Source organism: Chitinophaga sp. HK235 (assembly GCF_018255755.1).
GTDB lineage: Bacteria > Bacteroidota > Bacteroidia > Chitinophagales > Chitinophagaceae > Chitinophaga.
Genome location: NZ_CP073766.1, coordinates 2,537,546 through 2,595,216 on the forward strand (window position 1 = coordinate 2,537,546; position 57,671 = coordinate 2,595,216).

At 49.4% G+C, this 57,671-nt stretch carries 46 protein-coding genes (1 of these 46 cut by a window edge); 28 read left to right on the forward strand and 18 right to left on the reverse strand.

Going from position 1 to position 57,671, the window contains the following annotated elements; genetic code table 11:
- Positions 1-117: 117 nt before the first annotated feature.
- The 5 genes from KD145_RS08445 (at position 118) to KD145_RS08465 (ending at position 7,692) form a co-directional block, all read left to right on the forward strand.
- The gene (locus KD145_RS08445) at positions 118-1,011 is read left to right on the forward strand and encodes an AraC family transcriptional regulator (protein WP_212005458.1); all 894 of its coding nucleotides are present in this window, start codon (positions 118-120) and stop codon (positions 1,009-1,011) included.
- Positions 1,012-1,076: 65 nt separating this feature from the next.
- Positions 1,077-3,809: a DUF1553 domain-containing protein gene (locus tag KD145_RS08450; protein WP_249219767.1), complete on the forward strand. Its 2,733-nt coding sequence runs from the start codon at positions 1,077-1,079 to the stop codon at positions 3,807-3,809.
- 20 nt (positions 3,810-3,829) lie between these two features.
- Positions 3,830-5,323: a DUF1501 domain-containing protein gene (locus KD145_RS08455; RefSeq protein WP_212005459.1), complete on the forward strand. Its 1,494-nt coding sequence runs from the start codon at positions 3,830-3,832 to the stop codon at positions 5,321-5,323.
- Positions 5,324-5,338: 15 nt separating this feature from the next.
- Positions 5,339-6,256 carry a sugar phosphate isomerase/epimerase gene (locus KD145_RS08460; RefSeq protein ID WP_212005460.1) on the forward strand — a complete coding sequence of 306 codons (918 nt, stop codon included), beginning with the start codon at positions 5,339-5,341 and terminating at the stop codon, positions 6,254-6,256.
- Entirely contained in the window at positions 6,253-7,692 is a 1,440-nt protein-coding gene (locus tag KD145_RS08465) for a c-type cytochrome domain-containing protein (protein WP_212005461.1), read from the forward strand. The genes KD145_RS08460 and KD145_RS08465 overlap by 4 nt, the downstream gene beginning before the upstream one ends.
- Here the strand turns inward: KD145_RS08465 and KD145_RS08470 are convergent.
- Positions 7,689-8,300 carry an HPP family protein gene (locus tag KD145_RS08470; RefSeq protein ID WP_249219768.1) on the reverse strand — a complete coding sequence of 204 codons (612 nt, stop codon included), beginning with the start codon at positions 8,298-8,300 and terminating at the stop codon, positions 7,689-7,691. The genes KD145_RS08465 and KD145_RS08470 overlap by 4 nt on opposite strands.
- 359 nt (positions 8,301-8,659) lie before the next feature.
- On the opposite strand from KD145_RS08470, the gene KD145_RS08475 reads away from it, so the two are divergent.
- The 3 genes from KD145_RS08475 (at position 8,660) to KD145_RS08485 (ending at position 13,231) form a co-directional block, all read left to right on the forward strand.
- A complete protein-coding gene (locus KD145_RS08475; protein ID WP_212005462.1) occupies positions 8,660-10,879 on the forward strand; it encodes a hypothetical protein in 2,220 nt (739 codons plus the stop codon).
- A gap of 139 nt (positions 10,880-11,018) precedes the next feature.
- Positions 11,019-12,173, forward strand: coding sequence for a BamA/TamA family outer membrane protein (locus KD145_RS08480; protein WP_212005463.1), 1,155 nt, complete (start codon positions 11,019-11,021; stop codon positions 12,171-12,173).
- A gap of 101 nt (positions 12,174-12,274) precedes the next feature.
- The gene (locus tag KD145_RS08485; RefSeq protein WP_212005464.1) at positions 12,275-13,231 is read left to right on the forward strand and encodes a DNA/RNA non-specific endonuclease; all 957 of its coding nucleotides are present in this window, start codon (positions 12,275-12,277) and stop codon (positions 13,229-13,231) included.
- Positions 13,232-13,476: 245 nt separating this feature from the next.
- On the opposite strand, the gene KD145_RS08490 is transcribed toward KD145_RS08485, so the two are convergent.
- Together KD145_RS08490 and KD145_RS08495 are read right to left on the reverse strand one after the other, a co-directional pair.
- On the reverse strand, positions 13,477-14,922 hold the full coding sequence (locus KD145_RS08490; protein WP_212005465.1) for a DUF5689 domain-containing protein: 1,446 nt from the start codon (positions 14,920-14,922) through the stop codon (positions 13,477-13,479).
- A gap of 47 nt (positions 14,923-14,969) precedes the next feature.
- Positions 14,970-17,498: a TonB-dependent receptor gene (locus KD145_RS08495; RefSeq protein ID WP_212005466.1), complete on the reverse strand. Its 2,529-nt coding sequence runs from the start codon at positions 17,496-17,498 to the stop codon at positions 14,970-14,972.
- A 228-nt stretch (positions 17,499-17,726) separates the two neighbouring features.
- Here KD145_RS08495 and KD145_RS08500 point away from each other — a divergent pair, with 228 nt between their 5' ends.
- Positions 17,727-18,773: an endonuclease/exonuclease/phosphatase gene (locus KD145_RS08500; RefSeq protein WP_212005467.1), complete on the forward strand. Its 1,047-nt coding sequence runs from the start codon at positions 17,727-17,729 to the stop codon at positions 18,771-18,773.
- Positions 18,774-18,797: 24 nt separating this feature from the next.
- Here KD145_RS08500 and xseB read toward each other — a convergent pair whose 3' ends face one another.
- From xseB to lgt, 5 genes are all read right to left on the reverse strand, one after another.
- Positions 18,798-19,010, reverse strand: coding sequence for an exodeoxyribonuclease VII small subunit (xseB, locus tag KD145_RS08505; protein ID WP_249219769.1), 213 nt, complete (start codon positions 19,008-19,010; stop codon positions 18,798-18,800).
- Positions 18,985-20,424 (reverse strand): exodeoxyribonuclease VII large subunit, encoded by a 1,440-nt coding sequence (gene xseA / locus KD145_RS08510; protein ID WP_212005468.1) that lies wholly within the window; start codon positions 20,422-20,424, stop codon positions 18,985-18,987. Before xseA ends, xseB begins: the two co-directional genes overlap by 26 nt.
- A 30-nt stretch (positions 20,425-20,454) precedes the next feature.
- A complete protein-coding gene (locus KD145_RS08515; protein ID WP_212005469.1) occupies positions 20,455-21,300 on the reverse strand; it encodes a DUF4846 domain-containing protein in 846 nt (281 codons plus the stop codon).
- Positions 21,301-21,402: 102 nt separating this feature from the next.
- Positions 21,403-22,353 carry a GTP-binding protein gene (locus KD145_RS08520; RefSeq protein ID WP_212005470.1) on the reverse strand — a complete coding sequence of 317 codons (951 nt, stop codon included), beginning with the start codon at positions 22,351-22,353 and terminating at the stop codon, positions 21,403-21,405.
- The gene (gene lgt, locus KD145_RS08525) at positions 22,340-23,164 is read right to left on the reverse strand and encodes a prolipoprotein diacylglyceryl transferase (protein ID WP_212005471.1); all 825 of its coding nucleotides are present in this window, start codon (positions 23,162-23,164) and stop codon (positions 22,340-22,342) included. Before lgt ends, KD145_RS08520 begins: the two co-directional genes overlap by 14 nt.
- Before the next feature lie 127 nt (positions 23,165-23,291).
- Here lgt and KD145_RS08530 point away from each other — a divergent pair, with 127 nt between their 5' ends.
- The 3 genes from KD145_RS08530 (at position 23,292) to KD145_RS08540 (ending at position 27,008) form a co-directional block, all read left to right on the forward strand.
- Positions 23,292-24,086: an MBL fold metallo-hydrolase gene (locus tag KD145_RS08530; RefSeq protein WP_212005472.1), complete on the forward strand. Its 795-nt coding sequence runs from the start codon at positions 23,292-23,294 to the stop codon at positions 24,084-24,086.
- An 82-nt stretch (positions 24,087-24,168) separates the two neighbouring features.
- Positions 24,169-24,621: a PA2169 family four-helix-bundle protein gene (locus KD145_RS08535; RefSeq protein ID WP_212005473.1), complete on the forward strand. Its 453-nt coding sequence runs from the start codon at positions 24,169-24,171 to the stop codon at positions 24,619-24,621.
- A 71-nt stretch (positions 24,622-24,692) separates the two neighbouring features.
- Positions 24,693-27,008 carry a patatin-like phospholipase family protein gene (locus tag KD145_RS08540; protein WP_212005474.1) on the forward strand — a complete coding sequence of 772 codons (2,316 nt, stop codon included), beginning with the start codon at positions 24,693-24,695 and terminating at the stop codon, positions 27,006-27,008.
- A gap of 6 nt (positions 27,009-27,014) precedes the next feature.
- On the opposite strand, the gene KD145_RS08545 is transcribed toward KD145_RS08540, so the two are convergent.
- Entirely contained in the window at positions 27,015-27,902 is an 888-nt protein-coding gene (locus KD145_RS08545; protein ID WP_212005475.1) for a DUF4349 domain-containing protein, read from the reverse strand.
- 74 nt (positions 27,903-27,976) lie between these two features.
- On the opposite strand from KD145_RS08545, the gene KD145_RS32475 reads away from it, so the two are divergent.
- On the forward strand, positions 27,977-28,105 hold the full coding sequence (locus tag KD145_RS32475; protein ID WP_256441286.1) for a hypothetical protein: 129 nt from the start codon (positions 27,977-27,979) through the stop codon (positions 28,103-28,105).
- Here the strand turns inward: KD145_RS32475 and KD145_RS08550 are convergent.
- On the reverse strand, positions 28,102-29,076 hold the full coding sequence (locus KD145_RS08550; protein ID WP_212005476.1) for a helix-turn-helix transcriptional regulator: 975 nt from the start codon (positions 29,074-29,076) through the stop codon (positions 28,102-28,104). The two genes, KD145_RS32475 and KD145_RS08550, sit on opposite strands and share 4 nt — an antisense overlap.
- 153 nt (positions 29,077-29,229) lie before the next feature.
- Between KD145_RS08550 and KD145_RS08555 the strand changes: the two genes are divergently transcribed.
- Positions 29,230-30,057 carry a lysophospholipid acyltransferase family protein gene (locus KD145_RS08555; RefSeq protein WP_212005477.1) on the forward strand — a complete coding sequence of 276 codons (828 nt, stop codon included), beginning with the start codon at positions 29,230-29,232 and terminating at the stop codon, positions 30,055-30,057.
- Complete coding sequence (locus KD145_RS08560) at positions 30,054-30,197, forward strand: hypothetical protein (protein WP_212005478.1); 144 nt, start codon at positions 30,054-30,056, stop codon at positions 30,195-30,197. Before KD145_RS08555 ends, KD145_RS08560 begins: the two co-directional genes overlap by 4 nt.
- Before the next feature lie 83 nt (positions 30,198-30,280).
- Here the strand turns inward: KD145_RS08560 and KD145_RS08565 are convergent, their stop codons facing one another.
- From KD145_RS08565 to KD145_RS08575, 3 genes are all read right to left on the reverse strand, one after another.
- On the reverse strand, positions 30,281-30,736 hold the full coding sequence (locus KD145_RS08565; protein WP_212005479.1) for a cold-shock protein: 456 nt from the start codon (positions 30,734-30,736) through the stop codon (positions 30,281-30,283).
- 185 nt (positions 30,737-30,921) lie between these two features.
- Positions 30,922-31,362: a 7-cyano-7-deazaguanine reductase gene (locus KD145_RS08570; RefSeq protein WP_212005480.1), complete on the reverse strand. Its 441-nt coding sequence runs from the start codon at positions 31,360-31,362 to the stop codon at positions 30,922-30,924.
- 47 nt (positions 31,363-31,409) lie between these two features.
- On the reverse strand, positions 31,410-32,255 hold the full coding sequence (locus KD145_RS08575; protein ID WP_212005481.1) for a hypothetical protein: 846 nt from the start codon (positions 32,253-32,255) through the stop codon (positions 31,410-31,412).
- Between the two features lie 117 nt (positions 32,256-32,372).
- Between KD145_RS08575 and KD145_RS08580 the strand changes: the two genes are divergently transcribed.
- The 6 genes from KD145_RS08580 to KD145_RS08605 all read left to right on the forward strand — a co-directional run bounded on the left by KD145_RS08580 (position 32,373) and on the right by KD145_RS08605 (position 45,171).
- On the forward strand, positions 32,373-32,963 hold the full coding sequence (locus KD145_RS08580; protein WP_212005482.1) for an RNA polymerase sigma factor: 591 nt from the start codon (positions 32,373-32,375) through the stop codon (positions 32,961-32,963).
- An 87-nt stretch (positions 32,964-33,050) separates the two neighbouring features.
- Positions 33,051-34,244, forward strand: coding sequence for a FecR family protein (locus KD145_RS08585; RefSeq protein ID WP_212005483.1), 1,194 nt, complete (start codon positions 33,051-33,053; stop codon positions 34,242-34,244).
- 394 nt (positions 34,245-34,638) lie between these two features.
- Complete coding sequence (locus KD145_RS08590; RefSeq protein ID WP_212005484.1) at positions 34,639-37,980, forward strand: TonB-dependent receptor; 3,342 nt, start codon at positions 34,639-34,641, stop codon at positions 37,978-37,980.
- Positions 37,981-37,991: 11 nt separating this feature from the next.
- On the forward strand, positions 37,992-39,386 hold the full coding sequence (locus KD145_RS08595; RefSeq protein WP_212005485.1) for a RagB/SusD family nutrient uptake outer membrane protein: 1,395 nt from the start codon (positions 37,992-37,994) through the stop codon (positions 39,384-39,386).
- Positions 39,387-39,416: 30 nt separating this feature from the next.
- A complete protein-coding gene (locus KD145_RS08600; protein WP_212005486.1) occupies positions 39,417-41,585 on the forward strand; it encodes a T9SS type A sorting domain-containing protein in 2,169 nt (722 codons plus the stop codon).
- 10 nt (positions 41,586-41,595) lie between these two features.
- On the forward strand, positions 41,596-45,171 hold the full coding sequence (locus tag KD145_RS08605) for a hypothetical protein (protein ID WP_212005487.1): 3,576 nt from the start codon (positions 41,596-41,598) through the stop codon (positions 45,169-45,171).
- Positions 45,172-45,174: 3 nt separating this feature from the next.
- Here the strand turns inward: KD145_RS08605 and KD145_RS08610 are convergent, their stop codons facing one another.
- From KD145_RS08610 to KD145_RS08625, 4 genes are all read right to left on the reverse strand, one after another.
- Positions 45,175-45,939: an HNH endonuclease gene (locus KD145_RS08610; RefSeq protein WP_212005488.1), complete on the reverse strand. Its 765-nt coding sequence runs from the start codon at positions 45,937-45,939 to the stop codon at positions 45,175-45,177.
- Between the two features lies 1 nt (position 45,940).
- Positions 45,941-47,215, reverse strand: coding sequence for an AAA family ATPase (locus KD145_RS08615; protein ID WP_212005489.1), 1,275 nt, complete (start codon positions 47,213-47,215; stop codon positions 45,941-45,943).
- Positions 47,216-47,292: 77 nt separating this feature from the next.
- Complete coding sequence (locus KD145_RS08620) at positions 47,293-47,781, reverse strand: molybdopterin-dependent oxidoreductase (protein ID WP_212005490.1); 489 nt, start codon at positions 47,779-47,781, stop codon at positions 47,293-47,295.
- A gap of 5 nt (positions 47,782-47,786) precedes the next feature.
- A complete protein-coding gene (locus KD145_RS08625) occupies positions 47,787-48,863 on the reverse strand; it encodes a cytochrome-c peroxidase (RefSeq protein ID WP_249219770.1) in 1,077 nt (358 codons plus the stop codon).
- A gap of 142 nt (positions 48,864-49,005) precedes the next feature.
- Between KD145_RS08625 and KD145_RS08630 the strand changes: the two genes are divergently transcribed.
- Positions 49,006-50,286, forward strand: coding sequence for an OmpA family protein (locus KD145_RS08630; protein ID WP_212005492.1), 1,281 nt, complete (start codon positions 49,006-49,008; stop codon positions 50,284-50,286).
- A 31-nt stretch (positions 50,287-50,317) separates the two neighbouring features.
- On the forward strand, positions 50,318-51,505 hold the full coding sequence (locus KD145_RS08635; RefSeq protein ID WP_212005493.1) for a S9 family peptidase: 1,188 nt from the start codon (positions 50,318-50,320) through the stop codon (positions 51,503-51,505).
- Here the strand turns inward: KD145_RS08635 and KD145_RS08640 are convergent, their stop codons facing one another.
- Complete coding sequence (locus KD145_RS08640; RefSeq protein WP_212005494.1) at positions 51,506-53,380, reverse strand: M1 family metallopeptidase; 1,875 nt, start codon at positions 53,378-53,380, stop codon at positions 51,506-51,508.
- Positions 53,381-53,497: 117 nt separating this feature from the next.
- On the opposite strand from KD145_RS08640, the gene KD145_RS08645 reads away from it, so the two are divergent.
- From KD145_RS08645 to KD145_RS08665, 5 genes are all read left to right on the forward strand, one after another.
- The gene (locus tag KD145_RS08645; RefSeq protein ID WP_212005495.1) at positions 53,498-53,713 is read left to right on the forward strand and encodes a hypothetical protein; all 216 of its coding nucleotides are present in this window, start codon (positions 53,498-53,500) and stop codon (positions 53,711-53,713) included.
- A gap of 188 nt (positions 53,714-53,901) precedes the next feature.
- Complete coding sequence (locus KD145_RS08650; RefSeq protein WP_212005496.1) at positions 53,902-54,570, forward strand: hypothetical protein; 669 nt, start codon at positions 53,902-53,904, stop codon at positions 54,568-54,570.
- A 109-nt stretch (positions 54,571-54,679) separates the two neighbouring features.
- Positions 54,680-55,210, forward strand: a complete 531-nt coding sequence (locus tag KD145_RS08655) for an RNA polymerase sigma-70 factor (protein ID WP_212005497.1) — start codon at positions 54,680-54,682, stop codon at positions 55,208-55,210.
- 78 nt (positions 55,211-55,288) lie between these two features.
- Entirely contained in the window at positions 55,289-56,482 is a 1,194-nt protein-coding gene (locus tag KD145_RS08660; protein ID WP_212005498.1) for a FecR family protein, read from the forward strand.
- A gap of 97 nt (positions 56,483-56,579) precedes the next feature.
- On the forward strand, positions 56,580-57,671 hold the 5' end (the start) of the coding sequence (locus KD145_RS08665; protein WP_212005499.1) for a SusC/RagA family TonB-linked outer membrane protein. The gene runs 2,487 nt beyond the window's last position; the window shows 1,092 of its 3,579 coding nt (coding positions 1-1,092); its start codon is at positions 56,580-56,582; its stop codon lies off the right edge, out of view.

Below are 57,671 nucleotides of genomic sequence, written 5' to 3' on the forward strand. Positions count from 1 at the left end.
GATAAACGGAACTGTGATGTATGTGATGATGACTGGCCAATCCGTTAAAAAGCCTGAAAGTCACTTAAAATACCGGATGGATTTTCTTACTTTCAAAGGAGTAAAAATCCACGTTTCATGATCAGAAAAAGGGAAGGTTTTCAGGGCCAGCGCGCGATCGTCATACCCCGTAATATTCTGCTTGAAAGATGTGCCGCCGATCCGGTGATGAAAACCATGTATATCACAGACATCGGTTATTATCCCAAAGCGCAGTTTCACTACTGTAAACGGCTTAACGGAGCACCCGAACATATATTGATCTACTGCCAGGAAGGCCGGGGAAGTATACGGCTGAAAAAAAGTGAATACCCCATCAAGGCAGGCGACTGTTTTCTAATACCACGGGAATGGGCACACGCCTATCATGCCCATGATACGGATCCCTGGACGATCTACTGGGCTCATTTCGCAGGACATACGGCCGATGCCATCGTGCATACCGCCATCCAGCAGTTAAACGGGCACCAGACTTTTCTGCTGCATGCCAACGAGCGAATTGCGTTGTTTGACAGCATCTATCAGCAGCTGGAAAGAGGTTACCGTACAGAAAACCTGCTGTATGCCAATATGAGTTTCTGGTCGTTTCTCGCGTCATGCATCTACCCCGGTTGTTATCATCCCGGCAAATCAAAGCCCGGCCAGGACACCATCGATCACGCCATCGACTATATGAATAATCACCTGGACCGTATGCTCACACTGGAACAAATGGCGCAGTCCATCAACCTGTCCATCTCCCATTTCTCCTGGCTGTTTAAACACAATACCGGTTACTCCCCCATTGAATACTTCAACCACCTGAAAGTGCAGAAAGCCTGTCAGTACCTGCATTTCACCCATCTGCGCATAAAGGAGATCGCTGCACTGCTGGGCATAGAAGACCCTTATTATTTCTCCCGACTTTTCACCAAAGTGATGGGACTGTCGCCAGCCCAATACCGGGAGAAAGAAACCGGCACCGTAAAATAGTCCATCATATTCAGGAGATCCTCTATCCGGTTAGTGCAGGTGGACGATTACTTTTACATAGATCAATGAAAAAACTTATGCGCTCCTTATCCACGTCCAGGGCCGCAACTGCGCTGGTTATTACCGGCAGCATACTGCTAACGGCCTGCCAGTCCCGCCAGCGCACCGACTTCAGCGCGGAAGTCAAACCTATTCTTAACAAACATTGTATCAGCTGCCATGGTGGCGTAAAACAGAACGGCGGCTTCAGTGTGCTTTTCCGGGAAGAAGCCCTTGGCAATACCAAATCCGGCAAACCCGCCATCATCCCCGGCCATCCGGAAAAAAGCGAGTTTATCCGCCGCCTCACCTGCAAAGACCCGAAAGAAAGGATGCCCCAGAAAGGCGAGCCACTCAGTGCAGCAGAAGTTGACATCCTCACCCGCTGGGTAAAAGAAGGTGCCGAATGGGGAGAACACTGGGCCTATGTGCCGGTGAAACCTGTGCCCCTGCCCGATGTAAATATCAAAACCGGCAATGATATTGACCGGTTTATTATCGCCAGACTTCAGGCAGAAGGATTAAAACCTTCGCCGCCCGCCGATCCTATGACGCTGCTGCGCCGCGTAAGCTTCGACCTCACCGGGCTGCCACCTACACCCGCCATGGCTGCATCTTTCAGGGCGGACCACAGTCCCGCTGCCTACCAGCGGATAGTGGACACCTTGCTGCAGTCGCCCCACTACGGCGAGCGCTGGGCCGCCATGTGGCTGGACCTCGCCCGCTACTCCGATACCAAAGGTTATGAAAGAGACGCCAGCAGAAGCATCTGGCGTTACCGCGACTGGGTCATCGATGCATTCAACAAAGACATGCCCTATGATCAGTTCACCACCGAACAACTGGCGGGTGATCTCCTGCCAACAGCAACCAACGATCAGCTCATTGCCACCGCCTTCAACAGAAACACCATGACCAACGACGAAGGCGGCACCCAGGATGAAGAATTCCGCACCGCCGCCGTCATGGACCGTGTCAACACCACCATGGAAGTATGGCAGGGCATCACCATCGGCTGTGTACAATGCCACAGCCACCCATACGATCCCTTCCGGTTTGAAGACTATTACAAGCTACTCGCCTTCATGAACAATACCCGCGATGAAGATACCCATATGGAACATCCCAAGCTGCGTTTATACGACAGCGTTGGTATCCATGAAGTAAACCGTATCAGCGCCTGGGTACAACAATACGGCAACAACGAACAGGTAACAGACGTAGCCCGCTTCCTGAAAGTGCTGGAGCCTAAAGTACATGCGCACGACTGCGACCGGTATGTGAACGGCTCTTTATATGATACCAAATATCTCGGCGTGCGGCATAACGGCAGCTGCCGTCTGCCGGCACAGCCTACCGGCGGCAAAACACAGCTGCTGATGAACTACTGGACCGGCAGCAAGGGAGGCATGCTGGAATGCCGGCTGGACAGCCTGCGCGGGCCTATATACTTTACACAGGCACTGGCGCCCACCAAAGATAGACAGGTGATAACTATTCCGCTTCCGGCCACCAGCGGCACCCATGATCTCTACTTCGTGTTCCGCAATGCTTCCCTGAAGCCTGCCGACCCGGTATGCATGGTAGAATGGTTCGCTTTCCGGGAAGATCTTCCCGGAAAAGGACAAAAAGGATATGATGCTGTGAATGCAGCGCTGCTGGCACTCATCAACCAGCAACCACCCGATATTCCCGTGATGATAGAAAACCCGCCTTCCATGCAGCGCACCACGCATGTTTTTGAACGGGGCAACTGGATGGTGCAGGGCAAAGCTGTGACACCAGACGTACCGCATTCACTGAATCCATTTCCTGCCAATGCGCCCCGTAACCGGCTCGGGCTGGCCCGCTGGATCACCGATCCGGCCAATCCCCTCACTGCGAGAGTGATGGTCAACCGGCTCTGGGAACAGATATTCGGCATTGGTATTGTGGAAACCGTGGAAGACTTAGGCTCCCAGGGATTCCTGCCATCCCATCCGGAGTTGCTGGACTGGCTCTCCTACCGGTTGATGCACGACCATCACTGGAGTGTGAAAAGACTGCTGCGCGATATTGTACTGTCGGCCGCCTATCAGCAGGATGCTACCACCACACCGGCCCTGCTGGAAAAAGATCCTGCCAACCGGTTGCTGGCCAGGGGACCGCATTTCAGGCTTACCGCAGAGGAAGTGAGAGACCAGGCACTGGCCGTAAGCGGCCTGTTAAACCGGAACCTGCATGGCCCCAGCATAATGCCCTACCAGCCGGAAGGTATCTGGCAAACCGTGTGGAGCGGTGAATACTGGAAACAGGCGCAGGACGGCAATCAGTACCGTCGTGCCCTGTATGTGTTCCAGAAACGTACCAGCCCTTACCCTTCTATGATCTCTTTCGACGGTTCCAGCAGGGAAGTATGCCTGCAACGCCGCATCCGTACCAATACTCCATTGCAGGCATTGACGACGCTCAACGATCCCGTGTATGTGGAAACAGCCAGGGCGCTGGCGCAGCAGATGCTCAGCAATGGGCATGATGATCCCGCTACGTGTATCCGTTGGGGTTATCAGGCAGCCATGTGCCGTTCTTTGCCTGACAACAAACTGGCCGTGCTGCAACGGTTATATCAAAGCTCCCTGCAGCAGTACCGGCAATCGCCGGCAGCTGCCAAAGCCTTGCTGCAATGCAAAGACACAACACCGCAGATGGCCCAACTGGCAGCCCTCACCGTAGTAGCCAATGCCATCATGAACCTGGATGAATTTCTGACAAAATCGTAAACACGTTAAACTGAAACTATATGTCCAGCCTACACGAAAAACTGATCCGTGAAGCCAACCAGGAGACGCTGCGTTATATTACCCGCAGACATTTCCTGCTGGACTGTATGACCCGCCTGGGCAGCGCCGCCCTGGGCTCTTTCCTGCTCAGCAGCTGCGGCGGCAGTGCTCACCAACAGCCTGATATCAACCTCGATCCGATGGCGCCCAAAGCACCGCATTTCCCTGGCAGAGCCAAAAGCGTCATCTACCTGCATATGGCCGGCGCCCCTTCGCAGCTGGAATTATTTGACTACAAACCCGAGCTGCAGAAACTGCATAACCAGCTCTGTCCGCCCTCCCTGCTGGAAGGCAAACGTTTTGCCTTTATCAGAGGCGTCCCTAAAATGCTGGGGCCCCAGGCTGTATTTGCCCAGCATGGTGAATCACGGGCATGGATATCCGATCATCTGCCACACTTTGCTACCATGGCTGATGACGTGAGTTTCCTCAAAGCTGTGCAGACAGACCAGTTCAACCATGGCCCGGCGCAACTGCTCATGCACACCGGCAGCGCCAGGCTGGGACGGCCCAGCATAGGCTCCTGGGTGACTTATGGTCTGGGTACCGAAAACAGCAACCTGCCCGGTTTTGTGGTGCTCACCTCCGGTGGTAAAACACCGGATGCAGGCAAAAGCGTGTGGGGCAGCGGTTTTCTTCCTTCTGTATACCAGGGCGTACAATGCCGCACCAAAGGTGATCCTGTGCTGTTCCTCACCGATCCGGAAGGTATGAGCCGCGATCTCCGCAAACAATCCATCACCGCCATCAACGATATCAACCGGCAGGAATACGAGACTTTCGGTGACCCTGAAACAGTGGCCCGTATTGCACAATACGAGCTCGCCTATAAAATGCAGATATCCGTTCCCGATGTAATGGACATCAATAAGGAACCGGATTACATACACGAAATGTACGGCACCCAGCCCGGCAAGGAATCCTTTGCCAACAACTGTTTGCTGGCACGTAAGCTGGTAGAGAAAGGCGTCCGTTTTGTGCAGTTGTACGACTGGGGCTGGGACAGCCACGGCACCGATGAAAACCTGGCCATCGACTATGGCTTCCGCAATAAATGCAGAGAGATAGACAGACCCATTACCGCGCTGCTGAAAGATCTGCAGCAACGCGGCCTGCTGGATGAAACCCTGGTGGTATGGGGCGGTGAGTTTGGCCGTACCCCTATGCAGGAAAACCGCGATGGTAAAGACACCCCTTTCCTGGGCCGGGACCATCACGTAGAAGCTTTTACCATGTGGATGGCTGGTGCCGGTATTAAAAAAGGATTTTCCTGGGGAGAAACCGATGAAATCGGTTATACCGCCGTTAAAGGCAAAGTGGCCATCAATGATATCCACGCCACCATCCTGCAACAGCTGGGTTTCGACCATGAAAAATTAACCTATCATTTCCAGGGCCGTCCCTTCCGGCTTACAGACGTAGGCGGAAAAGTAATCACTCCCATATTAGCCTAAAACAGCTATTCACGCATGCATTCCAACAGAAGAACTTTCCTTAAACAGTCCGCCATGATGAGCGGCGCTTTATGCCTGGCATCCCTTCCCTCCTTTGCTGCAGCCCCGGCCAATGGTTTCCGGCTCATTGTCATGGCCACCAACTGGGGCTATGGCGGCAGCATACACGACTTCTGCCGCGACGCGCAACAAGCCGGCTACGACGGCATAGAGTTATGGTGGCCATCCGAAAAAGCAGCACAGGAAGCTTTGTTTGATGCCCTGGCTAAATACAAACTGCAGGTAGGATACCTCTGCGGTGGTCACGATAGCGACTATACGAAACATGCCACTCAGTATGAAAATATGCTGACAGCCGCTACCAGCAATGGACCGCGGCCGCTATATATCAATACCCAGTCCGGTAGGGATTATTTTTCCTTTGAACAGAATACAGCCCTCATCGATATATCCACCCGCATCACACAACGGACGGGCGTTCCCATTTATCACGAGACACATCGTTCCCGCATGTTGTTTGCCGCCCATATCGCCCGGCAGTTTATTGAGGCTAAACCCGATCTGCGGCTAACCCTGGACATCTCCCACTGGTGCAATGTACATGAGTCGCTGCTCGAAGACCAGGCAGCCACCGTGGCCAAAGCACTGGAGCGCACCGGCCATATCCATGCGCGCATAGGCCATCCTGAAGGCCCACAGGTGAATGATCCGCGCGCACCCGAATGGGCTAACGCTGTGAAAGCCCATTTCAACTGGTGGGACCAGGTAGTGCAACGCCATCAGGCCGCCGGTAAACCGCTCACCATACTCACGGAATTCGGGCCTGCCGACTACATGCCTGTGCTGCCATATACCCGTCAGCCACTTGCCAACCAGTGGGACATCAATGTATACATGATGCATCAACTCAAACAGCGTTACGGAAAAAAATGAGATTATTAGCTGCTTCCGGAAACTGGAACCTGTTCATAGGCAGGGTACATCCACTGATCGTGCACCTGCCTATAGGCATCCTGATCATCGCTTTTATATTGGCATTGCTGGCCCGCAACAGTAAACGGGCAGCACTTCGTTCAGCCCTGCCCGTACTATTGCTGGCAGCCGCCCTCTCAGCCATCGCCAGTTGTGTGGCAGGCTACCTGCTTTCACTGGATGGTGGTTATGACGATCAGCTGTTATCCACCCATCAATGGCTCGGTATAGGCGTGGCCGTTATCAGCGTCCTGTTATTGCTGGTCAATACCCGCCAGGGCCGCTGGTCTAAAGCAGAGCTGCCACTCTTCATCGTGCTGATACTGCTGGTAAGCGCTGCCGGCCACTATGGCGGCTCTCTGACTCATGGAGATGATTATCTGCTTCAAGCTATGCCACCAGCGCTACAATCATTTACCGGCAGCAAAAAACCAGCGGATAACGTAGCCACCTATACGAATATCGGCGATGCCAGGGTATACGAAGATCTTGTGATGCCTGTATTATCCAGCCGCTGTTATGGTTGTCATAATGCACAAAAACTAAAAGGAGGGCTGCGGCTGGAGTCTCTGGCGCTGATCCGCCAGGGCGGGGAACATGGTCCTGTATTGAAAGACAGCATGCCGGAAGAAAGTGAGTTATTCAAACGCCTGGTACTACCTGATAACGATGAGCACCGCATGCCACCCAAAGGCAAACCACAGCTTGCCCCCCGGGAGCTGGAACTGCTGTACTGGTGGATAGCCCAGGGTGCGCCCACAAATAAAACAGTCAAAGAACTGCCTGCCACGCCTCGTATACAACTGGTGCTGGAAGCTATGATGCCCGCCAAAGCCCTGGACCACAATGAATATGTACCTTCCACTGATGTGGCGGCAGCTGATCATGCAAGCCTCGCGGCCCTCGAAGCCAAAGGTGTGAAAGTATTACCCGTGGCGGCCAACAGCCACTATCTCGCTGTCAGTTGTATCAATGCCGCCGGTTTTGGAGATGAAGACATGACGTTGTTGCTACCGCTGAAAGCCCAGCTGGTATGGCTCGATCTGTCCGGCACCCGTGTTACAGACGCAGCACTGGCCACCATCGGCAAGCTGACGGCGCTCACCAGACTGGAACTGAAACACACGGCCATCAAAGGAAATAGCGGTAACCCGCTGGCAACCTGTCAGGAGTTGCGTTACCTGAATCTCAGTGGCACAACGCTCAATCCCGCTTTTCTTTCTGCTCTCCCTAAAAACAAAAAGCTGGAACAACTGTACCTCTATCAGAGTAACACGCATGGCAATGCCATACAGTCACTACAACAGCAGCTGCCACGGCTCAGGATCGATACCGGCGGCTACCAACTTGAAAAGTTAGCCTCCGATACTATCCTTTATCATAAAAAGACGGATTAAAACCATTTGCCCTTATCAGGGTACTTCCGGATGTCTGTCATATTGTTGACTGCCAGTGCTACCAGCAACAGGATAGCGACACCGGTAGCCACCGGGGATAACACATACCAGAATCCCAGCTTCCGGATAGCGGGTGAACCGGCGATGGCCAGCAAGGCTGTCGCCCCGCCCGGCGGATGTACTGTTTTGGTTATCTGCATCGCTATCAGGGACAAGGCCACTGCCAGCGCACAAGCCAGCCACTCCCACTCCGGCGAGGGAATCAGATATCGTATTGTTACACCGATGATCGCACTCAGGATATGCCCGCCAACCAGGTTACGCGGCTGTGCCAGCGGGCTTTGTGTATGCCCGTATATTAAAATAGCCGATGCCCCGAAAGAGCCTATCAGGAAAAGATTATCCTTTACAGCCATATAATAATGACTGAGTAATCCGATGGAAGCTATGCCTATAAAGGCTCCTATAAATGACCAATAGATATTCTTTTTGTCGATCAGGGTTTCCCGGTACACCACATAACGCGCGATGCGTATGCCCCTATGAACTTTTAAATGTGTTTTTTTTGATGCTCCTGTTGGGCGATGCCCTTTTGCTCTTGTCTGCATTGAATGAATGATATAATAATCGCAGTGTAAAATTATATAGGATAAATGCACTTTTACAACAGAGATTTAAAAAATATCATTCTTCCTTCTCACAAAAAATCAATCTCCACTTATCAGGAATATCAAAAAAATAAAAAAAATTATAGTGCGCAAAAAGACTGCGCACATGCCTCTGCATCTTTGTATTGTTGAAACGGTCAAGTAAAAGTTACTACTACACGATTTAGGTTCGATCACTTTTACGATTACAGTTTCTCATCACAGTTACATCAATTGTTTTCATAATTAAGGTCAATTGTTGCTTACTTCTTTTTTTGGATAAAAAGTAACAAGATTATCTGATTATAATTCTACATATCATGAACAACATTTTATCCGTCGCCTTACGTCAGCAAGCCATCTATGTTCCTTCCGGGGCTTCCACTGAGAACATGACCCCAGCTACGGCCATGCTGGTGGCTGGTCTGGCTAAACTTGGCTATACGGTATCCGAACCATTGTTGCATGCCCTTCAGCATACTACCCCTGATTATCATGACCAGATACTGCAACAGCTCCGGAAAGTAATGGGCGTAGGTTTAAACTGGGCTCCGCTGGTAAAAAACTGGAGCGAGCCTACCGGTGAAACCACTGCAGATCATATCATCACCTACTTCACCAATCTGCTGGGCCTTACCGGTGGAACCAGACTGGCCTGTGGTCATCTGATCCCACCTCATACGTTTCCACTGGAGCGGTACAATGGCTGTCCTTTTTGCGGGATGCCGCTGGAAACTGCCGACACAGTGTATTTAGGACAGGCCAGCAAATTGCGGGTACTGGAGCTCTGGACAGACGATGATGCAACCCGGTTCCTGGAAAACCTGTTGACCTCCAAAACAGCACTGGACGCCACTCAACAGGAAAGCCTGCGGGAACTGCTTGCCGAACTCCCACTGCCGGCAGTGAAGATTTCCATGAAAGAAACCCTTATGATGATGGTGGACGTCCTGATAGAACAGAACCAGGCAGCCACAGCACAACATCTGTTTAATACCCCAACCGATATATTACGTTACCTCTGGTACAAACATACCGGTTTCCTGCAGCTGGTAAGCCCTAAAACCGTTGCGCGCCGCCAGCAACGCAACCAGCAGCATTTGGCATACCCTAAAACAACGGAAGTCAAAACATCCGTCAAAGCTTCCATAAAGCTGAAATACGGACGTAAACAGGCTTTGATGGTAGCCCAATGGATGAATGCCCTGCCTGCCGATGCAGCGAAGATCTGTGCAGACATGCATCCGCAACGTGAGATGTGGGTGCGTTTTATCAGAGCACTGCGTCTTCCGGAATACAGCAAGCGCGCGGGTTTCGATCACCTGCAGACCATCATGGACAAATTTTACCGAGTTGATTATGAAGTATGGCAGGGAAGAGTGAACCAGTTTCGTTTACGCTGTGATGCAGCCAGCACGTTCTATCTGCTGCAACAGCGTCCGGGGATGTTTGCCCGTTCCTTGTTTGCCAATATGTTGTGGTTTGGGCCGGAAGCAGCCATCAGCGCGTTCGCACAGGTAGCCGACAAAGTGCCTGCACGGTTGTTGTTTACCCTGCAGATGTATGCCAGCTATTACTTCGACCATCGGGCGATCCGTTTTGTGAAACCGTTAGGAGGTACGATAAAACAGCTGCCGCCCAACAAACTGCTGGCACTGTATGATCAGGAAGAGCTGGAACAGATGCAGCAGGCGGTGGCCAACCTTTGTCTGACCGCTACCAAAAAACGTTTTGCGGCCATCCCTACAGATGCCCATACGATGTATATAGATCCTGCTTTATTCCGTATACCACTCGCCATCGGTGACCGTAGCGAACAAATACAGGATCTGTCTGCCACACTGATGGGGACCCGTTTTCCGGTGCAGGGTGACAAGGTACGGCTGTTTATGCAGTGGGGTAAAGGAATGCCTGCCCAGCACCTGGATATGGACCTGAGCTGTCACATCAGCTATGAAGATAGTATAGACTTCTGCTCCTTCAGCAAATTACAGACAACCGGTTGTGTGCATAGTGGAGACATACGGTATATACCAGCCCAGACAGGTACTGCCGAATACATAGAACTGGACCTGCCTGTACTGGCAGCAGCCGGCGCCCGGTATGTCACCTTCACCTGTAACGCCTACACTGCAGGATCGCTTGTTCCTGAGATGGTAGTCGGATGGATGAACAGTGCACATAAAATGAAGATCTCCGAAAAAACCGGCGTGGCCTATGATCCTTCCTGTGTACAGCACCAGGTGCGTATCACCAGAGGGCTGAACAAAGGGCTGGCATTCGGAGTGCTGGATGTGGCTGCTGCCACTATCATCTGGCTGGAGATGCCATTTGAAGGCCAGGTTGTTCAAGGGCTGAGAGCCAATAACGTACAGGGAATCCTGCGTAAACTGGATCAGAAACTGAGCATCGGTCAGTTATTGGAAATAAAAGCAGCTGCCCAGGAGCTGCAGATAACAGATAATCCGGAAGCTGATGAGGCATATACCGCCCAATGGGCCATGGATACAGCCGCCGTGACAAAACTATTCATCGATTGATATGTTACCCCATTTATAACGGCAGCCAGGCATTTTTGTCTGGCTGTCCTGCTTTTATACTATCCATTCCTATTTCCCGTTTTGATGCCTGGCAACTGTTTATTGATTAATGTTGTTATATAGAATGACAGGTATTCACATGACAAGAAAACTCTTACTGCTGCTATTTGTCGGTTGCAGTTATAAAGCACTGGCTCAACAAGATACTGTTCCCCGGAGCAGTACCGACACGATAGCCCATAATGGGCTATACCAGCGCATTCTACATTATCTGCAGCATACCAATGAAGAACGGAAACATAAAAAAGTGGATCTCAGCTTTATCGGCGGACCGGTATATACACCAGAAACCAGTGCCGGCATTGCCGTCATGGTGGCCGCACAATACCGCACCGACCGGGCAGACAGCCTGTTACCCGTTTCCAATGTAGCTGTTTTCGGTTCTGTATCTCTCACCGGCTTTTATGGTATCGGCATCAACAACACCACCATCTTCCCCAAAGACCGCTTCCGCATGAGTATCAGAGCCTCTTTCAGCTCACGCCCCGACAAGTACTGGGGTATTGGCTATGAAGAAGGTTCCGACAAAAATCATTTTACCAAATACCTGTTGCTTACAGAGAAGTTTCAATCAGACTTCAGTATCAACCTGAGCAATAAATTTTATGCAGGTGCCAGTATACATATACAAAACGCACAGGCCAGAGACATTGACACAGCAGGAGGCAAACCGCTCATGCAACCCGACAATGTTTTCGGCATGGGTATAGGCCCTTTTATAGTGTATGACACACGTGACTTCATCCCCAATCCCTCCAGAGGCATGTTTGCGAGGGTAGGCTACCGCTTCTATCCTTCCTTTCTGGGCAACAAAACCGTTTTCTCCAAACTGGAACTGCAGTTTGACTGGTACCGTCGTTTGTGGCGCGGTGCTATTATTGCTACCGATATCTATGCAGAAAAACAAAGTGGTGATGTTCCCTGGAACCTGCTCTCACAGGCCGGCGGCACCAACCGGCTGCGTGGTTATTATGAAGGCCGTTTCCGCGACCGTAACTACCTCACAGGCCAGGCAGAGCTGCGGCAGCGCATCTATCGTCGCAGCGGCTGTGTATTATGGGTAGGCGGTGGCAATGTATTTCCGCGCCTCAATGAACTGAGCTTAAGTGAAACACTGATCAGCTACGGTATCGGCTATCGGTGGGAATTCAAAAACCGGGTGAATATACGCCTGGACTACGGCCGCGGCAGAGACCAGTCCGGTTTTTACTTTGGCATCAACGAAGTATTCTAATTACTATCTTTCACGCATACACGCTTTTATTCCTATTATTTCATGTTGTTTTAACATTAAAGTGCTTCCTTTGCATTTTTAAATTTCACAACGAGGGATAGATGAGAATTAACTTTAGACTGCTAGCGACCTATATCGCTCTGCTACTGATCGTTGCCTGTGCCAAGGATGACATCCGCAAATCCGCTCCCGGTACGGCCGGCAAACCAGACACCATTGTCGTAAATCCACCTGTAACACCTACTGAACCGGGCGCCGTTCCTGGCGATAACGGACACCTGCTGCTGGGTAATCCTACAGATGCTAAATCAGATCTTGTTCTCCTTGAGAACTACCTGATGGACCAACAGTACTTTATGGAAGCTTATAGTAAAAACGGCGGTATCCCCGTTTGGGTAAGCTGGCATCTGCAAGCTGATGATTGTCCCGGAACGGTTGATCGTTCCAATGATTTCAGATCTGACGTTAATCTTCCATTGGGATGGTATCAGGTAATGGCCTCCAGCTACAACGGCAGCGTAACCGGATTTGACCGCGGCCACAACTGCCCTTCCGGCGACCGTACTGCCACCAAACCCGCTAACAGCGCTACTTTCCTGATGACCAATATGATCCCGCAGGCAGCCTCTCTCAATCAGATACCCTGGGCCAATATGGAAGATTTTATCCGTCAAACTGTTAAAAACGGTAATGAAGCTTTCATCGTTATGGGCTCCTATGGCAAAGGCGGACGTGGCGACAAACAAACTGCTTTCGTGGAAACACTGGATAACGGCAGGATTACAGTACCCAAACAAGTATGGAAAGTAGTAGTGATCATTCCCAAAGGCACCAATGACCTGGCACGTGTAGACGCCAACGCTACTGTGATCGCCGTGGATATGCCCAATGACAATACACTCTATACCGGCTCCGGAAAAACTACTGCATGGAAAGACTACCTCTGCACCGTAGAAACGCTGGAAGCCAAAGCTAATGCAGCCGGTGTTCCACTGAACCTGTTTAAAAAACTGCCTGAAAGCGTAAGAACACAGTTGAAGAAAAAGCTGTACAACTAAGCTAATTAATTTTAAATCGTCTGCTCCCAGCAGACACACCTATAAAAGGCTGACCAGAAAGTATTCTATTACTTTTGGGTCAGCCTTATTTTTATATTAATGGTAATCTTAGATAGGGTTACTGATTACCCGACATGATCAGGTATGACTCTCTGTAAAACATCCATCAAGACAAGATCTTAAAAAGACAAAGTCCCATTGATAATAGAAATCAATGGGACTTTGCCTTTTTATAATACTAGCTATTAATTCCAGGAGAACTGCACATCATCGATGGCAGAAGATGCTCTGTTTCCAGAGCCAGAAGTTTTACCCAGCGTAACAATGCGGATATATACTTTATTATTGCTGGTGTCCAGCGCGCTGCCGAAATCAACGGTAACAGTATTATTGGAGGCACCACCACCAGTAGTCAATGTCCCGGTAGCATTGGCTGCAGTAAAGGAAGCAGGAGTATCTCCAGCACCATAGTCAACCGCCCAGGTAGTCACACGTGTGCTGGCAGCATCCAGAGATTGCAGCTTGAAGCTCATTTTCAGGTTCTTTTTACCAGTAGTGTTTTTGATTTCAAACACAAATGCCACACCTGCCTCTGCTGCTCCAGTCTGACGAACACCAAGCGCACGATTTGTAGCTGCTACTTGTTTGGCAGAGTCCATAGTCATATCTGTTCCGGAAGCAAAATTCTTAAATCCGAAAGCTACATCAGCCCATTTCAAAGGTGCTTTCTTGAAAGCAGCAATGGAATCATTACCGAGGTAGGTAGCCGAAGCACTGGCTCTTACAGTAACACCTACCGGCAGGTCTGTTGCGATATCATCAAAATTAATCAGCAACGGAGAGGTTTTCAACTCAATGTTAGTAGCCGGAGGAACAACAGGCTCATTACGGTTACCAGTCATTTTAGCGACATCGGTCACATCGCGGATTACCAGCTGGTTGTCTGTGTTGAAGATGGTATAGATACCGGTCAGTTCACCAGCGCCTTTAGGTACTTTGGTAGCGGTGAAGTTGGCGTAGCTGCTGGTGCGTATTACCAGGCTGCCTTTGGTAGTGTCCTGAATACCGATGCTTACATAAGCCTGTCCTTTTGTTGGATCACCGAAGGTTTTGCTGGTATCTGCTACCAACACCTGTGCTCTTTTGATTTTCACGAGCATGTTCTGGTATTTGCCATTCAGCTGGTCCAGGTAGAGTTCCAGCGGAGCTACTACGTTACCGGAGCTACCGCCTACCAGGAAGCTGTCTATCAGCGCCTGAGGAATACGTACCGGCTGTTTGGAATCATTCACACCATAACCCAGTTCCAGCAAACCGCCGTAAGCGCCCAGGGTCAGGCCTTTGGCCTTGATGTATACTCTGCGACCGATAGGATATTTAGCATTCAGGTTGGAGGCGTCCAGCTGGATATTGATACCGGCAGTGTTATCCTGGATAACGATCTGTTTGAACAGGTTTCCGGATTTGTCGTCACCGATTACCACACCGGACAACACCATATCATTGGTAATGTCTACAGGACTGCCTTTGTACATGGCCTGCAGCTCAGCCAGGGTATTGGTTACCTGCAGATCAGGATTGCCATCTTTATAGGGAGGTTCGTCAAAAGTCTTTTTACAACCGGCAACAACCAGGGCCAGCATCAGCATTGCTCCGGAGAATTGTACGAATTGTTTATACAATTTATTCATCTGATATTCAGTTTAATGATTTTAGTTATACTTTATCTTTTTCACCATTACATGCGTAAAGCCAGGCTAGCAAAGTAGTTCAGGCCATATGCATAGTAATACTTGGCGGGGAATTTATTCACGTTCTTATCAGTGTAGTCGAAACGCAGCTGTTCAAAACCACCGGTAATCATTTTCTGGTTATTCAGCAGATTGTTGACACCTGCGGTGAATACCAGTGTAGACCTGATTTTGCCGGTTTTGATGCGGAAGGTTTTACCACCGAAGATGTCTACGGTTGTCTGACCTGGCAGTTGTTCCTGTGCGAGGACGCTCTTCCACAGATCGGAGCCGGGCTCTACGCCGTTGGTAGCGCGTTCTGTACGTCTGATGGGGTTCATGCTCACCCACATCTGATCGAAGTAGTTAACGTTGAGGTTCACGAACCAGGCTTTTTTACCCTGATAGTTGAGTCCTACGGTATATGCTTCCTGCGGTGTCTGGCCGATGCGGTAGTTTTTGGAATAAACAGTTTCGTTGGCCAATACGGTAGCGCTGTTGTCTACAGTTACCACTGCGTTCTGGCGGGTATTGTAGTAGTAGCGTCCGATGTTGGCGGCAGCTTTAATGCTCAGACCTTTATACAGCGGAGCTTCCAGACCTATCTCCATGCCATAGTGTTCTTTACCGATATTGGAAAGAGCATAGTTCACGAAGTTCTGGTAGCTGTCATCGTAATAACTCAGCACGTCCATACCATCTTTGAAGTTGGTATAATAACCGTTGAGACGGAGCTTCAGCTTTTCCCAGTTGAGCACATAGCCTGCTTCCACATCAATGATCTGTTCGGAACGAACATCGTTCTGGGCAGTGTTGCGGATACGTGGAGAGGTGAACACACTTTCCACGAAAGGTGCGCGGGTAGCGTAAGAGCCGTTGGCGAACAGATAGTTGCGGCCATCTATTTTCCAGGTGATACCACCTTTGGCGGCGTAGTTGATAAAGGTATAAACAGTGGACTTGCCTTTGGAATTATCAGGATACAGACCATTACGGACATTACCGGTTCTCCACATGGAAGTGGAAGAATAAGCGCCGGAGAGGAAAAAGTCGAAGTGGTTGTACTTGAAGACCGTTTGCATAAAGGCTTTGGCTTCATTGAGGCTCAGCGTATAGTCGTAACCGAACTTATCGTTCTTTTTCAGTACACGGTTAGGATCGTCCAGGTCGTTCTGATTCATCTGGCTGCTGCCGGGGAAGTCCCTTTCTGCAAACTGGTTCAGGTTGAGATAATAATCACCACCCAGCAGATCGTTTACTCTTTTGAAGTTGTGGTCCTGTTGTACATTGTAGGAAATACCGGCGGTGAACTCGATATTTTTATCCAGCAGGGTATTATAAACGGAGTTGAAATTACCTTTTTGCGTGGAAGTAATTCTGTCTTCCAGAATATAGCGGGAACGCAGGCCATCTTTGCCGATGCTGTGACGGTTTACTTCATAGAGATTGTCCCAGTTGATCTGACGTGCATTTACATCGTTGGTAAAGATGCTGGCGAGCAGCTGACGGGTAGCGTCATCGGTGGCATAACTAGGCAGGTTGCGGTAGTAATCCGGGCGTGGGTCCGGAGCATTGTACCAGTCCAGTGCAGTGCGGGTGCGGTCACCGAAGGAATAGGAACCGGTTGTTTTCAGGCTGCTTTTGTTATTGATGGTCCATTCGTGGTTGAGGATAAAATAAGGCTGGAAGTTGCTGGTATAGTTGGCACTTCTTTTTTTACCCTGTTGATACCCCCAGGAAGGATTGTAAAAATTGGAACCTGCGAGGTCATACATTTCCTGCGTGGCCGCTGTTTGTCCGCCGTAAACGGTGGGCGTACCGAAGGTAGTGAATGACAACAGGTGATGTTTGTTGATTTTTTTGTCGATGGATGCGAAGTAGGAAGCACCGTTGTAGAAGGTACCATCAACATATCCCTGGCCGGCGTAGCGGAAAGAACCGGCTACGGAAAAGGCCCATCCGTTGGACATCAGACCGGTAGACCAGCTGGCCATTACACGGTTGTTGTAGTTGCGGTTGGATTGTGCATAACCTACACTCAGCTCTTTGCTTTGTTTGGATGCACGGGTATCGATGTAGTTGGCACCACCAATATCCCCGTAGGCAAAATCGATAGGACGCAGGCCAATACTGGTAATACGGCTGCGCATCACATCATTGAGGCCACCCCATAAACTCCAGGCCGTATAGCCGTTGGTGAGGTTTTTAACAGGCGCTCCATTGATATAGGTATCAAAGTAGGAAGCATCATATCCGCGTAATTTGAAGCGGGCCGCATTAAAATTAAAGACGCCGGAATAATAAGGGTCACGGCCGCCATAAAGGATGGAAGAGATGCTTTGTCCGGATGATCCGGCATTGTTGTCAGCATCATTTTCGTCCAACACAATTACGGGGATGTTGCTCCTGATATCTTCCTTCAGTTCCAGTGCTGCCACACTGTCTTTCTTCACCTGGGAAAAAACGCCGGGAGCAGCAAGCAGCAAGCTAATTCCCGTAAACAGTCTTTTGGAAAAAATCCTAGCAGATCTATTCATGCATTGTAATTTGTACAGATTCGTTGGTCCGGGTTATTATCACTGCAGGTCTACAAACAGATTTTGTTGGCACAGAGATAATTTTAAAAATCAGGCCGCAAAGCTAAGGTATTTTTTTATCGGTAAAGACACTTGTTTACGATCTCTTAATATTAGTTAACACTGATTAACACTACAGCTGCGAGAAAAATTTCCATTATCTTTGCGCCCCATAACATTGGCATACACATGATCAGAAGAGGAATATTATGGCTATCTCTGTGCTTGGCCGTGACCTGCACCTATGCTCAAAGCAAACAGTATAAAGTAGTCAACATCGGTTTTTATAACCTGGAAAACTTTTACGATACCACCCATCAGCAAGGGGTAAACGATTATGAGTTTCTGCCCCAGGGCCAGAAACGATATACCGGTGAAGTATATCTTGATAAGGTTAAAAACCTCGCCAGCGTAATAAAGGATATTGGCACCAACATTTCTCCTGAAGGACTGACTATCCTGGGCGTAGCGGAAATAGAGACCCGTGGCGTGCTGGAAGATCTTACACAACACCCGTTGTTAAAGGATCGTGGTTATGAAATCGTGCATTATAATTCTCCTGATGCCAGAGGGGTAGATGTAGGACTCCTGTACAATCCCCGGCATTTTAAGGTGGAACACAGTGCTCCCCTGCCGGTAGAACTGCCTGCTGATGCGGCCGGCAACCGTCATAAAACAAGAGATGTGCTGTGGGTGAAAGGTAACCTCGACGGACAAACGCTGCATGTGCTGGTCAACCACTGGCCTTCCAGACTGGGTGGTGAAGCTGCTTCTGCGCCATTACGCGCTATTGCAGCAAGTGTCTGTCGCACACTTATTGACTCACTGTTGCAGCAGGAGCCCGATGCCAATATCGTGGTGATGGGCGACCTCAATGACAACCCAACCAACGAAAGCCTCACCCGCGTTTTGAAAGCCGGTGGCGATCAGCAAAAGCTGAAAGCCGGTGAACTTTTCAACCCATGGGTATCTTTCTACAACAAAGGTATCGGCACCCTCGCCTATCAGGATGCCTGGGCTTTGTTCGACCAGATCGTCATCTCTCAGAATCTGTTGTCAAAAAAAGAAGGACAGTTCCGTTTCTATAAAGCCAATATTTTTAAACGGGATGATATGATACAGACCAGTGGCCGTTATAAGGGCTATCCCAAACGGACCTACGATTTTGATAACTATGCGGGTGGGTTCTCCGATCACTTCCCGACATTCATCTCTCTGATAAAAGCAATTGAATAACCCGTTAAATAAAGGCAGGCCGGATTAAGCTCCCGGCTTGCCTTCCATTTGTTTGATGATATTGTTGACCTCCGCTTCTGTGGCCCTTAGCTTCTGCTGACAGAACTCTATCAACAGGGAAGCCCGTTTTACTCTTTCGGCCAGTACATCTACTGAAACGGTTTCATTTTCTATTTCTGCTGCTATCTCCTGCAGCTCAGCATAAGCGGCTTCATAAGTCAGTTCCTGTTCCATCATGCGGTGTTTTTGCTGTAACGGTGGCTTCCAGTGATGCGTCGTGCAGCCGTACAGTAATGTGGCTGCCGGGATCTACCGAAAGAGCGCTGTTGATAATTTTATCGCCTGCATATACAATGGCAAAGCCACGTTTCAATATATTGACAGGACTCATCAATTTGAATAAGGTATCATAATGTGCCAGCTGTCCGCGTTTATTCTGCGTATACAGCCGGTTAAAGGAACGGATGTTGGCCACCAGGTTTTGCAACTCATTTTGTTTGGCTGCCAGCACCATCCTGGGCCGGGACAAGATCGCACTGCTCAGGTTCAGCAACGCATGCTGATGATGCTGTAATACCGAACGGGAGCCATGCGACACCAGGCTGTGATATCCGTGCAATATTTCACGATGATGCTGCAACACGGTACGTGACTGGTTGATCACAGCCGAATTCAACGCAGACAAGGCTTTGTAATGCTCCGAAAAAAGTTGTTGCGCTTTGATCAGAATGGTTTGTTGCAATCCGCTCACAGCATCCTCAAAAGATTTGTTATGTGCAATGATCAGTTCTGCTGCCTTGGTGGGCGTTTTGGTAGGACTGTGTGCCATCATATCGGTGATGGTCTCGTTTTTCTGATGACCGATACCGGTAATGACAGGAATGGGAAACTTGGCCACTGCCCTGCCCAGCAGGAAAGTGTCAAATAACAGGAAGTCTGTTTGCGCGCCACCACCGCGGATAATCACCACTGCATCATAAGGGATGCCACTCATGTACACATCAATCAGCCGCTGTTGTACCAGCTCAGCTTTTGTTTCTCCCTGTACAACGGTAAAATAAGTGTCAACCTGAAACTTATAACCAAAACGGTTATAATCCAGTGTATGCCGGAAATCCTGAAAACCCGCGGAGTTTCCGGAAGTAATGACTGCGATTTTCTGAATGACTGCCCCGAAGGAAAGTTGACTGTTTCGTGTAATATACCTGTCTCCTTCCTTACGGATAAAGTCGGCACATTCCGTCAGCAATCTTTGCAGGGTCTGTTGTTTCTGCTGTTCCAGCATGCCAATGGTGAAGCTGGTATCGATATCGAGCAGGGTGATCTGCAGACCATGCACCTGATGGTAGCTGACAGCCACTTTCACCAGTACATGAATATCGTTCCTGAACTGCTGGCCGGTCACATATTCAAACTCCTTGATACGTATAGCACCATTACCCCAGGCCACCGCAGATACTTTGGCCACGATGGCGCTGGAAGAAGTATCCTTTTCCACCAGATCGAAATAATGATATCCTTTCTGGGCATAGAAGGAATGGTTGGTCACATCGGCGACCACCCAATAGGTTTCTTCTCCAAATACATTGGAAAGGGCCTGCTGGATCTTGCCGGTAAGCGCAGAGAGTTTTATGGATTCAGGTGCAGTCATGGGTGACTGTAAAGATAGGGAAAAGCACCATCATCCCGGAAAACGGGCCAGCTCAGATTGACTGAATATCCATTCCGGTGTGATCAGTTTTCCCCCGAAGGAAGCGGGATACCAGGGCCCCTCAGCAGCAGGATTTTTGAGGACATGGATATTTTGAGCAGGCATATAACTCTGTGCCAGCATAAAAACCTTCTCCCCTGCCGTGTTTCGGGCTACGTCCATCACAATCACCGCATGTCCGGGGGAACCACCCCTGATAAATACATCACCCGGCAGTATCTCACGCGTAGCCGCCACCGTTTGCAGCTCCCTGCTCAGCGACAAGGTACCTGCATATGCAAATACTGTTTGAAGATACTGCATAAAACCAGCCCTGTCAGTAGAGGGCTGTGCCAGGCGCTGTTTGCTGAGTTTACCCTGCTGCGGCACAAAACGATAGCCCAGCCGCCAGCTGGCGTAATCCATCCAGGTACCATCCGTCGCATGAAAACCGATCTGCTGTTCTTTACCCGATGTGTACAGGTATTCGGCATACAGGCGCATCACGGCGTCTGCACATTGCTGCAGATCACGATTGCCCACGGAAATATCAAGAACGGCATATTGTGCTTCCTGATTGGCTTTGCGACGACCATCATACAAATACACGGTATGATCTTTCTTTAAATCCATTTTACGGAGCCAGGCACCAAAAGTGCCCGGGGCCTGCGGAATGCGGGCATAGCCGGCCGGCAGCGGAATCTCACCTACAGTGGCTGGCGCTACTGCAGCCTCCACAGCTAACGCAGGTGTGTCCGGTAATGTATGGCCGGCAGCATTACAGGCGCTGATGCCGGCACAAAGGGTCAATAACTGAATGGCATGTACGGTACGCATAGGTAGTATTTGATTCTTTGATTTAGGATTTTTTGATTTACATATTTTATTAAAATCGAAAATCGATCAATTACTGAGATGCAGGAGGCACTCATTTCCATACTACCCGGCAGACTCTTTTTGGGCAGGTTGCAGTATGCGCTGGATGGTGGCCGTTTTCAGCTCTTTACCGATAAACACCAGCGTGGAAGCCGGTGTCACATCGCCCCAGGGCCCGACCGGTAGGATATGGAGGTATTTACCGGTAGACTGTACCAGGTATTTCTGCGGATCGTTTTGTACAGCCACATATCCCTTGATGCGGTATAACTGTTCCGGATATCCGTTAAAATGAAGGTCCAGTACAAACACCAGCATATTCAGGTTAAAAGGATGGGGCGATTCAAATAATACAGTATTGATTTTGTGGGCCGTTTTTACCGGAGCCACAAGAGGCGCCTGGTCACGCCCTATCCGCTCCCGGGGCTGCATATCACCTACCCTCACGTTACCATCTTCTGTGGCGGTGATAAAAGCCAACGGGTTGACTTCTTCCAACAGTTGCTGCAACCGCAGCAAATCCGGCACCGGCAGCCCTTTTACTTTGTTGAGCACAATCACATCGGCACAGGAAAGCTGTTTTCCTACTTCTGTCACCTGCTCCAAACGTTCTTCCACATTTTCCGCATCCACCACACAGATGGTAGATACCAGCTGGTAATGGGCTTTCACCTCTGGCATACTGAACATACCAATGATATTACCCGCATCTGCAATACCGGTGGTCTCGATAAAAAGCTGGTCCGGCCGGTCTTCCAACTGTAAGATATTTCCCAGCACCTCCAGCAGGTCGTTGTCCAGCGAACAACAGATACAGCCACTGGTCAGTTCATATACATCATCCACTTTGGCCGATACCAGTGAAGCATCGATATTGACTTTACCAAATTCATTTTCTATTACAATGTTGCGGAGCGTGCTGAACTGCTGCAGGAGACTGTTCAACAATGTGGTTTTGCCGGCACCCAGAAAGCCGGTCACCAGATACACTTTAACAGGATTATTTTTTGTCATGTTGACGATTATAAAAACGTAAGAAATAAAAGCCCGCAGCAATCAGCGGTAAACTCAGGAGCTGACCCATGTTCAACAGATGCCCGTTTTCGAAAGCCTCCTGGTTTTCTTTGATGAATTCTATCAGGAAACGCGCGCTAAACACTAATATCAGCAATAATCCGAATAAATACCCCGGTTGCCTGGCTGCTTTATTTTTTTTATATAGGGAGATGAGTAACGCGAAGATGATAAAATAACAGGCTGCTTCATATAACTGGGCCGGATGACGGGGGATATCGTCTACTCGTTCAAAGATCACCGCCCATGGCAGTTGTGAAGGCAGCCCCACAATTTCTGCATTAAAAAAGTTGCCTATACGAACCAGTCCACCCGCCAATGGCACCACTACTGCCAGTCTGTCGAGCAGCCATATCCAGGATAGTTTGTACCGGTGGGCAAACCAACCCGTTGCCACCAGAATGCCGATGGCGCCGCCATGGCTGGCCAGTCCCTGATAGCCGGTCCATTCGATACCAGCGCTCCCCCACCGGAATGGCAGTACGATTTCCAGGAGATGATGCCGGTAATAGCCGAATTCGTAAAACAGGCAATGCCCCAGCCGCGCACCGATGATGGTGCCCGCCACCACATATATCAGCAAGCGGTCCAGTATGGCCCGGCTTTTCCCTTCACGGTCCAGCATATACGCCATGATCCGGTAACTGGCCAGAAAGGCCAATAGAAATGCCAGGCTATAGTACCGGAAGGCAAAACCATCGATACGGAATATTTCCGGTGAAATATTCCAGCGGATAAATAACAACATCATATTCATCATTTGCAACAATGTTGCAAATATAATAAAGTTTAGATAGAAAAGAATTTAAAAGAATACTGTACATCCCCCTTCCAGGCGTACCGATGCTTTGCAGGTAAAAAAACCTATCTTTGGCCGCATGTCACTTTTTATCACGTCATTGAATTCGGGAAGCAACGGTAACTGTTATTATGTCGGAAACGATCAGGAAGCGGTATTAATAGATGCAGGCATCTCCTGCCGGGAAACGGAGAAACGTATGGCCCGCCTGGGCCTGTCGATGACGAAAGTGAAAGCCATCTTTATCTCCCACGAACATTCAGATCATATCAGAGGGGTAACCGTGCTGGCCAAAAAACATCAGCTGCCGGTATACATCACACAGAGCACGATGGCAGGCGGCAATCTGGCACTGCAGCGGGTCATGTCATTTAATGCCTATCAGCCGGTGCAGATAGGCGAACTGTCCATCACCGCTTTCCCCAAACACCATGATGCCGTAGAGCCACACAGTTTTATTGTGACCGGCAACGGTGTCAACATCGGGGTATTTACAGATATCGGTGCACCCTGCGAACATTTGCTGCATCATTTCCGGCAATGCCATGCCGCTTTTTTAGAAGCCAACTACGATGAGCAGATGCTGGAGCAGGGCAGATATCCCTACTATCTGAAAAACCGCATCCGTGGCGGGAAAGGGCATCTTTCCAACCGGCAGGCACTGGAGATATTCACCAGCCACCGCCCACCGTTTATGACACATCTGCTGTTGTCACATCTCTCTCAGGACAACAACAATCCTTCACTGGTACAGGACCTTTTTGATCAGCATGCCAACGGCACCCGGATCATTGTGGCCTCCCGCCATGCCGAAACAGCCGTGTTTCAGGTGAAAGCTACCAGCTCCGTGGAAAATGCTGTAACAATGCCGTGATAAGCGTCGGAAAAGGTTGAAATTAACAAAATCTGTTGGCATGTTTTATGGCCATGATTCTATGTCAACAAAACCTGCAGCCATGGATACCACACATGAAACCATAGAGATTCTGAACGATCTCATCAGCATTAACAACGACCGGATTAACGGTTACGAAAAAGCCCTGAAGGATACCAAGTCCAATGATGCCGACCTGAAACCCCTTTTCACACATATGATAGATGAAAGCCGTACACTGAGAAACGCATTGGGCAAGGAAGTGCAGGGCCTTGGCGGTGAGATGGGAAAAGGCTCCACTGCCAGCGGCCGTTTGTTCAGGGCCTGGATGGACGTAAAAGCGGTCTTTACCGGACACGACAGACAAAGCGTGCTGTCTAACTGTGAAGCCGGAGAAGATGCCGCCCAGCGTGCCTATATGGATGCCTTACAAGATGGTCACCTGCCTCACTATCTCCAGGAGATGCTTGCTCAACAGCAATCTACCCTCAGATCAGAGCGGGATAGAATTCATTCACTTCGTTCCCGGGACTAAGGTTCCGGGATTTTTTTGTTACCCCCTGTAGCGCAGTGCATTTTTCTATATTAGCATTAAATATCAATCCTATGCACCCGCTACTGAGAAACCTGCTCAGCATTGCTTCACACCTCCTGAAGTCAATCTGGTTGTTCTTCCCCGGAATCATCTTTTTACTGTTCATCATTTTCATCAGCTGGTCAATGGACCAGGGCAAGGACGTGATTGTAGCTTACACGGAAAACACTTATCATGAGAGGATCATCTTTTTTCTGGCAATAGGCTTTTGGGTTTATGTCAGCTGGTATTCTTCCCGAATCATTTCCTACATAAAAAAAGCAAGGCAGATCATGGACATACAGGATCAGGCCATGATCAGCAAAACAGCTGCCACTGCTGATTACAACAATTACAGTGACCGCTTTCCCATCAGCAAACCGTTTCTCGATGCGTTTCCGCGGCTGCTGGGCAACTGCTGCTTTCTGTTGCTGGAGCTGGCCCTGCTGCAATCGCCGGTATTGTATTATCCGCTCAGTAACACGGTATCCTGGCTGGTTTTCGCCGCTGCGCTGACCGGACTTTATTTTCTTCCCCGACCACTCAACAAGTTGTCGTTACAACCAGCTTTCCCGAAAGTGTTTCTGATACTGCTGATCGCCTGGCTGACAGTTACCGTTGCCACCAGTTTTATTCCGCATATCAGCATTCTGTTGCTGCTCGCCCTGCTGGTGCTGCTACATGCCCTTTTCCTCCTGTATACGCATCTGCGGCGGGTAGAACTGGACATCTACGCCCGTAAGAGCCTGCTGCCTTCCCATACCCTGCTCGACGATGTGATGGAATACTTTTATATTCCCCGCTCAGAAAAAGGGTTCTTCCGTTTGTTTATTATCATCGGATGTGCGGCACTGGTTGTTTATGTAGGCGCCATCTTCAGCCTGGGCTTTGCCAGGAGACTGGGGCCATTCCCCTTTCTGTTGCTCGCATTCGGCATGTTGTTGTTATTTGGCAACATCATCACGGCACTGTCTGTGCGTTACCGCATCAGCCTTCATTTTCTGTTGCTGATAATGGCCCTGATTTTTGGGTTGAAGGAAACACATTACGTGAAACTGACAACGGCTCAAAACGGCAACCATTACCATCAAAGACCGTCACTGGACACCTATCTGCGTGCCTGGCTGGACAGCCGGCCTGTAACGACAGACAGCACCTATGATATTTATTTTGTGTTGGCCAACGGCGGCGCTTCCCGCTCTGCCTACTGGACCGCGGCTGTGCTGGGAGAGATTGAAGATGCCAGTATACGCGACCATCCGGCTGACCGCTTTTCCCATCACCTCTTTTGCCTTTCCGGCACCTCCGGTGGTGGTGTAGGTGTAGCCTCCTTCTTTGCCCTGCTGAGAGACAAAACACGGCAGCAGCCACTGTATGCCAGGTCTGCCATGACTTATCTCAAACAGGATTATTTCAGTTACACATTTGCACGGATGCTGGGCCCCGACTTCTTCCGTTATATCATCCGCACCTCACGCTCCGGCGACAGAGCTGCGGCCCTGGAAGAATCATTCGAAAACAGCACACAGATAGCAGGAGACTCTCTCTACCGTGTACCCTTTGACGAAGCCCTGTCTTCCTTTCCGGCCATGCAGGCCGATACCGTGCTGATGCCGGTACTTTGCATCAATACTACCCGCATGCAGGACGGTAATCCCGGCGTGGTCACCAACCTGCAGCTCAACGCTGATGTATTCAACAGCCGGGTAGATGTGCTCAGCCTGCTCCGTCATGATTCTGATATCACCATCACTTCCGGAGCATTACTGGGCGCACGTTTTCCCTATCTCAGCCCTGCCGGCAGGATACAGGACCAGTACTTCGTGGACGGCGGTTATTTTGACAACTCAGGCGCCGGTATCATTCAGGAAATCATCCGTGGCATCATCAACATCGGAGAGGATGACCGGCATCAGCATGGCGACACCAGCCGTTTGTATCAACAGATCAGCCATCTTCACTTTAAAGTGCTGCACATTACCAACAGCGCCGTCATTCCCGGCGAAGACCACTTCAGGTCTGTAGCCCCGGTGATCAACGACCTCTTCGCACCGGTGTTTACCGTGGCAGGCGCCTATGGTATGCAAACTACGGTCAACGATAAACGCTTAATACATTATATCAGTGATATCAACGACTACTACTACAAAAGAGCATCGTATATACAGATACCACTGTACAAAGACAGCCTAGAATGGCAGCATGACCCGTTAAGAGAAAGGTTCCCCAAAGGAGAACCTTCCTATACCATGAACTGGTGCATGTCGGACACGACCATCCGGCGGATCAATCAGCGACTGAAAAACAACACCGCTTTAACCGCAATTATCAATGACATGAAAAAATAAGGAATCCTATTTAAGACGATATGTCCGGTAACGTTTGTAACCAAACCATCCGAGTACAGCTAAAATCAGCAGGGGCCATATCTGCACAAAAAACAGCAGCAGATCACGTAACAGGGAGGAGCCTTCGCGGACAGCATTCAGCAGCTCTGTACCAAATCCTGCGCGGGCAATGCGGCGGGGGTTGATCACCGTTTCCACACTCGCTACTTCAGATTGAAACAGCTCTACTGTAAAGGTGGCATAAGCTACATCATCGAGTATTTGCAGGTTAGCGATACTCCTGTCTACCTTTGTTTCCGTTTTCTGATCTTCGTATTTCGCAATATCCAGTGCGGTGGATTTTTTATCAGGCACTGTCTTTCCGGTGGACTGGCCCGCTCTGTCATTCTTTAATGAATTAGACAGATATGACAACGTATAGTCTTTATCGGTAAGCACCCGGTAATCGATGAAAGCAGCCATGGACGTAAGTGTGCTCACTACCGAATCCAGATGAGCCACCGGTACGCGCAAGGTAAGATTAGCTGTAGGCGTATACAACTGCATCCGCTTCAGGGAATCAGCTGTATATGGCAATTCATACTGACCGTTGTATTTATTTTTCATCGTGCTTTCTACCACCACTCCCTGCAAACCTGCTACAGTACGCTCCATACGGGTGGAGGCAGTAAAAACATCTGATACCCTGCAACGCACATCTGCTGTTCGTACGCGTTTTCTGGATGGAGAGGTTAACGAGGAAATATCATTGGAAAAACCGGTGGAATCTGCGGTGGCTATATATTTAGATGTTTCATCTTCGGCAACGCGGGTAGAGGAATTAGGGGAATTCGATTGGCTACAGGCAGCAAGAACCACTGCAGGTAGCACTGCATAACGGTATAGTAAACGCATAGTGGATGATTTACCCGTTTATACCAACAACCGTTAAAAGGTAACCTTTCAAAAATGTTAAAAAAATAAAGGGCATGCAGCAGATGTTCCGGGATATGCTGAATGACCAGCTTACGGCGGCACAGCGCAAAGCCTTGTTTAACCAATATTTCCGCTGGCAGCCGAAGAACGGGCGTTATGTTGCAAAATACACCCGCTACTAATCCACCAGCGAAGGACGTATCCCGTATTGTTTGCTGAACTCATTGCTGAAATGCTGCACAGTGGTATACCCTGCTTCATAGGCCACTTCCGTCACTGGCAGCTCTCCTTTTTTGAGCAGCTGATAGGCTATACCGAGCCGGTGCTCCTTAAAATAGCCAAACACTGTATTATTAAATACTTCCTTAAATCCTGTCTTCAGTTTAAATTCATTCAGCCCTGTTTGCCTTGCCAGCTGCGCCAGGGAAGGCGGATGCTGTATATTGGCCAACAGGCATTCCCTGGCGGCATGTATTTTTCGTATATCCGTTTCCGATAGCTTTCTTTTTTTAGGGGAGGTATCAGTCTGTTTTTCAAATTGTTCGCATTGCAGGATCAGCAACTCTATGGATTTAGCCTGGAGAAACAAGTCTTTGAGTCCGCCTTCGAAGCGGCAGGCATTGATTTCCCGGATGATTTGCTGCATCTCTGGCGTGACCGGGAGATTACTGAGTGCAGTATCGGTTTGTCCGTTTACCATGTTGTCGGCCATTTTATAAAGAGCTGGTCCAGCGTTTTCGGCCAGTTGCAGAAAACGTTCCGGCACAAAACTGATCACCAGTAACTGCAGGTTTTCCTGCTGATAAAAAATACTTTCCCTGGGATTATAAGGATTGGTGAGGAGGCTATGTCGCCCTGGTGTGAACTGATAGGTGGTATTACTGTTATGCGCAGTAGTCGTGAGGCGTCCCTGTTGCAGGAACACCAGTCCGGGAATAGGCGTGTCCAGTCCGCTGCTGACATTAATATCCTGATGTACGTTTAAAGTGCATTGTCCTACGTGTATGCCATCGGAATAATGCTGACGATAGCGGATATCCCAGAAAGGCAGCCGTGCCTCTCTGTCTGTGGTTCGCATCAGTTCATTGAGTTGCATGGTTTTGTTTTCCACGTGAAGGATATCGCCGTTGTTGTCTCTAAAGGTAGTCCCCATAAATAATCCGTTTTACGCAAATGTTTCTCCGTTACCTGCTACAGGCTGTTTGTAAAATGTAGTCATTTTGTACAATGCCGCTGCAATACGGTAGTGACACCTGAAGGTCCACTTACCCTGCGTCATGGGCATGCTTTAACTTTTTTTTAACCTATGGCCACAAACTACAAGACATCGGTATACACAGGGATAACTTACCGTATCATTTATTTCCTGTTGTACAAGGTGATGCGTTACCGTTATACAGAAGTGATTCAGAATCTTTCCAGGTCGTTTCCGGAGAAGTCCTATGAGGAGATTAAACGGATTGCACTGGAGTTTTACCGTCATTTCAGCCGATTGTTTGCAGAGATACCCGTATTGATGATGCTACCCAGGGGCAGGGTTGCAAAACGGCTGGTATTGGAGGGGGCGACGCTGGTAGAACAGTATCAGGCCGAGGGCCGGCCTGTTATCATTATGCTGGGGCATTACGGCAACTGGGAATGTTTGTCTTTATTACCGGCTTTGCTGCGATGCAGGGTTTACGGGGTATTCAAACCACTCAGCAACCGTTTTTTTGACCGGCTGATGAAAAAGATACGTTCCCGTTTCGGGCTGCAGCTGCTTTCTATGGAAGAGGTGCCGCGGCATATGCTGCAACGGCGGCTGCCACCGGGAGCTTATATTTTTGTGTCAGACCAGTCGCCTCCTCACTGCAAACATATTGTAGACTTCCTGCATCAGCCTACCTCCGTGATCACAGGCACGGAGCGGCTGGCCAGGGCCACCAATGCTGTAGTGTTATATGCTGTGCTCCATAAAACCAAAGCATGCCAGTGGAAAATGTCTTTATCGCTGATAACGGAAGAGCCCGTAAATACAGCACCTTTTGAGATCACCCATATTTTTAACGCCCGCCTGGAGGACGACATCCGTCAGCGTCCTGCCTACTGGCTATGGACACACCGGCGCTGGAAAAACAATCTTTCTGCTATATGAATCTGTATGTCATCTGTATTGCCGGCACCGGCTTCTTTTTCCTGCTGATCCTGCTGGTACCGCTGCTCCTGTTAATCAACCTCCACCGGGAGAGGGAGTGTGAAAGTGAGATAGAACCATTTTACGACACGTATAAATAAAAGACTGCTGATACCAGCGGGGAAAAATTTTCTCCGCTGGTCATCAGCAGTCTGGAATATGAGGAATGATGAAACGGGAGGCCCTATTTCACCAGTTTCACGCGTACGGCGTTAGGCCCCTTATGGCCCATTTCCACTTCAAATGTTACTTTTGAGTGTTCTTTAACACGGTCCAGCAATCCATTCACATGCACGAATATGCTTTCCTGTGTTTTCTGGTCCTTGATAAAGCCATAACCTTTGCTTTCGTTGAAGAAGGTCACTACACCGTTATGAATAGGATCCTGTTCCTCGGTTTCGGTCTGTCGGGCAACACCAATCTGGATATCTTCCAGATTGACTTCTTTCTTTTTGCTGGGGTCCGGAGGGGTAGATGTAATGTTTCCGTCTTCATCGATATAGGCCATCATATCTTCTAAACTCTTTCCTTTTTTGTTATTGGCCTGCCTTTCCTCTCTTTTCTCTTGTTTTTCTTTCTGCTTTTGCTGTTTTTTCTTTTCAGATTCTTTTTTGTTGAAGTTTCCCTGTGATTTAGCCATAATTTATTATTTCGGCAACTGCTTTATTGATTTTAGAAACGCAGTAACCTTCATCGAAGATACAAAAAATCAGGAACTTTCCGCACTTCATAGACTCGCTAGCAGCAAGATTTCCAGCCAGCCTTAAAAGAAACCCGGACGCATAAAATAATTACATATATGTCATAAGGGACAGATGGCAGATATTACATTAAAATACCCCATTCCTCATCCCGCTCCGGATAATCCTTGTATTTTTCCTCTCCTCCCCTGTCTTTCCAGTCGGAATCGATCACCAGTTTGGAACTGATACCACCACGGGGATTACAGATCAGCGTCACCCTCAAACGGTCGGGCTCATACACCTCCATCATATGGTCGTACATGATATTGATCAACCGCTCATAAGATACGATGATGTCGCGCAGATGGTACACATACTGTTTGAGCGACTTCAGCTCAATGATTTTGCCCTTAGGATAAAAAGTAATGTACAGCTTGGCGAAGTCGGGCTGCTCATGTACCCCGAGGAAAGTGAACTCCGGCACTTTAATCTTCATTTCATACTTCTCCCTGGACGGGTTGGGTAATGCCTTCAGGATAGTCAGATCTATCTGCTGATAGAGCTTTTTGATCATGGTGGTCATAAATGGTTGATTAAGCTGATTTAAAGTTAATAAGGTTCCGTATCATTTTAAATACTTGCCAGTATACTGTCGAACACCTGTACGGGTTTACCACAGCCAGGGCATGAGCAGGTGCCGAACAGGTATGACCAGCGTTCCATGAGTGAAGTCATTTTCAGCTGTGCCGCATAATGATAGCCCCAGTTACGCATATTCGTGTCCGTTATGGTGCCGTCCCAGGCAGGCACTTTTTCCGGATGGGGTACGATGACCTGCCCTTGCTGGTCTTTATGGAATACAGGGTCCTGGGTGTATACCCTGAGCTGGTTGCCATCCGGCCATATATAACTCTCCTTGTTACAGGCAGCGCAAATACCTATATATTCATCTCCGCTTTCATACCGGATACAGAAGCGGGCAAAAGCGCGCTGGTCATAAGCTACCGCGATTGCAGCCAGAAAATAATTACGGTCCGTCTCCTCCTCCATATGTTGGTGTGCAGTCGGCAGCAAAGCGATACCCAGCACAGGCAGGCGTTGCAAGGCTTGTATATAGGCATTATAAATATCCCGGACCTGAGCCGGCGGAATAGCCGTATTATGGCTGAATTCGGCAGGAATAGTGTCTGGCACCGGGGCATTGCCATCTTCAGAGATCAGTACCGCCAGGCTTCCCAGCATTCCTATCTGTAAGGCGGGATCCGGGAGACCGGCAGCCAGGTCTATCAGATAGGGGACCGCGGCAAAAGTGTTTTCATACAAGGTATTCTGATGGTAAATCCTTTCCCAGATGATTTCATCCAGCAGGTCATCAGACCAGTCTTTCTTTAGTAGGGCCAATGCTTCGGGTAATGTGTCGTCTATTCCGTAAGGGCCATTCAATTGCTGCCAGGCAGCATCATGGAGTGCTAACATAAAAGCAAGATACACATCTCCTTAAAAAACAGAAAAAAACGATGAACAAGCTCCGTTTTGTAAATCGCGGAGGTTGTATTATTTTCATACCATACACTTTTTATCAACACGACCTCTTTGGACCACGGTAATGAAAAACAATGGTTGCTCTCTGTTGCCAGCGGGGATGAACGCAGCTTCCGGCAGCTCGTGCAGCAGTACTGGCCGCAGGTATACGGTACAGCCCTGCGGCTGACCCGTTCCCCCGAACAGGCCAAAGACCTGTCCCAGGACATCTTCCTCAAACTATGGAACAACCGTAGCAAACTTTCCGAGGTAGACAACGCCGGTACCTTCATTTATGTATGTGCCCGTAACCTGATCATGGACTTCCTTGAGAAAAAGGTATTACGTACTGACAACCTCGATACCCTCGCCGGCCACCTGGAAGAAGATCCTTTCCGCAACGCACAGGCCACCCTCGAATACAAAGAGCTGGAATATACACTGACAAAAGCCATCGAGCACCTGCCCTCCAAAGTGAAAGAGGTGTTTATCCTTCACCGGTTCAAGGGATTAAGCCATCCGCAGATAGCCCAACAACTGAATATCTCCGTAGTGAGTTCACAGACCTATATTGTAAGAGCCCTCCGGAGTATCCGGGAATACCTCGAACGCCATCCGAAACGGATTTTCACATTGCTCGTGCTGCTGACCGCTTTTTTTTAATTTTTTTTCCGTTGACTGTCTTACCCTCCTTTTGTTTTCCGTCCTTATAACAAAGAGGAAAACTGATGACCTTAAACCAGCATCCGCATGTCCGACCAATTATTTGAAACGCTGTTCAAAGATTATATGAACGGAACGCTCGGTGCGTCGGGGCTACAGCAGTTCCGGCAGATGGCCCGCGACCGGAAGAACAGACTCCTGCTCTCCCGCTTGCTGGAAGAAGCATTCAGTAACCCCACCTACGCAGAAGCAGCAGATTACGACGCCAGCGAGATGGCCGCCGAAATTCTACTCAAAGCCCGGCAACAGGATCAGGTATTATCCCTGCTCCCACCAACCCGCAAACCACCCGTGTTCAGACCCTGGTTTAAATACGCCGCAGCAGCAGCCCTTTTCGGTTGCCTGGTAGCAGGCACCTGGAAATTCACCGGTAAAAGGCATCCCGCCAGACAAGTGCTGGCCACCAACCAACCCGCCATTCCCGGAAAAGCACATCCCATCCTGATACTCGGCGACGGCTCCAGCATATCACTGGACAGCGTATCCAACGGCACCATCACACAACAGGGAGGCTCCCGCATCGTAAAGCTCTCAAACGGACAAGTAGCCTATCAGCCTGCATCCACCGCTAACGGCAGCACCGTCTACAACACCATGCAAACACCGCATGGCTGTATGTATCAGCTCACCCTGCCCGATGGATCCCACGTATGGCTTAACGCTGCATCCTCCATCCGCTACCCCACCACCTTTCCTGCCAACAGCCGCCAGGTAGCGGTAACCGGAGAAGCCTACTTCGATATTGCCAAAGATGAACACAAACCCTTTACCGTCACCGCCAACGGCATACAGATACAAGTACTCGGCACCGCCTTCAACGTAATGGCATACCCCGATGAAAACACACTACAGACGACCCTCATACAAGGCGCCATTAATATCAACACCAGCAAAACCAGACAGCTGCTGCAGCCCGGCGAACAAGCCTCCATCGGCCATACCACCGGACAACTCAGCATCACCCGGCCCAACCTCGACGAAGTACTCAGCTGGAAAAACGGTGAATTCTATTTCCGCGATACCAACATAAAAACCATCATGCGGCAGGTAGCCCGCTGGTATAATGTAGAAGTACAATATGAAGGCGATATGACAGGCCTCTCCCTCTCCGGCATCATCTCCCGGAACGGAGACATCCAACAGCTGCTGAAAGCACTGGAGCTGACAAAAATCGTTCGCTTCCGTATGAAGGATCGAATCATTTTCGTCTCCCAGGGCTGAAGCCCTGGGCTATATTTGTTACAGATAGGACGAAGGCTTTGGAATAAACTAAACTAATAGTATAAAACAACATATATAGATATGATGAAGGGTTTTGAATAAACTAGACTAATAGTATAAAACAACATATATAGATATGATGAAGTTTTTTGAATACACTAAAACAATAGTATAAAACAACGTAGTAAGCTTTTCTAAAAATCAACTAAAGAAAAAAATATTATAGAATGAAGGCTATTGGATACACAAAACAATAGTATAAAACAACATAGTAACCTTTTCTAAAATCAGCTAAAGAAGAAAAAACACCACCGTCTTACCCTTCAACAAATATAGCCCAGGGCTTTAGCCCTGGGACTGGAATATGATTGCTTTAAAATCCACGAATAACAATATGAAATTCCTTACCACGTGTATTCCCATTGCTGTAAGAAGACAGCCATTACGGGTGATGCTGACCTTTACACTGCTGCTGGCAGGCGCTCCTGGTTTCGCCCAGAAAGTGACCGTAGCTTTAAAAAATGTGCCGCTGGAAAAAGTCTTTTCTGCATTAAAACAACAGACCGGCTATTCTTTTATCTGGCGCGGTGAACCAACGGACGCGTTAAAAAATGTATCACTGGAATGTAAGGATGCGCCACTGGAACAGGTGCTGAAACCCTTCCTGGACAGGCTTTCCCTGACCTATCAGCTCTCAGATAAAATCGTGGTGGTAACCCGCAAGGAAAACAATCCGCCACCAGTAACAGATCCTGTACAGGCAACCCGCCTGCCTGTTTCCGGCAAGATCACAGATGACAAAGGATTTCCGCTGCCGGGTGTCAGTATCCGGATAAAGGGCACTACCATCGGCGTTACTACAGATGCGCAGGGAAACTATATGCTGAATGTGCCGGGATACAACAGTGTGCTGCAATGCTCTTCTGTTGGCTTTGAGCCAAAAGAAGTGGCTATCAACGGACAACAGACACTGTATATCACGCTGCAACAAAAGAGCGCTTCCCTGAATGACCTGGTGGTAGTGGGATACGGCACCCAGCAGAAAAAAAATCTGACGTCCTCCGTTTCTTCCATCAAAGGCAGCGAACTCACCGGCGTAGCCGTCACCAACCTCGATGCTGCCCTGCAGGGCAAAGCTCCCGGCGTACAGGTAGTACAGAACTCCGGTGCCCCCGGCGACGAAACGTATATCCGTATCCGTGGTAACGGCTCCCTTTTCGGTGAGAACCGCCCCCTGTACGTGATCGACGGGGTGCCTATGAGCAATCTGCCTGCAGCACAATATGGCATCTCCGGTGATGGTCAGCGTATCACCGCCACCAACAATATTAATCCCAACGACATACAATCGGTTGAAATACTAAAGGACGCTGCCGCAGCAGCCATCTACGGCTCCCGTGGCGCCAACGGCGTAATCCTCATCACTACCAAAAGAGGAGCAGAAGGCAAATCACGCTTCAATTTCAGCATGTACACCGGCGTTGCCGATGTACCCAAAAGACTGCCGCTCCTGAATGGTGACCAGTTTGTGGACCTGTTCAACGAATCCCGCACCAATGCCGGACTCCCGCCAGATCCCGCCATTGTTAAAACAGGCAGGAATACTGACTGGCAGAACGCCATCTTCCGCGCTGCACCGGTATCCAACTACAACCTCTCCATTTCCGGCGGCAGCCCTAAAACTTCCCACTACGTATCTGTGGGTTATCTCGATCAGACCGGCACCGTTGCAGGTGTACAGCATTTTAAGCGGTTCAACGGCCGTGTCAACTTTGACTTTGCCGCCACCGACAAAATCAAAATCGGTGTGAACCTCACCGGCGTACACTCCATCAACAACCGTATGGACAACAGCTTCTCCGGCCAATCCGTACTGGCCCTCGCACTGATAGAAAATCCCAACGATCCTATCTATAACTCCAATGGCACCTACTATGCGGATCCCAACCGGCGCTGGACCAGCCCGGTGATGATCGCCCATTCACTACGGTTCCAGTCGGTAGTAGATAGCTATATCGGCAACCTGTTCGGTGAGTACACTATCTTACCCGGACTGAAATTCAGGACCAGCTTCGGTTTTGATAATCAGCAGGTGACCGATGACCGTTACCAGTCCAAACAGGTCAACAACCAGTCTGCCGCCACCGGCTTTGTATCCGTCTTCTCTCAGTTCCTGTGGGTCAATGAAAATACCCTTTCGTATACCCCTGCCCTCAAAGGCAAACACCACCTGAGTGTGCTGCTGGGGCAAAGCGCACAGGAGGCTACCGTGCGCAGAATAGGTGTTTCCGGTAATACCAACTCCACTGATATCATTCAGGCCGTGACTGGCTTTACCAACCTTTTCTCTCCGCTGGACTATCGTTCGCAATGGGGACTGGTCTCTTATTTTGGCAGAGCGAGTTACAACTACGATGACCGCTATCTGCTGGAAGGTGTGGTTCGTACAGACGGATCTTCCCGTTTTGGTGCCAATAAAAAATATGGCTTCTTTCCTTCCGTATCAGCAGGGTGGCGTATCATTAACGAGCGCTTCATGAGAGACCAGCATTTCTTCAACGATCTGAAACTGCGTGCCAGTATAGGCGTTACCGGTAATAATGAAGGACTGGGCAACGACTTCCCATCCCTCGCCACCTATTCTACCGGATACAACTACGGTGCCTCCGCCGGCATTGCCCCCACTTCCCTCTCCAACCGCGACCTGAGCTGGGAAGCCACCACCGCAACCAACCTGGGTCTGGATGTCAGTTTCCTCAACAACCGGATTAACATCACCGTAGATGCCTACCGCAAAATCACCAACCGGCTCATCTTTAAACTGGAACTGCCCTATACCTCCGGCTTTAACCGTACCAATGGCGCCAATATCGGACAGCTGATGAATAAAGGTCTTGAGATAGGCATCAATACAGACAATATCCGGGGTAAGTTCACCTGGAACACCAACTTCAATCTTTATTTCAACCGTAATAAAATTACCAGTCTGCCTGAAACAGTGGCCGGAGATCCTTCCAGTTCCGATTTCACGGAAAGCCTCCCCGGTTCCTTCTTTACCAGCCAGCCTACCAGCATATTCCGTGTAGGCGAGCCCGTGGGCTCCTTCTTCGGTTACCGCAACAAAGGCGTAGATCCGGCCACCGGCAATATGATCTATGATGACATCAACAAAGATGGCAGGATCACTGCGGCCGACCGCGTAATCCTTGGCAACGCCCTCCCTGACTATACCGGCGGCCTTACCAATACTTTCGGCTACAAAAGCATAGACCTCAGCTTCTTCATTTACTGGTCTTATGGCAACAAGGTATATAACCAGACCCGCAGCATGCTCGAACGTATGAGCAGCTATAATAACGGTGACGCCCGTACGCTTAACCGCTGGACTCCTGCCAATACCGCCACTGACGTGCCCAAGGCCATCTTCAACGATCCGGTGGTGCCCAACAGCCTGACCAATGGAGAGGTATCCCAACGCTTTGTAGAAGATGGTTCTTTTATCCGGATGAAAAACATCACCATCGGTTATACTTTTCCTACCGCACTACTCAGGCGTGTGCGTATCAGCAATGCCCGTGTGTATGTGAGCGGACAGAATCTCTTTTTAATCACCCACTACTCCGGATATGATCCTGAGTCGCAGAACCAGTCTGTCAAAAACTCCCAGCTGGGCATCGACTGGGCTGTACAACCGCAGCCCCGCACCTTTATGGCAGGGTTAAACGTGAACTTCTAAAGCAGTATGACATGAAAAAAACAGGACTCTTTTTTATCATCATAGCCTTCAGCGCCTGCACCAAAGTACTGGACCAGGTACCGGAATATACCATTGCAGAAGATAACTTCTGGCTTACTGCCAATGATGCGGAAAGCGCTGCCGTAGGAATATATCCTGCTGTGCAAAGTCTCTCCATGCAGTTGCCCGTAGCTTTTGATGCCGCTTCCGATGCCGCTACTGCCCTGCTGATCAACTATGCCCCCTTTAGCCAGCATGGTATTCCGGTAGACAATGCGATAGTAGCCTCTTACTGGCAGAATAACTATACCGGTATCGGCAGGGCCAACGATCTGCTGAAACATGTGCCAGACATGAAAGACAGCCTTTTTACTGGCAACCGTAAGCAGGAGATACTGGGAGAAGCCCGTTTCCTGCGGGCCTGGTTTTATTTCAATCTGATAAAAGCCTATGGCCCTGTGCCGCTGGTGACAACACCTTACACTTCCTTTAATGCTGATTTCACCATAGAACGTACACCCGTCGACGTTATCTTCCGGCAGATCATTGCGGATCTTACCATTGCAGAAACATCGTTGCCTGTCAGTTACCCTACAGCAGCAGATACCAGGGGAAGGGCCACCCAGGGTGGGGCCAAAGCCCTGCTGGCCAAGGCATACCTGAGTCTGCAGCGTTACGACTCTGCCGCTGCCAAAGCACTGGATGTGATTAACAGTCCCGTATATACGCTGGTAAGTGGCAGCACCGCCTATAACAACATGTTTACCGTCAGCGGCAAAAACAGTACAGAAGCCATTTTCGAGATACAATATGTTAGTTCTTCTGCACAGGCCAACGGCCTTTTCAGTCTGTATATCCCTGTAAATGGCATCCCTGCCGGTGTACAGCCGGGCAGTTATCAGATAGCCCCTACCGATAAAATCGTAAAAGCTTATGAGCCGGGTGATATCCGCAGAAACGCTACCCTCGGTCTCAATACCGCTACGCCGGCGCTCAATTATGTCAGCAAATACATCCGGCTGACTAACGGCACCGAACCAGACATCATTGCGTTACGGCTGGCAGACATTATCCTCGTGAGAGCAGAAGCCCTCGACAAACTGGGCAAACATGCTGAAGCGGTGGATATGCTGAACATCATCCGCCGCAGGGCTTTCGGGTTGCCTACCACTACGTCATCCTCCTATGATTTTCCCCAGGCTGGAGAAACAGACAGCGACCTTACACTGGCTATAGAAAACGAGCGGTTTAAGGAACTGGCATTTGAAGGCCACCGTTTTTATGATCTGGTACGCACCGGCAGGGCCAATGCCGTGTTAGGCATCAATGCTGATCAGGCACTGTGGCCGATTCCGTTGCGGGAACTGGGGCGTAATCCACGGCTGGTACAAAATCACGGTTATTAATATTTTTCTTTTCACCTCAACCCAAACACCATGAAAAAACTATTTACAGTACTGTCAGGCATACTGCTGGCAGTGGCCAGCAGCTATGGCCAGTATACCACTACCTGGCTCGGCAACAACTTTCCAGACGTCAACCGTCATGTGGGCAACTGCGCAAGGTCTATGTGGGTATCCCCCGAAGGCGTTGTTTATACGGCGTCGGGATGGGATGAAAAAGCCAGGAACATCGGCATCTATCAAAACGGTAATACCCTTGGCTCTATGGGCGGCAACAAGGAATCGCAGGGCTGTGCTATCGGGGGTGATGCCACCTATATCTTCACCGCGCAGGAGACGCCCAACAGTGGTAAAGTAGGACGGTACAACCGTGCCACCAAAACCCGCGACCTTTTATTTGTGGCCAGCGCCGGTACCGCTGACGCTATCGGCGGCATCGTTGTATCCGCCGGCCGTGTATTTGTGAGCGACACCAGCGGCAACCGGATTGTAGTATTTACCACCGGCGGCGTGCAGATACGGCAATGGCCGGTAGCAGGTCCCGGTGCGCTGGCAGTAGACAGTAGCGGAAAGCTGTGGGTGGCCCAGAAAAGCAGCGGCACCATACGCAGTTATGACACTACCGGTAACGCCAGTACGATTATACAGCTGGCCGCCACTGCCCGTCCGTCGGCCCTCTATGCAGACAGCATCCGGGGTGAACTGCTCATCGGTGACCAGGGACCAGACATGAACATCAAAATTTACAATAACCTCACGGGAACGCCTACACTATCCGGCACATTTGGCGTAACAGGTGGTTATCTCAACGAAACCAGCGGTACCCGTGGCGCCGCCGGTGACAAACGATTCACCCGCGTAGTGGGCATCGGCAAAGATGCTGCTGGTAATCTCTATGTGCTCAACAATCCCTGGGGTGGCACCTGGGACCTCGGCCGCAACGGCCTTACCGATATCCACTGTTACAGTAATACCGGCACTCTCCGCTGGACACTGCAGGCGCTTAACTTCGAAGGCAATGCTGCCGCAGATGCGGGCAGCGATGGCTCCCTCTTTTATACCGGCAATATCCTCTTCTCGTACAACGGTACTGATGGCGGCTCCTATGTGGCCAACACCATAGATCCCTACCGTTATCCGCAGGATGCCCGCATTCAGAAAAGTGATCCCGGCCGCGGCGCCTTCTTCGGACACTTTGCCAACGTAGGCGGACATAAAATACTGGTAGCCTGCAATCAGAACCCCGACGTGTTTTATACCTTCTACTTCAATCCCGCCACCGACGGATATATCGCCATTCCCGGTGATACCATCACCAAAGTACGCAACGGCTTCTGCCTCGATTCTCTCGGTGACATCTGGATATCCCAGGATAAAACCAATGCTATCCAGCATTATCCGCTGACTGGTTTTGCTGCTAATGGCAAACCCATCTGGGGACCAGTGGTATCTACTCCTACACCCGCATCCATCGCCCGTCTCAACCGGCTGGAATATATTCCTGCCAGCGACGTGATGGTGCTGGCCGGCGGTAATACCGACTGGACACTGATCGGTAACCGGATAGAAGTGTACCGCGGATGGCAGGCCGGCAACCGCACACCGAATGTGGTGATCACCCTCAGCAGGGCTCAGGCCAAATCCATGTCGGCCGCCGGCAACTATCTCTTTGTGGGATACTACGCCATTCCTGACATCGATGTATTTGACCTCAGCACCGGTGCACTGGTACTGACGATGAACAGCAGCAACCCTGCTGTTTATGTAGGCAACGATGTGGACTCACAATATGGTATCAGAGCCTTCCACCGCAGCACCGGCGAATACCTCATCACCAAGGATGATTACAACGCCAATAAAGTAGTGCTGTATCGCTGGACACCACCCACACCACCACCGGCAACAGACAGCAGTACAACGGCAACGGCTACACTGGCCCGTGGCCACAACATGGCTGATTTCAGGATATATCCCAACCCGGTAGACAAAACATTGTATATCGATCTGAAACAACAGGCTGCCAAAGGGTTCACCATTCATATTTATGATCTCATGGGAAAAACCATTAAAACAATACAGGCAGGCAGCCAAAGCACCTTACAGGCCGATGTGGCCAGTCTGCTGCCAGGCTCCTACGTGCTGCGCATCACCGATGCCGCCAGCAGCAAGGTGTTGGGGCAACAGAAATTTATTAAGCTCTAAAAGATAAAGAATGAAATATGTATGGATACTCGGGCTGTTGATCAGCAGCGGGTATAACGGTATGGCACAAATGAAGGCGCCTGCCGAATGGGTACACTTTGAACAGCTAATGGGCGTTAAAAACAATCAGCGGCATTATGATTATGACGTGGCCATTGTTCGTGCCTCCTGTGCTACCAATATATTATGGCCGGGAGAACAGCCTTCCTATACACTGCAGATTGTCAACCAGCTAAAAGAGCCCATGGTGGCAGAAGGCAGGATAGAGCTGATTCCATACGGTACCCGGGGACTTCCCGGTGATATATGGCTGCCGGAGGTAGTGGCTGCGGGCCCGGTGATCTCCATGCCGGTAAAGGTAAATATCCCGGCCAACGGTTATCTCGATATAATACATCAACCGGTGATACCGGAGCGTTTGGGTGGTTACGCTATTGTGATGGACCTGGGCAGATATGGGCGAAGGTTTGTTACCAGCCTGGTACGTACATTCGCTGCTAACCCGCAACGGCTGCAGTATCCCAAACAATCACTCGACGATATGGGGGCCGACTTCCTGCAACGGGTAGGCATACAGGCCATACGGATGGGCGTAGATTACACGCCCACTACCGCCAGCGACTATACGGAGAAGATGCAGGCACTGGACCGTAAACTGAAAGAATACCAGGCTAAGCATATTACCGTGCTGCTGATGTTTGGCGCAGGCACAGCTCCTATGCCGCTGGGCAGGCCCCTTCCCTTCCTCGACAGTGCAGGCGTGATGCGGAAAACCAAGCAGGATTTTGTATGGCTTCCCTCTTCGGATGCTGATTTCGAACGTTTTGTCCACCACCTCTGTGTGCAGTACGGCTGGCCCAAAGGACCGGTGACGGCGGTGTCACTCTGGAATGAACCCTGGGAGGGATTGTCTATCTCAGGATGGCAGTCTGATATCCTGCGATACCGGGAGATATACCGCGTGATGGCACAAGCGGTGATCGACGCGCGTAAAAAAGGGGCCGATGTGCTGGTGGGAGGTGGTGACTCCAATTCCAACGCCTGGGATAAACTTTTTGCAGATGGGAAGATGACCTTCCTTCCCATCTTTGATTTTTGTTCTATCCATTATCAGGGGATGGAATCGCCGGCCATTTATCCGGAGTGGGTTAACCGCCGCTCTCCCCGCGGTCGTGTTAAAATATGGGATACAGAGAGCTGGGTGGGCAATACCGATGATCGTATAGGCCTTACCGTGGCCACCAACCGTTCTGCCGGTTACGACCGGTCTATGGGCATCTATGCCGGTTATATGTATACCGGCGGCAGAGGCAGCGAACATTTCACACAGAAAATACATACCCCTTCAGGCATCACGGAGATTACCCGCATACCTGACACCTGGTCTCCCGCCGCCGCCCTGGGCGCGGTGCAGCACCTGATCGGAGAAAGGAACTTCCGGCAACTGTTGTTTCCCAATGGGCTGCCCTGGGTAATGGTTTTTGACGGCAAACAGGCCGACGACGGCACTGCCGTAATATGCGGCGACATCGGTGAAGCCTTTGGTCCCGAACGGGTACTGTTCCGCGGTGTAAGAGGACTGACGGAAGTGATGGAGAAAGAAAAAATGAGAGCAGCCCCCACCGCCGGTCCTACGGCCGCAGACAGCCTTCAACAGGAATTACAAACATCCCGGCCACTTCGTGGTGGCCGGATGCTGTTGCCCGCAGCCCCTTACATACGGCTATATGATTTTTACGGCAATCTCATACCTGCTACCGGTAGGCAGTTGGAGATACCGCTCAACAGCCAGGGCTATTACCTGCGTACCGACGGTTCCAAAGGTGCTTTCGACAAACTGCTGGCAGCCTTAAAAACCGCCCGTATTGAAGGTTATCAGCCGGTAGAGATCATCGCAAAAGATATGACCGCGCGCATAGAACAGTCACCCATCATGTCGCTGCAACTGACCAATATCCTCAACCGCCCGGTGCAAGGCAGGCTTGCAGTAAATCTGGCAGGACTGCAGACAGCGGCACCGGCCACCATCAGCCTGGCCCCCCATGAAACCAGGACCATTCCGGTGAAAATCACAGGTGGGGTAAAGGTCCCCAACAATACCTATCCTCTCTCCGTACATTTCGATGCCGGTGCCGATGGTATAGCCACACACTATGAAGACATGCATGTTAATGTCATTTCACGGTTAAGCATACACGTAGACGGGAAGCTGGACGACTGGCAGACAGCCCTACCTCAAACCGTCAGCAGCAAAGGTGCCGCCACCGTTAGTCTTACAGAAGCAGCCTGGTATCCATTTAAAAATTTTGACACTAACGCCAACGGATATGCGAACGGTTACTTCGCCTACGACGATCAGTATTTTTATTTTGCTTCCAAAGTAGCCGACAGCACGCCCCATCCCGGCACCTACCGCTTTGCCCAAAGGCCCGACGATACGTTTTTTTATCCTGATACCGCTTACGCGATGGATATGCAGCAAACCCTGGTAACCAAAGAGAACAGCGCAGCAGCCACTGATGCCAGCGCACTGCAACTGCCAGCCGACAACGGACGTATCCTTCATTACTGGGAAAGTGGTGACAACACCAACTCCTTCGGAATAGATCTCCGGCTTTCAAAACCTACACAGGTTGCCCTCTATCTGCCCAACCTGCGGGTATCTTCACTGGTACTGGAGGTATTTGATAATCATACCGGTGTCTGCCGGTTAAGGCGTACCCTCACCAATCTCTGGGGCGGCGCCTGGGAAGTACTGCGGCTACAGGGTGATAACAGGATCGTGCTGCACAGCAACGGCTGGTGGTATACGCCCAAACTGGCCGCCCTGCTGTTTGATCCGCCCGGCACTGACAGCCTTTTTGTAAAAGAGGATTTTGATACACGCGGCAACTGGCGTGGTGTATATGGTAGTATGGGTTATCATATTGCCGGTCTGGGTTCGCAGTTACCGGGCGGTGTGACGGTGTCACCCGTCCACCGGGAAGTTAAACAGCCCTTGATATGGCCAGCCGGCGTGCGGCACTACACCTATCAGAAAAACCCCGTCACGCCGGATAATTCAGGGCTGGGTTATTCATACGACAATGTATTGCTGGCATTCAACGTTATTCCAGAAGGCCAGGACGGCCTGCTGGCCTGTCCTCCAGGTACTATGCCCCGTTATACCGGATACAAATGCACCGACTACGAATATGCGCTTAATCAGGTAGCCCCTCAATATGGAGGAGGCACGGAGATATGGCGGTTGCTGGCACCGGGTCTGAACAGGAAACATTTTTTTCCGAGGCAGCCGGTGTCTGAAAAAGAAGGTCCAGTTACAAATGGGAAACTGGTGATCAATAGAGAAGGCAATACTGTGATCACGGAATGTGCCATTCCCTGGTCTGAAATACCAGATGTAAAAGAAGCCATCGACAAAGGACTGCCGGTTAAGATATCCTTCCGGGTGAATGATAATGGTGCGCCAGGCAGCTGTATGGAGCTGGCCAAAGAAAGAAGTGTGTCCAAACAAAATGCCCGGGCCTTCCATCCGGACTGGAAGGTACATTGGGCGAATGAAGTGGAGTTTGGCGTGGAACGATAGGTCTTAAATCGGATCAACCGGATTACCAGGATTCCGGGGAATGAGTTGGTAATTTTGAGTAGTATCAAAACAATCCTGTGCAGTCCCCGGAATAATGGCCGGGTTAATCAGAGCGCTGATTACCACTGGTTCCTGCTCAAATTTATCAAACCATAATGTGAAAAAACCCACTCCCTTAGCCAAAATTGCTACTCTCTCTGCAGCCTGGCCCAAATTCCCGGGGTTGTTGTGTTTGAAATCCTGAAATAGACCATAGGCAGCATCCACCATCAAGATGGCATCCCGCCGTCTCATATAACGTATGTCAACAATATCAGCTCGCTGATCAATCACATTTAACCCCATTAAATCAATTGTGCTCCTGGCTTTTGATTGCTGATGCAATTGAAGGTCTTCAGAATGGTTTACGATAGCGGCCGAAGGATCAACTGGATGAAAAATTATTTCAAATGGGATCAATGTATTGTTCTTTTCAGGGAAATAATAATCGTTAAAATCAACCGGTTGATTCCATTTGGTTCTATTACAAGGGCCACAAGCCAATAACATATTGTCCCACGCCAATGGATCACCAACTGCATAACCAGGTGGCGGATTCTTTGGAACAACATGTTCTACCTGTAAATTATGGCTTAAAGGAATATTACAGTAACAGCAATAATACCCGATCCTTTCGATTAACAACTTCCGCCATCTATCATAATCAGAGACGGCAATGGGGGTTCCGGCCTGATCCACCGGGCTTGTACCTTTATTCAAAGGTCTCATGTTATTTTTTTTCTTTCGAGTGAATATTTAACTCAAGGAAAGCTCTGAGAGCAGGATCGGCAATATTATTAATTTCATCCTTTAACTCAGGGGTTAAGCCATGTTGTTGAAATTTTAACAACATACTTTTTACATCATTATAAGTATTGGTATTCTCATCGGAAAATGGGCTTGGCACTCCCATTACTGCGGTTGCTACCTCATCTATTTTCAAATCCTTTGGAGGAATATCAGTTGGTTTATCAAGATTGTACAATTCATCTGACTCCAGTGATTGAACAATGAAGGCCGAATGTGTAGTAACAATAAACTGGATATTAGGGAAAGCACGCTTTAAATCTGCTACAACATGTCGTTGCCAGTTTGGGTGCAAATGCATATCCAGCTCATCAATCAATACTACTCCTGTTGTTTTCCTGACAGCATCAGTACCCAGAAAGCCGTTAAGAATCACACAACGAAAGGCCAGTTCTGCCACCATATTCAGCATAGCGATCAGGCCGTCGCTCATATTTGAATGCGTCATCCTTCCCAGTGAATGCTCATCAATGGTCACCGCAGCTTCCAGTTCCTGATATCTATTATTGTAAGCAACATCTTCAAGGTATGGGATAGCGGTTGTAATAGCATTAAAAACAGCATCCCTTGTTCCTTCAAACTCTTTATTATATTTCAGTTCTGAATCGTAATTGTGTAACCACTCCAATACTCCGTCAAAGTCCACCTTATTGCTTAAAGCAGCCAGGTATCCTTTTTCCATACGGGAACGTCTTTGTTGCGCTTTTTTCCCTTTCCGTTGTTGCGCTACGGTTCTTTCCGTACCAAAACTTGCAACTACCGGTAGTATTTCATCATGATGCTTCTCTCTTTGGAACAATAGGTGGGTCACAGCAAATATCAATTCACCGGCAAGGCTACCAGAATGGCTTGTTACCCCACTCTTCAGCATTCGACGTGTCCAGGTTATTGCAGGATTAGTATCGTCAAAATAAGCCCAGGCCTGAATCAGTGTATCCGTCTGATTGGGGAAATAATCACGTTCATTACTGTTCCATTTAACGAAACGTTCCTGAGGCTTAAATTGTCGCCGATATACAGCAGAAGCAGGGATAGGAAGACATTGGAGATATGCTCCCAATGAAACCTGAAGAGCATGCAACAAGGAAGACTTACCTTTTCCATTATCACCAATTGCCACAGTAAACTTTGGGTTAAGTCGCAATTCAAGCGACTCAAACCCTCTGAAATTCTGTATAAGTAATCGGTTTATGTGCATATGCTCCTGAAATTATTAAGATAGACAAACATAAGCATAAATACGATACCCCTTTCCATCAATTTTGCAAAAGGAGATCAGTCTTTCGCAAACCTGACAATTAACTCCGTCACCTGAAAACTGCTGCGGGCGGGCCTTTTCTCTCCCGGTACCACCAGCCTGAAAGGCCCTTTACCGGCAGGCAGCGGTTGCCCATCGGATTCATCTGCCAGCACTACTATTCTGTCTGTAAAATCGTTGTCCAGTTCTGCCAGTGAAAACAATACTTCATATCCATCAGCACTTCTTACCAGCAGATATTTGCTGAGGTTCTCTCCCCGCAAAGCTTTACCGGTGGTGACACCGGCCTGCTCCAGGATGTTCTGCAGTGGTACACCAGTGTAGGCGTGATCGTTACCATCACGGTCCTTTAGTGCAACAGTGGTACGTTTCATTGTATGCAGGTTTTCCGGATATAAGGTCAGTAGCTTTGTGACTTCGCCGGATATCTTTACGGAAGGCCGCTGTTGCGCTGCAGCGGTCAGAAACAGGCTTAACAACAGCCCTAATAAACAGGATCTTTTCATATATTTTAATTACCGGGAAATGGATTTGAAAAACGGGGATTGGTGATAAAGCTGGAATCGGTGAGCATATGCAGAAAGGCCAGCAGGTCTTTTTTCTCCTGTGCCGACAGCTGTAACGAAGTACCTGTCGGTATGTTGGAGCTACGCTGGAGAAAAGGACTCAGCGTTTCGCTCTGTGCGATATGTTCACTATAATGGTCAATCACTTCTTCCAGTGTTTTAAAACGACCGTCATGCATATACGGAGCAGTGAGTGCAATGTTGCGCAGGGTGGCCACCCGGAACCGTCCATTGTCGTAAGTCTGGCCGGTGATGTTTTGCCGCCCCTTATCTGTAGGCACAACATCCAGTCCGTTGTTGTGAAACAGGTCACTGTAGGTTTTGGGACCGCCATGGCAATGCCCGCAGGAAGCTCCTCTGATATCACGGGAAGGGTCCGGGTTGGTATAGAAGAGGGAAATGCCCTTTAATTCGGATACTGTAGGTTGATATTTTCCCTGCAGATATTGATCATAGCGCGAGTTGGCCGATATCAGGGTACGTTCAAACTGCGCCAGTGCTTTTACAATACGGTCGCCGGTAATACTGTCATTGCCAAATGCCCGGCGGAACAATGCCGGATATTGTTTACGCTGTCTTAGTTTGGCAGCGGCGCTTTCGAGGGACTGTCCCATTTCATGGGGTGCTGTCAGTGGTGTTACGGCCTGTTCTTCCAAACCGGCGGCTCTGCCGTCCCAGAAGAGGTGACGTACCCACAGCAGATTGACCAGTGCCATGGTGTTACGGGGTTGTAGCGTACCATCGGCGCCGGCACTGAATGTTTTTCCATCTGTAAAGGCTTTCGCCTGCTGGTGACAGGTAGCACAGCTCATCTTATCATTGACAGACAATGCTTTTTCATAAAACAACATGCGGCCTAATTGTACACCTTCCTCCGTCGTGGGATTATCTGCCGGCACAAATACCCGGTTCCCGAAATAGGCCGGCCAGGACAAGGCGGCAGGAACAGGTTTCCGGACAACCGATACACTGGCTGAAAGCAGGGCGGTCACCAGACCGGCCATAGCAATAACTTTTAACATCCTGGCCATATTTCAGTATAAAAGTGTTACAACACCCAACCCGCCATTTCTAAAAAAATAATACAGCAGCCATCAAAGATATTGTCAACATCAGTACCTTGCAGCTCTTTTTATCCATTTTTTTTGAAACCATCACTGCACCATGAGAAAGATATTCCTGCTGCTCGGTATATGTGCCCTGGGAAGCACTACCCAGGCCCAATTATTTGATCGCATCAAAAACAAAGTACAACAGAAGGTCAATGAAAAAATTGACCAGACCATTGATAAAGCCACTACCCCAAAAAAGAAAGACGATCAGGATAACACCGGCAGCAGCAACGCCGGCAATACTGCTGACGCCAACAATACACCTGCCGCCAACAACGGCGGATCTTCGGCCAGCACGGATATCAAAGCCTATTCCCGCTTTGACTTTGTGCCGGGAGAAAAAATCATTGTCCATGAAAATTTTGCCCAGGATGTTATTGGTGAATTCCCTGGTCAGTGGAACACCCGTTCCGGCGCAGAACTGGTGACTGTCAGCAACCGTCCCGGCAAATGGCTGGCCATCAAACAGGATGGTATTTTTTATCCGGAATATATTACCAACAAACTGCCGGACAACTTTACCCTGCAGGTAGACCTGATGGCCAGCAATGGTATTGCAGGCATCGGAGCTATTACCGTGGGTCTGGTGAAGGCGGCCGATACAGATGAAAAGTTCCATTACGGAGATGGCAGCGCTGCATCCAATCCATCCTTTAAGGTAACGTTCTCCCCTAAGAGTTCCGGTGAAGGTACTTTTCGTTATTCCTCCAATCTGATTGGTGATCATAGCATCAGCGGCACACCTTATTTTAATGTACCGAAGAAAAACTATGTAAGGCTCTCTATCTGGCGTCAGAAACAACGGGTACGCGTATATGTAGACAGTACCAAGATACTGGACCTTCCCCGGGCCCTGGATGCAGACGGCGGCTTAAACACCCTCGTGTTCTCCGCTTACGCACCTGACTACGATAAGACAGATGGCATCTTCTTTATCAGCAATATCAACCTGGCCGTAGGTGCACCCGATACCCGCAACAAACTGATCACCGAGGGTAAATTTATCACCCACGGTATTCTCTTTGATACCAACAGCGATCAGATCAAAGCGGAATCTTACGGTGCCCTGAAAGATATCGCCAGCGTGCTCTCTGAAAATGCAGCTGTAAAAGTTAAAATCGTAGGTCATACCGATGCAGACGGCAACGACAAGCTGAACCTGGACCTGTCCAAACGCAGGGCCGAAGCGATAAAGGCAGCACTCAACAAAACCTTTGGCATCGATGTGGCCCGTATGGATACAGATGGTAAAGGCAAAACACAACCTATTGACAACAACACTACAGAAGTAGGAAAAGCCAACAACCGCCGCGTAGAATTCATCAAATTATAAATAGCAGAAATGATTCTCTATTTTGAGATTCATGAGAACATTACTGCTATTCATGCTGACTTTGGGCAGTCTGATAACAACTGCTCAAAGTCAGCTTCCCTGGGACCTATCCCAGTTAAAGGAAACGCCCCGCACCTATCCCGCTGACTCCTGTCAGGTACCTGGCTTCCGCGCCTTCTTCTATGAAGGCATCACCTATAAAGCCCGTCCCACTAAAGTTTTCGCTTATTATAAAACGCCTGCCGGCACACCTCCTCCGGGTGGATGGCCTGCTGTTGTATGTGTACATGGCGGCGGTGGCACCGCTTTCCCCGCCTGGGTGCAGGCCTGGGTAGATCACGGTTTTGCAGCTATCGCCATGGACCTGGAAGGGCACCTGCCTTCCGGTAGTTACCCCAACCGGCAATGGCATGAAAACGCCGGCCCCGCCCGTATCACCACCTTTGGCGATATAGAACTGGCCGACCGGGAGCAGTGGTTCTATCATGCCGTGGCCGACGTAATCAGGGCCCATTCTCTGTTATCATCTTTCCCTGAAATCAATCAGCAAAAAATAGGCATCCACGGTATTTCCTGGGGCGGCGTGATCACTTCCGCCGTGATCGGGCTGGACCATCGCTGGGCCTTCGCTGTGCCTGTATATGGCTGCGGCTTCCTGTACAATACCAGCAACCCATCCTGGAGGCAGTTTTTTGAAGCCATGACACCCAAACAGCTCCAGGCCTATAAACAGAAATGGGACCCATCCATTTATCTCCCTTCCAGCCAGGTGCCTACCTTGTGGGTAACCGGCACCAACGATCCCGCGTTTCCGCTGGATATCTGGCAACAATCTGCTCTGCTGTGTAAAAGCCCACGGCTACTGTCGATGACCATCACCAGTAAACACGGGCATAAATGGGAACAACCTGAAATATTTGCTTTTGCCGGTAAAGTAGTGAGAGGGGAACAAACCACACTGCCGGCCAATAGTACTACTGTTATCAAAGGGTCAACGGCCGTGGCGGAGTTATCGGGGAAATATCAGATCGAAAAAGCGGTATTATGTTTTACCACCGATAGCAGTAACTGGCAAAAACGTTCATGGCAATCAGTTACTGCTACCGTTGATAAAAAAGGGGTATCTGCTGTTATACCGGCAGGCACCACTGCACTGTACTTCAACATCACCAGCAAGGACTCCCTGACTTTCAGTACGCCCTTTGCCGTTAGACCGTGATTATTTTTTCCAGGTATTGTCTGCCGGGGTGGCATCCATAAACAGGTTGCCCTCCAGGCTAATGGAAGCGACGGCTTTATTTACCGGCACTGTCAGCTGTAATGACTTATCATTTTTCTTCCATACCTCCGGTGTCTTATGCACCCGGGATTGGGAACCATCTGTATAGTTTACCACCACATCAAACGGGATGGCAAAACCACCGGTATTCTTAATCTGCAGGCTGGCAGTTTTTCCTTTTACCTGTACCTGGGTCAGCGCCAGGTCAATGTAATGATTGGTAAAGAACCAATTTTGCCAGAACCAGTTGAGGTCCTGACCTGCGGCTGTATTAAAGGAGTAGAAGAAATCCCAGGGGATGGGATGTTTACCATTCCATTTGTCCATATAGGCGTGGAGGCATTTACGGAACACCATATCGCCCAGCAGGTCTTTCACGGCCAGATAAGCCAGGGAGGCCTTGCCATATGAGTTGTTGCCATATCCTAGTCCACTCACCTGGTTGGACATCGAGATGATGGGCTGGTCTTCTTCCGTAGAAGGATCGCTGGCATAATAGGCTACGCGGAAGCGTCTGTACAGATCGTCTGCATTACTTTTCCCTTTTTCGTTGATGCGTGCCAGGTATTCGAAGGTGGTGGCCCAACCTTCATCCATAAACGCATAACGGCTTTCATTGATACCCATATAAAAAGGGAAATAGGTATGTGCCATCTCGTGGTCCTGCAGCAGCTGCGCGAAGCTCAGGTTTTTACCGACAGAGCCGTCGTTGACCATCATCGGATACTCCATGTCTGCATATCCCTGGAAAGCAGTCATTACCGGATAAGGGTAAGCTACTCCCGGCCACTGGTGGGAGAACCAGTTGAGGGCATTATGCGCGAAGCGGATAGAGGAATGGAAATCATAGGCGGTATCATTGTAAGCAGCCTGTATACTGCTACGGCGGCGGGTGGCGCTGTCCACCATTACGCTGGCAGCGTCCCAGGTGTAATGGCTGCTCAGCCCCAAGGTTACATCTGTGATGTGGTCATAGCTGAACTTCCAGGTATTCCAGTCCTGTTGCTGTGTTACTTTTCTGGTCAGCATTTCTGCTTTGGTGGCGATATGTACCAGCGAATCGCTGTTATAGGAACTTTTCAGTCTGGCTGCATATGCCGGCTGGAGCACTTCATCTGCATTGAGCAGGTTACCGGTACCCCATACCACATAGTTTTTAGGCACCTTCACGGCTACACGGTAGTCGTTGAAATCGTTGTAAAACTCGGCCCTGCCGTTATGTTCCAGCATGTCCCATCCATTGTAGTCATCGTAAACGGCTACACGCGGATAATAGTAGGCCAGGAAATAGGTGGCGCTGTCGATGATACCTTCGCGGCCGCTTTCCAGAGACAGGTCATAATGCCAGCTGATTTTCAGTTGCAGACTATCTTTAGAGGCCAGCGGAGTGGGTAAGTTGACAACCCCTACGGTACCGATGTCATTATTGAATGGTACCAGGGCGCCATTGACCAGCAAAGTATCGATCACGACGCCGCTGGCCAGGTAGTCTTTGCTGACGTATCCGGAACGGGGTGCCTGTGGCTTATGTACGTTGCAGATAAGGTGAAACACCAGTGTTTGCAGCGCATCCGGGCTGTTGTTGATATAGGTGACCGATTCTTTTCCATACACCGTAGGAGAAGGTGGGGCCACTGTAATATGAATATCGTACCGCCCTTTGTTCTGCCAGTATTTACTACCGGGGTTTCCGCTGCGGGAGCGGGTATTGTTCTCATAAGCCTTCCTGATATTACGGGGCTCGTAGAGCTGTTGCGCATTCACAGACAGCCCTGCCATGCACAATAATAACAGGATGTTAAAACATCTTTTCATAAAATAGAATTGTTGCGATTAAAAATAGGCAAAGTTGTCTGAAAAATGCAGGGTTGTTCAGTTCGCTAGCTCTTTTACGGGCATAATCATTGTGGCCTGATTATAAAACGATATGCCATGAGTACATTTCATATTGATTATCATGGACAGCTGATACCCGTTTCGCAGGAATCAGCCGATACTTTTCGAGTAGCATTACCCAACAAGCCCTTAGTACTGGTGAGAAAACAGGACAGCGATGGTGCTGATATCTGGTTTGAGAAAGACACCGATAATGAAACACCCGAAACAGCGGAACTGGGCACAGCCATTGAAACAAAACTTGCCGGATGAAAGCAGCCACAGCAAGTCTATCCATAAAAAAATATTTTCATCATGTATCCCGCAGTTGTCATTAACTGCGGGAGTTTGTTTATATTTATTGCCTCATAACCATTACCGGCAGGTCCTATTAACCCACCCCACACACCTATTGTTTGACGGAAAACCAAAACTATTCATCTCCAAAACAATCGCAACACATGACACATTATGATGTCACCAAACTGGAACATCTTGAAAGAAAAACCGAATGGAAAGAAAATTATGCCTACCACACTGCTGTCAACAAACTACTGATATTACCTGTATTATTGATTGCAGGCGGTGGCCTGACCCTGTTTCTACTCCAGGCCCGGCAACTGCAAAGCAGCTATGGCCTTATCGCCAGCATGGCTATTTTGACAGGCATTCTTTTATTTGTACTCATCAACGGAAGAGGAAAAAAACAGGTATTGTCCAACATCTCCCAAAAACCGGTATGTCTGGCCAAAATCGTAAAAGGCAACGCACACTCACAGGTTTATTATGGTATTTTCAGTACCAGCGATACCCGCTGGGATACAGCATTACTGCAACATATTTCTGATAGGGTGATCAACATCCCCTCCAATACCAGCAATCCGGATGACCAAACAGTGGCCCTGCTGCTACGGCCCTCCCTTATCACGGATGGCATGCCCTCCCAATCCCTTCCCTCCTCTTTCACCGGCGGCCATGAAATATATCTCAAACCCTTCGACTTCAGCAACATGGACAAAGCCGCCTATGACTATATACAGCACCGGAATGGCGTTTTCCCGGTGTTGTATGTTAATCATAACTATGTCCCTGTGATATTGAGAGATTATATTATCGCCTTAGACAAATAGTTTGTTGAAATAGCCATATGTTACCCGAGTGTTATATATTCAGGGGCAGGTACCGGTATAACGCGAAAATCGCATTATATTAGTAACCTGGTAAGAAAAGGGAGTGACTATGTCTATGCAATCTGAAGCACTGGAGCCTGCCATACTTTTTAAAGCCTATTATACGCGGCTTTGTTATTTTGCATTCCAGTTTACGGGAGATAAAGACCAGGCCAGGGATATAGCCCAGGAAGCCTTTGTAAGCTACCTCGGGCAACGGGGCAGCGTGGCCCCGCATCCGGTGGCCATCCGGAATTTTCTGTACACCTCCGTGCGCAATGCCTGTTTGAATGTGCTCCGGCATGAAAAAGTAGTAGAGAAATTTGTGGCTGCACAAACCACCGCTCCGGAGGACGACACCACAGTAGTACTTACCATGATAAAGGCTGAAGTACTCGGAGAAATCAATCGTGTATTACAAACACTTCCTGCATCCTGTCAGGAGATCATCCGCATGGGATATATCGACGGATTAAAAAACCAGGAGATTGCCCGGCAACTCAATATCAGCATCAACACCGTCAAAACACAGAAAAAAAGAGGGCTGCATCTACTACGGCAGCGCCTTAATCCTGAAATCTACTCTCTCTTCTTTCTGTAATCCATCCCTCAAAAAAATATTTTCACTGGTTGTCACCCCTTTTTCGCTCCTGCGTTTCTTTATGATGAGAACAATATTATGGAGCAACATCAGGACGCTTTTGATTATGCAGCACTGATTTTCCGTTGTCTCAACGGAGAAGCCACCAATGCCGAAAGGCAACAGCTGCAGGAATGGCTGGACAAAGATCCGCGGCATCAGACTTTGTATGCCTCTTTCCTGGACCCTGCACAGCTGACGGCCGGCATTGCCTTTCAGGAAAGTATTGATATAGAAGCCGACTGGGAAGCTGTGCTGGCACGCAGCCACCAGCCGAATAGCCGTCAACGGCCGGTATGGCCAGGTCGTATCGCCGTATGGACTGCCGCCGCTGCCGCCGTAGTAGCCGGTGTCGTGCTGCTGTATCCTTATCGGCATATATCATCGCATGATAACCGGATCGTGGCCGACCAGACACACACCTTCCACAATGATGTTCTGCCAGGCAGCAACCAGGCTGTATTACAGCTGGCCAACGGCCAGACCGTGCACCTCGGCGGCTATGATCACGAAGCCATCCGGGAAGCCGATGGCACGACCATCTATCAGCATAAGGACGGCCTGGTATATGATCACCAACGCGGCCAGCCAACTGCCGGCATATACAACATCCTGTCTACTGCCAGGGCAGGGCAATACCAGCTGACTCTCGAAGATGGAACCAAAGTATGGCTCAATGCCGCATCTTCACTGAAGTTCCCTGTTCATTTCACTGGCAATGAAAGAAAAGTGGAACTTACCGGCGAAGGATATTTTGAAGTGGCCGCCAACGACCGCCAGCCATTTAAAGTAATGGTCAACGGTGTGGAAGTACTTGTATTGGGCACCCGCTTTAATATCGGTGCTTACAACGACGCAGTCAACACTACGCTGATCAGTGGTGCTGTTAAAGTATGCCTTCCCGATAAACGCTCCTGGCAGCTGTCGCCCGGACAAGAGGCTCATATACAGCAGGAACAGGTGTTTATCTCCTATGCCGATACAGAAAAAGCTATCGCCTGGAAAGAAGGGATTTTTTATTTTAAGAATGATGACCTGCGCGATATTATGGAACAGGTGGCCCGCTGGTACGACCTGGAATTGAATTTTGAAGGACCGCTGCCAACCAAAAAAATCAGCGGAAATATCAGCCGTCAGGCTAAACTGTCACAGGTGCTGGAAATGCTGAACTATGTGAGTGGTGCTCATTTCAACATTCAGGGGAAAAAGGTAAGCATCTCCCTATCAAAATAATATAACGTAAACGTATATACGCGATAAAATATATCTGTAATCAATGTCATGCCATAACCACTAAGATTAAACCACTATTAATCTAAAAAACAAACTGATGAAGAAAAGATCTATTTCCGCCTACGGGCGGGGTATGTTATTCCTTTTGCCTGTAAAAATCAGCATGGCCGCAAAGTTGCTCACCATGCTCCTGCTGTTGGCAGCATTAAGCGTTTCTGCCATCGGTTATGCCCAGAAAATAACCCTTTCTGTACAGCAGGTGCCGCTGGAACAGGTATTTGCAGCGATCCGTCAGCAGACAGGATATTATTTTCTGTACGATAATGATCTCCTGAAAAAAACCGGCAAGGTAAACGTGCATGTAAAAGATGCAGATGTGACCACCGTTCTGGACCAGTGCCTGGCCGGACAACCTGTGGAATATAAAATCATCGACCGTACCATCTCCCTGAAAGAAGCGCCGGTAAAAAAAATGTCTGGCCATCTGGCGGCCGATACTGTCATCACCGGTAAAGTAACAGATGAAAAAGACGTACCGCTGCCAGGTGTAACTGTTACTGTAGAAGGTTCTTCCAGAGGCACCGTTACCGATGGGAGCGGACGTTATTCCATTCAGCTACCTTCCGGTGCCAAAGCATTGTTATTTTCCTTCATTGGTTATAGCAAACAACGCATAGAACCCGGCGGCAGCACTGCGCTCAACGTTAAGATGTCTGAAGGCTCCAAAGGGCTGTCTGAAGTGGTAGTGACAGCGCTCGGCATTAAAAGGGAAAGTAAGTCACTCGGCTATACCGTAGCCGAACTGAAAGGCGCCGATCTTTCAGAAGGAAAAGAAGTGAATGTTGCCAACGCCCTATCCGGTAAAGTGGCCGGTGTACAGGTCAGCCGCCCTGCCTCCGGCGCTGGTGGCTCGTCCAAGATCGTGATCCGTGGCAACAACTCCCTGCAAGGCAACAGTCAGCCACTTTATGTGGTAGATGGTGTACCGCTCGACAACCAGAACATCGGCGCTGCCGGCAGCACCGGCGGTGTAGATTATGGCGATGGTATTTCCAATATCAACCAGGACGATATCGAAAGCATCTCTATCCTGAAAGGCCCTAATGCCGCAGCGTTGTATGGCCAGCGCGGCAGCAACGGCGTTGTGCTCATCACCACCAAATCAGGTAGTTCCCGTAAAGGTATCGGT

Excerpts from the sequence above, each read along its gene's own strand:
- KD145_RS08605 (WP_212005487.1), top strand. The coding sequence starts at position 41,596 with ATGAAATATGTATGGATACTCGGGCTGTTGATCAGCAGCGGGTATAAC.
- KD145_RS08460 (WP_212005460.1), top strand. The coding sequence starts at position 5,339 with ATGCATTCCAACAGAAGAACTTTCCTTAAACAGTCCGCCATGATGAGC.
- KD145_RS08655 (WP_212005497.1), top strand. The coding sequence starts at position 54,680 with ATGTCTATGCAATCTGAAGCACTGGAGCCTGCCATACTTTTTAAAGCC.
- KD145_RS08500 (WP_212005467.1), top strand. The coding sequence starts at position 17,727 with ATGATCAGAAGAGGAATATTATGGCTATCTCTGTGCTTGGCCGTGACC.
- KD145_RS08535 (WP_212005473.1), top strand. The coding sequence starts at position 24,169 with ATGGATACCACACATGAAACCATAGAGATTCTGAACGATCTCATCAGC.
- KD145_RS08625 (WP_249219770.1), bottom strand. The coding sequence starts at position 48,863 with ATGTTAAAAGTTATTGCTATGGCCGGTCTGGTGACCGCCCTGCTTTCA.
- KD145_RS08445 (WP_212005458.1), top strand. The coding sequence starts at position 118 with ATGATCAGAAAAAGGGAAGGTTTTCAGGGCCAGCGCGCGATCGTCATA.
- KD145_RS08480 (WP_212005463.1), top strand. The coding sequence starts at position 11,019 with ATGACAAGAAAACTCTTACTGCTGCTATTTGTCGGTTGCAGTTATAAA.
- KD145_RS08615 (WP_212005489.1), bottom strand. The coding sequence starts at position 47,215 with ATGCACATAAACCGATTACTTATACAGAATTTCAGAGGGTTTGAGTCG.
- KD145_RS08555 (WP_212005477.1), top strand. The coding sequence starts at position 29,230 with ATGGCCACAAACTACAAGACATCGGTATACACAGGGATAACTTACCGT.
- KD145_RS08485 (WP_212005464.1), top strand. The coding sequence starts at position 12,275 with ATGAGAATTAACTTTAGACTGCTAGCGACCTATATCGCTCTGCTACTG.
- KD145_RS08475 (WP_212005462.1), top strand. The coding sequence starts at position 8,660 with ATGAACAACATTTTATCCGTCGCCTTACGTCAGCAAGCCATCTATGTT.
- KD145_RS08520 (WP_212005470.1), bottom strand. The coding sequence starts at position 22,353 with ATGACAAAAAATAATCCTGTTAAAGTGTATCTGGTGACCGGCTTTCTG.
- KD145_RS08645 (WP_212005495.1), top strand. The coding sequence starts at position 53,498 with ATGAGTACATTTCATATTGATTATCATGGACAGCTGATACCCGTTTCG.
- KD145_RS08450 (WP_249219767.1), top strand. The coding sequence starts at position 1,077 with ATGAAAAAACTTATGCGCTCCTTATCCACGTCCAGGGCCGCAACTGCG.
- KD145_RS08585 (WP_212005483.1), top strand. The coding sequence starts at position 33,051 with ATGTCCGACCAATTATTTGAAACGCTGTTCAAAGATTATATGAACGGA.
- KD145_RS08640 (WP_212005494.1), bottom strand. The coding sequence starts at position 53,380 with ATGAAAAGATGTTTTAACATCCTGTTATTATTGTGCATGGCAGGGCTG.
- KD145_RS08630 (WP_212005492.1), top strand. The coding sequence starts at position 49,006 with ATGAGAAAGATATTCCTGCTGCTCGGTATATGTGCCCTGGGAAGCACT.
- KD145_RS08600 (WP_212005486.1), top strand. The coding sequence starts at position 39,417 with ATGAAAAAACTATTTACAGTACTGTCAGGCATACTGCTGGCAGTGGCC.
- KD145_RS08455 (WP_212005459.1), top strand. The coding sequence starts at position 3,830 with ATGTCCAGCCTACACGAAAAACTGATCCGTGAAGCCAACCAGGAGACG.
- KD145_RS32475 (WP_256441286.1), top strand. The coding sequence starts at position 27,977 with ATGCAGCAGATGTTCCGGGATATGCTGAATGACCAGCTTACGGCGGCA.
- KD145_RS08465 (WP_212005461.1), top strand. The coding sequence starts at position 6,253 with ATGAGATTATTAGCTGCTTCCGGAAACTGGAACCTGTTCATAGGCAGG.
- KD145_RS08620 (WP_212005490.1), bottom strand. The coding sequence starts at position 47,781 with ATGAAAAGATCCTGTTTATTAGGGCTGTTGTTAAGCCTGTTTCTGACC.
- KD145_RS08610 (WP_212005488.1), bottom strand. The coding sequence starts at position 45,939 with ATGAGACCTTTGAATAAAGGTACAAGCCCGGTGGATCAGGCCGGAACC.
- KD145_RS08575 (WP_212005481.1), bottom strand. The coding sequence starts at position 32,255 with ATGTTAGCACTCCATGATGCTGCCTGGCAGCAATTGAATGGCCCTTAC.
- KD145_RS08470 (WP_249219768.1), bottom strand. The coding sequence starts at position 8,300 with ATGCAGACAAGAGCAAAAGGGCATCGCCCAACAGGAGCATCAAAAAAA.
- KD145_RS08570 (WP_212005480.1), bottom strand. The coding sequence starts at position 31,362 with ATGACCACCATGATCAAAAAGCTCTATCAGCAGATAGATCTGACTATC.
- KD145_RS08550 (WP_212005476.1), bottom strand. The coding sequence starts at position 29,076 with ATGGGGACTACCTTTAGAGACAACAACGGCGATATCCTTCACGTGGAA.
- KD145_RS08565 (WP_212005479.1), bottom strand. The coding sequence starts at position 30,736 with ATGGCTAAATCACAGGGAAACTTCAACAAAAAAGAATCTGAAAAGAAA.
- KD145_RS08490 (WP_212005465.1), bottom strand. The coding sequence starts at position 14,922 with ATGAATAAATTGTATAAACAATTCGTACAATTCTCCGGAGCAATGCTG.
- xseA (WP_212005468.1), bottom strand. The coding sequence starts at position 20,424 with ATGACTGCACCTGAATCCATAAAACTCTCTGCGCTTACCGGCAAGATC.
- KD145_RS08545 (WP_212005475.1), bottom strand. The coding sequence starts at position 27,902 with ATGCGTTTACTATACCGTTATGCAGTGCTACCTGCAGTGGTTCTTGCT.
- KD145_RS08650 (WP_212005496.1), top strand. The coding sequence starts at position 53,902 with ATGACACATTATGATGTCACCAAACTGGAACATCTTGAAAGAAAAACC.
- xseB (WP_249219769.1), bottom strand. The coding sequence starts at position 19,010 with ATGATGGAACAGGAACTGACTTATGAAGCCGCTTATGCTGAGCTGCAG.
- KD145_RS08590 (WP_212005484.1), top strand. The coding sequence starts at position 34,639 with ATGAAATTCCTTACCACGTGTATTCCCATTGCTGTAAGAAGACAGCCA.
- KD145_RS08515 (WP_212005469.1), bottom strand. The coding sequence starts at position 21,300 with ATGCGTACCGTACATGCCATTCAGTTATTGACCCTTTGTGCCGGCATC.
- KD145_RS08560 (WP_212005478.1), top strand. The coding sequence starts at position 30,054 with ATGAATCTGTATGTCATCTGTATTGCCGGCACCGGCTTCTTTTTCCTG.
- lgt (WP_212005471.1), bottom strand. The coding sequence starts at position 23,164 with ATGATGTTGTTATTTATCCGCTGGAATATTTCACCGGAAATATTCCGT.
- KD145_RS08530 (WP_212005472.1), top strand. The coding sequence starts at position 23,292 with ATGTCACTTTTTATCACGTCATTGAATTCGGGAAGCAACGGTAACTGT.
- KD145_RS08495 (WP_212005466.1), bottom strand. The coding sequence starts at position 17,498 with ATGAATAGATCTGCTAGGATTTTTTCCAAAAGACTGTTTACGGGAATT.
- KD145_RS08540 (WP_212005474.1), top strand. The coding sequence starts at position 24,693 with ATGCACCCGCTACTGAGAAACCTGCTCAGCATTGCTTCACACCTCCTG.
- KD145_RS08635 (WP_212005493.1), top strand. The coding sequence starts at position 50,318 with ATGAGAACATTACTGCTATTCATGCTGACTTTGGGCAGTCTGATAACA.
- KD145_RS08595 (WP_212005485.1), top strand. The coding sequence starts at position 37,992 with ATGAAAAAAACAGGACTCTTTTTTATCATCATAGCCTTCAGCGCCTGC.
- KD145_RS08660 (WP_212005498.1), top strand. The coding sequence starts at position 55,289 with ATGGAGCAACATCAGGACGCTTTTGATTATGCAGCACTGATTTTCCGT.